Source organism: Novosphingobium sp. BF6 (assembly GCF_058273105.1).
The window spans coordinates 1,557,400-1,615,070 of the sequence record NZ_CM177776.1 but is presented as its reverse complement, the minus strand read 5'-3'; the positions used below and the strand labels follow the sequence as shown (position 1 = coordinate 1,615,070).

The following is a 57,671-nucleotide window of genomic DNA, read 5'->3' as shown; positions in this document are numbered from 1 at the left end:
CGGTCAGGGTCAGGGCATCGCTGATCATCCACTGCGCCGAGCCGTTGATGCCGAGGCGCTGGCGCTGGTTGATCTTGTTCCAGCCGGTGAAGCCCTGCGGCACGATGAAGGCATCCTTGGCATCGCCGTCGCCGTTGACGTCCACGCCGCCCGCGACCGCCGTACCGCGCGGACGGTTGGCGGGCGAGAAGCCGTTCGTCGACTTCGCGTCGAGCGTGCCTTCGTTGTGCAGCGCCGCCCCGTAGCCTTCCTGGATGCCGTTGTGCGAGTTCGACAGGCGTACGTCGGAATAGGCCGCCGAGACCATCACCCCGAAGCGGTCGTTATGCCAGGAGAGCAGGCCGTTGAAGTTCGGGTCGAACTTGTGCTTGGTCTTGTCGCCGTAAGTGCCTTCCGCCGCGACGGCGACTGTCACGCCGTCCTTCAGGTCGAAGGGGCGGCGGGTGCGCAAGTTGACGGTGCCGGTGATGCCCGCGTTGAGCGAATCCGCCGTGGCGGACTTGATGACGTCGGCGCCTGCGAAGAGCTGCGAGGGGATATCATTGAAGTTCGGCTGGATCGTCGTGATCGACTGTGCGCCAAGGTATGCTTCGCCGTTGAGCAGGGTCGTCACTTGCGGCAGGCCGCGAATGTTGATCGTCGAGCCTTCGCCGGCACTGCGCAGGATCTGCACGCCGGGAATGCGCTGAAGCGAGTCCGAAATGGTGACGTCGGGCAGCTTGCCGATATCTTCGGCCGAGATGGAATCCACCACCGAAGTCGCGTTGCGCTTGATATTGACCGCGCGTTCCTGCGAGGCGCGAATACCGGTAACGATGATATCTTCGGCACTCGGATCGGCCGTAGACACGGTTTCCTGTGCCCAGGCGCCGTGCGACGATCCCAATGCAACAATGGACGTGGCAGCCATAAGGACGCCACGACGCAAGCAACTGTGCTGCTTCATTCCCCTCAACTCCTCTCTTCACGCGAAATGCGTGCCTCACTTTGGCGGAGAGGGGATAAACCCGCGGTCATCTTGCCGCTTTTCCTCTCCTGGTCCGAGTATTCTTCGTGACTCGTGTTGCGCCAGTCATCCGCCCAATGAAGAAGAGCGTCAACTTAAATTTTTTCTTTTTTGTTAGTTCCAGGGCGAAAGCGGAGGTAATCGTTCGATTCATGAAAAGAGAGGATCGCAGCGTCACAGCCCCTGATTCGGCCGCCCCTGACTCGGTGGAAGTTCGCGGCAAGCGGTTGGCCATTTCGCTTTCCGGCACCAACTTGGCGCGTGCGAGCGACTACAACCAGCGCATCGTGCTCCAGGCCATCCGCCTGAGCGGTGAAACCACCCGCATCGAACTGGCGCGGCAGACCGGCCTGACCGCGCCGACGATCGCGAACATCACCTCGCGGCTCGACGAGTTGGGGCTGATCGCCCACCTCGGTCGCAAGCATGGCGGTCGGGGGCAGCCCGCGCTGCGCCTCGCAGTGAACCCGGACGGCGCCTTTGCGATCGGACTCAACGTCGACCGCGATCACATCACTCTGGTCGCGCTCGACCTTGCCGGGGAAGTGCGCAGCCGCGTCACCCGCGAGGTCCGCTTCGCACTTCCTTCCGATGTCGTGGCGATCGTCGGCGAGGAACTGGACGGGCTGCTGGCCGCAGGCGGGGTGGATCGCGCGCGGATATTGGGCATCGGCCTCGCCCGACCCGACGATCTTGGCGGGATCGCGCTTCCCAACAAGCCGGAAGGCTACGAAAGCTGGTCCAAAGTCGATTTCGCCAGCCTTCTCAAGGAAATCCTGCCCTGGCCGGTCCATGTCGACAATGACGCGGCGGCGGCCGCGCTCGGCGAAGCGCAAGGGGTAAGCGGTCACGAAAGGCCGAGTTTCTTCTACCTGCTGATCAGCGCAGGCCTCGGCGGCGGACCGGTGATCGACGGCAGCTACTATCGCGGTGCCCGGATGCGCAGCGGCGAAATCGGCCTGATGCCGGATGTCGGCGCGGCCGATCCCGGCGCCGTCGTGCAGGACACGGTTTCGCTCTCGGCGATCGAGGAAAGGCTCGCGCAAGTCGGGCGCAAACTCGATGTGCTGGAGGACCTGCTCGCGCTCGATCCGGTGATGGCTACGACGGTGGATCAATGGATCGCCGATGCCACTCGCGCGCTGACGGGGCCGCTGGTGGCGGTATCCTGCCTGCTCGACCCCGATGCCATCGTCGTTGGCGGGCGATTGCCCGCGCCGCTGATCGAGCGTCTCTGCGCACGGCTCGATGCAGGGTTGGCGGAAGTCTCGATGCCCAATCGCGTTCCGGTCCATCCGGCGCAAATGGCGGCAGAGGCTCCGGCGATCGGCGCGGCTATCCTGCCGTTCCTCGACCAGTTGCTGCCTTCCGATGCCATCCTGATGCAGGCAGGGCGATCGGAGTTAAATTAAAAAAAGAAATTGTCTTATTCGTAAGACCTGCCAAAATGCGCCGACATCTTGAGGCGTCGCGGGCAGGTTCATGCCCGATGAAGGCGCAGTCTTACCGGAGAGGGCAATGGCGGTTTTCGCGCCGATGCGGCGAGTGGCCGCATGACCATGCGGATTGGAATCGATTTCGGCGGTACCAAGATCGAAGCGGCGGCTCTGGCCGCCGACGGCACGGTGCTGCACCGCCGCCGTACGCCGACGCCGGGCAGTTATGACGAGGCATTGGCGACTCTCTGCAAATTGATTGCCGGGGTAGAAGGCGAACTCGGCCTGCGCGGAACGATCGGGATCGGCACGCCCGGTTCTGCCGCGCGCGGTTCGGGCCTGATGCGCAATGCCAATTCGGCCTATCTCAACGGCCGTCCCTTCCAGAGAGACCTAGAAGCGGCGCTTGGTCGGCCGATCCGGCTGGCCAACGACGCCAACTGCTTCGCCCTTTCGGAAGCCATCGACGGTGCGGCAGCGGGCAAGCCCTCTGTCTTCGGGCTTATCATCGGCACCGGCTGCGGGGGTGGTATCGTGCTGAAGCAGCATGTCGTCGGCGGCGCGCACGGGCTGAGCGGGGAACTCGGGCACATGCCGTTGCCCGATCCGCAGCCGGACGAACTGCCTGCTCCTGCCTGCTGGTGCGGCCTTAGCGGATGCTTCGAATCCTGGGTCTCGGGCACCGGCTTCCGCCGATCGTTCGAATCCGCGACCGGGCGCGATCTCGATGCTCCCGCTATCGTCGCGGCAGCCGCAGCGGGCGACGCGCATGGGCGCGAGGCGCTGGAGCGCTACCGCGACCGTCTGGCGCGGGGACTGGCCGTGGTTGCCAACCTGCTCGATCCCGACGCCATCGTGCTCGGCGGTGGCATGTCGAACGTGGAGGCGATCTACGAAGGACTCGCCGAGGCGATACGGGCGCGGACTTTCTCCGGTGCCTGGACCGGCGAAGTCGTGCGCGCCCGCTGGGGCGACAGTTCGGGCGTTCGCGGGGCAGCCCTGCTCTGGGACTTGGACGAGGTCGTGCCCGCGTTATGATAGGACGGCGCTCGTTCGCGTTGCCGCGATAACGAGCGCCGCCGGTTCGACGATTACGGCACCCGAGTAATGGCGAGCGGTCGCGGCGCGGGCAGGGCGAGGACCTGCTTGAACGCGGCTTCGGCGACCTTGTTCATCACCTCGTATCCGGCCGGGGTGGGGTGCACGTGATCGGACGTCAGTCCTTCGCGCGCGCCGAGGCCGGTGCCCTTCATCGCCGTCCAGTAGTCCGCATAGACCGAGCCGGTCTTGGCGGCATAGCTCTTGAGCCAGGCATTGAGGCGCTGGATGCGCGGCCCGGTTTCGAGGCCGGGACGCCAGGGGAACAAGTCGGCAGGCGGGATCGAGGCGATCACCACGCGGATGCCGTTCGCCTGCGCCATCTCTACCATGGAGCGGAAATTACCCTGGATCTGCTCGTCGGTCATCGGTCCGGTGTTTCCGGCGATGTCGTTGGTGCCCGCCATGATCTGCACGACTTGCGGCTTGAGATCGACCACGTCCTGACGGAAGCGCAGCAGCATCTGCGAGGTCGTCTGCCCGCCGATACCGCGCCCGATCCGGCCCGGTGTGAAGAACGGGCGATCAAGATCGTACCAGCCTTGGGTGATGGAATCGCCCATGAGCACGATGCGCGGGCGCGTCGTCGCGGCGGCATCCGCAAGGTTGGCGTCGCGATAGCGCGCGGTCCAGGCCCAGTCCGTACGCAGGCGCTGCTCCGTTGCATTGGGGGCATTGGACGCAGGCGCGTTCTGGGCGAAAGCCGGAGCGGAGAAAGCGATGGCGGAGAGGGCGAGAACGGGCAGAAGCTTGAGGCGCAAGGTCATTTTCCTGTGGCGATGGTCCGGGGCACGACGTTCCAGCCGCGCAGCTTGACGGAAGGTGAACTACCAGCCGCATCCTTCGGTGCGGTTATGGTCACGCTACGCGTCTCGCCCGGAAGGAGCGAGACGTAGTTGTCCGAGAAATAGGCGGGCAGGACCTGCTTCCCCCTGGCATCGAACAGGGTGAGCTTGGTCTGGATCGCGGCGGTCTTGCCGGGGTTGGTCAGGGTGACGTCGATCCGGGTTTCCTCGCCGTCCTGCGAAGCCCGTGCCCGCGCGTCGAGCGGCACTTGCGCCATCGTGCCGAGCGCCTGAAGCGCCTCGTCGGCGGCGGCCTGCCAGTAGAAGTTATCGGAAAGCCGGGTTCCCGAAGTGTCGAGTGCTTCGAGCCGGATCAGTACCGGCCCGGAAGCCATCAGCGGCGCGAGATCGAGCGTGAACGCCTCGCCCACCTTGCCGCCGGTTATATCCAGCTTCTTCTCCTGCACCGCGAGCTGGCGGCCATCGAGCGCCTGCACCACCGCGCGCACGGTCACGCCCGAGAGCGGAGTCATGCGGTTGTTGACGAGGATCACCTTGTGGTCAGGCAGGTTCATCTGGACGTGAACCGGCTCGGAGGCCTTCTTCATACCGTAGAAGGCACCGTGGGTGTCGTAGTCGGAAGAGAGGATCTGCCACGCCGAACTCGGCCATGCAGGCTGGGTCATCCACAGCATGCGGCCCGAATTCTCGGTCCATAGCCCGGCATTCATGCCCTCGAAGATCGCGCGGTAGCTCTCGTATTCGAGCATCTGCGCTTTCCGCTCGAAGTCCGGCAGGCTGGTGGGCTTGCCGAATTCGCGTTCCATGGCATCGGTGAAGCTCTTGACCGCGCCGTTCCCGGTCTGGTGCCAGTCGTGATAGGCCCAGGTGTCGCTGACCGGCCAGCGCTCGCTTGCCGGGATCGCGCGCTCCCAGGATTCCAGCGTCGGGAACGAGGGGGTGCCGACTTCGACGGCGAAGCCCTTCGAATATTCGGTAAAGTACTTCTCCGGCGCGCGCCAGTTGTAGGGGCCGGAATCGTGGAGGTTGATGCGATTGGACGAGGCCATGTAGAGCCGGGTGCCGTCCTCCTTGCGAAGCATTTCGTCCAGTCCCTCGTTGAGGATCGGTTGCGGCACGCCTTCGTTACGGCCGAACCACAGCACGATCGAGGGATGATTGCGGAAGCGCTGGACCACGTCTTTCGCATTGCCCAGGAACAGCTGGGCGTCCTCCGCCTCGATATTGTAGTCCTGCGTCGATTCCCAGAAATCGCTCATGACCATCAGGCCATATTCGTCGGCCAGGTCGAAGAAGCTCGCCTGCGTGTTCTGGCCCACCCAGTTGCGGATGACGTTGACGTGGGCGTCCTTGTGGAGCTTGAAGAACGGCTCAAGCCGCGCGCGGTCGACGCGCTTCATGAAGTCGTCCATGCCGATCGAGCCGCCGCGCGCAGCAATCCGCACGCCGTTGACGCGCAGGACGAGGAAGGGCGAAAGTCCTTCGTCCCCTGCGATCGGGGTGACGGCGGGCGATTTTTCGGCGCCCGGTGCGAAGGAATAGGCCCAGCCACCGCGCACCTGACGGATCGCCTGATGCCGCTCGTCGACGATCTGCTGGCCGAGCGCGCGTGCCTTCTCGAAATCGATGGCGACACGGTCGAGGCTGCCGTCCTCGTCCACCAGCGACATTTCGTATGTCACCTGCCGCATGCCAAAGCGCAAGTCCTTCGCGTCGGACTTCGCGCCTTCGACCGAGGTGGTAAGGTGGAGCGTGTGCAGCGCCGGATCGCCGTAGCCGTTGGGCCACCAGAGTTTCGGATTGCGCACCGCCAGCGCGGCATCTGTCTCGGGCGAGAAGCGCACGACGGTCGATTGGCCTGCGGGAACGGTGATCGAACGCTCGACCGTCACGTCATCGAAGGCGGCGCGGACGGTTGCGGTGCGGGGCTGGTCGGAGCGGTTGCTGACCGGAACCGTGATCTCGACATGGGCCACGGAGTTGTCGGGATTGGGCAGGGTGGTGACGACTTGCGGGTCCCCGATCTGCACATCGCCCGAGGCGAGAAGCTGCACGTCCTGCCAAAGGCCGGTCTGGCGGTCGCGGATCGTGGGAATCCAGTCCCAGCCTTCCGAGGCGCCGAAAGTGGGGCCGTCGAGCATCATTGCGCCGCCGTTCTCACCGACCCCGGCGGTCAGCGATTCCTCATGGGCGAGGCCGGGATGCGGCGGCGGCGAGACGCGAATGGCAACCGCATTGCGGCCGGGTTTCAGGTAGGGCGAAACGTCGAAGCGGCCGCGCACGAAGGCGCCTTTCGTGGTCCCGGCCTGCGTGCCGTTGACCCAGACCTGAGAACTGAAATTCACCCCGTTAAGCAGCAATTCCAGTCGTTTGCCGGACGTTCCTGCGGGAAGATCGAACTCGGTGCGATACCAGTAGTCCTGCCGCGCGAGCTTCTCGGGGATGACGAGATTGTTCAAGCCATGCGCCGGGTCGGGGTAGACGCCGCGATCAACCAGCGTGGTGAGCACGGTGCCGGGGACGGTCGCGGCGTACCACTTGCCGCCCGTGTAACCGGTGCGGGAGATCGCGCTACCGTCGCCGGAAACTTCCGGGGCTTCGGCCAGAGTCCATTTCTGCAAGGTCCAGCGGGCATCGCCCTGTGCGGCGAGCGGCGCTACTTGTGGGACGGGCTTCGCGACCGGCTTGTCCGGCGCGGTGGCGCTGCGGGGCAGTGTGGCGGGTGGCTGAGGCGTCAGTTGTCCCTGCATCTGCCGCACCTGAAGCGGCCAGCGGGCGCTGGTCTCGGTGAACTGGACGAGCATGGGGTCGGGGGCTGCGGCGGCGATCTTGCGCAGTTCTACAGGTGATTTCGTGCCGCTATCGATGCGCAGGCCGATCAGGCGGGCCGAAACGTCGCCGGAAGGACGGTTGGACGGGGCGACCAACAGCTTGCTCGGCGCTCCAGCGAGCGGCTGCGACAGGTTGGCGACCGGACGCCCATCGACATAGAGCCGCTGGCCGCCGGCCTCTGCAACGATGGCGTAATGGTGCCAGTCGCTCGGTCGGGAAAGGGCAGGGCCGACAGCCTGCCGCTGGCCCGCCGCGATGCCCGGCTTGCCTTGGGCGAGGGTCAGCGAAAGCACCGGCCCTTGCGCACTGTCTGCAAGGGTCACGATCGGCCCCTCGCTGCCTTGCGCGAACGCAGCCCAGAACGACAGCGTCCAGTTTCCGGCAGGAAGGGCAATATCGCTCGACCATGTCGGTGCAGCCGGAACGACCCGGAGATCGAAAGGCCCGGAAACTTGCGCCATCCCCGAAGTAGGGGCCAGCAGGGATACAGCCAGAACCGTTCCCAGAGCACTACGCGCAGAAATCCTCATCCCTCTCGTCATCCCCGTCCCTCCATTGCCTCACGGGCCTTATGCTGCGAAGAAACACGGCTTCCGGAAAAAAGACAAATGTTTTTAGATATTGCCGCGCAGCTTTCTTCCAAGGCGTCGTTGACGCGGGCAAGCAGGTCGGCGATGTGCGGCGAAATACGGGCACGGGTTCAGTGGAATCGGATCATCCATGAGAATCGTCATCATCGACGACAGCGGATTACGCGCGACGGTTCTCGAAGAGGGCCTGCGCGAGGCGGGTTATGACGACATTCACATCGTGCCGCCGCGCGGGGCTTTCGTCGCGCGGCTCGAACGCATGGCGCCGGATGTCGTGCTGATGGACCTCGGCAGTCCCAGCCGCGACACGCTGGAGGAAATGCTCACCGTCAGCCGCGCGCTGGCGCGGCCGATCGCGATGTTCGTGGACCAGTCCGACGAGGCGATGATCGGCGCGGCCATCGACGCAGGGGTTTCGGCATATGTAGTCGATGGTTTGCGCAAGGAGCGGGTGAAGCCGGTGCTCGAACTGGCGGTGCGGCGTTTCAATGCTTTTGCGCGGATACAGGCGGAACTGGACGAGGCGCGCAATGCTCTCTCGGACCGCAAGGTGATCGACCGCGCCAAGTCTATCCTGATGGCGCAGCGCAGTCTCTCGGAGCAGGAGGCCTATGCCCTGCTGCGATCGGGCGCGATGAACCAGGGCAAGAAGATCGTGGATGTGGCGCAGGCACTCATCACCGCCAGCGATCTGCTGGGAGGGGGATTATGACGACGAACTTGCGCATCGCCTTCCTGCCGCTCAACGACGTGGCGGTCCTTGCCGCTGCCCGCGAGCGCGGATTTGCCGAAGAGGAAGGACTGGCGCTCGACCTGCTGCGCACCACAAGCTGGGCCACTCTGCGCGACCGGCTCGTCTATGGGCAAGCGCAGGCCGCGCATATGCTGGCTCCGCTCGCGGTTGCGGTGACGCTGGGCCTCAGCCAGCAGCCTGCCGCCCTGGCCGCGCCTTACAAGCTGGGCGTTAACGGCAATATGCTGGTCATGGCGAAGGACTTTGCCGCCGCGCTCGATCCCGATCCGGCCAGCCGCATCGCCGATCCCTTGGCCGCCGCGCACGACTTTGCCGCTGCCATCGGACTGTGGCGGCGCAAGCCGGTGATCGGCGTGGTGCACCGCTTCTCCAGCCATGCGCTGATGCTGCGCTATTGGCTGGCCAGTGCGGGTGTCGATCCCGACCGTGACGTGGTGCTGCGGGTGCTGCCGCCGTCGCTGACGGTGGAGGCGCTCCACGCAGGAGAGATCGACGGGTTCATCGCCGGAGAACCCTGGGGCAGCGCTGCTGTCGAGGCGGGGCTTGCCGAAACCGTCGCCGTGGGCGAGCGCATCTGGCAGCGCGGCGTCGAGAAAGTGCTGGCCTTCCGCGAGAACTGGCTGGAGGAGAACACCGAGACGGTCGACCGGCTGCTGCGCGCTCTGGCGCGGGCGGCGAGCTGGTGCGACGATCCGGAGAACCATGAGGCGCTGGCGCACTTGCTCTCGGATCCGCGCTATCTCGACCAACCCGCCGATCTTATCCGGCGCGGACTGACCGGGCAGATCGTCGCGCGTGCGGGTGAAGCGCCGCTTTCCAATCCCGATTTCATGCTGTTCTCGCGCGAGGCGACGCCGTTCCCCTGGCGCAGTCAGGCGCTGTGGATCTACTCGCAGCTCGTGCGCTGGGGCATGGCCGAGCATTCGCCGGAACATGCGGCCAAGGCAGGCAGGGTCTTCAGGCCCGACGTATTCCGCCGCGCTCTGGCCGGCAGCGACATGCCGATGCCGGGGGCGAGCATGAAGCTCGAAGGCGCCGTCGCCTCGCCGCTCGCGGTGGGATCGCGCAAGGGCGACCTGACGCTCGGCCCTGACCGGTTCTTCGACGGACGGGTCTTCGATCCCGAGCGGATCGACGACTATCTGGCTGGGTTTGTGCAAGTGCGTTGAGATCGGCGTGAATTTTGTGCCTTGCAACATGACGCGAATCGATTGATGATAGGCGCCTCACGCGAAGACGCGTGACCATATTCGGATGTGCTGCTCCAAGGGCGGGGCGCCATCCTCACCGAAATTCGCAGCAAAGCCGCTGACCGGGCTCACCAGAGGGTGACGTCCGGCCTGCGGCTTTTTTCGTGTCCGTTATATGAGGGACCTACGATGGCAACCGCTTACTGGGAACGTGACGGAGAGGCTGAAACGGCCACCGCTGAAACGGAAACGACCAACTTCTGGAAGGCTGGTCATGCGCCGACCCTGATCGCCGCCTTTCTCTATTTCGACCTCGCCTTCATGGTCTGGGTCCTGCTCGGCCCGCTGGCGCCGGAAATTGCGAAGACGCTCGGGCTGACTTCGGCCGAAAAGGGGCTGATGGTCGCGACGCCCACGCTTGCAGGCGCCTTGCTGCGGGTCGTCAACGGTCTGCTGGTGGACCGCATCGGTCCCAAGCGCTCAGGCGCGATCAGCCAGATTGTCGTCATCGCCGGACTGTTCCTGGCCTGGGTCATGGGCGTGAACAGCTTTGCGGGTACGCTGGCGCTTGGCGTGGTGCTTGGCTTTGCGGGCGCGAGCTTTGCGATCGCCTTGCCGCTCGCCAGCCGCTGGTATCCGCCCGAGCACCAAGGCAAGGCCATGGGTCTGGCCGGAATGGGCAATTCGGGCACCGTGCTCGCTTCGCTCTTCGCGCCGCTGCTGGCCAAGATGTTCGGCTGGAACACCGTCCTCGGGCTGGCCTGCATTCCGCTTTCGCTGGTCTTCGTGGTCTATCTGCTGATGGCGAAGGACGCCCCGGACCAGCCGGCGCCGCGCAAGCTGGTCGACTATTTCGAGCCGCTCAGGCAGGCCGATGCCTGGTGGCTGATGGCCTTCTATGCCGTGACGTTCGGCGGTTTCGTGGGCCTTGCCGCTTCGCTGCCGATCTATTTCACCGACCAGTTCGGCCTGACCCCGATCGTCGCGGGATATTGCACGGCAGGCTGCGTCTTTGCCGGATCGCTGGTGCGGCCGATGGGCGGTGCCCTGGCAGACCGGATCGGCGGCGTGAAGGCGCTGATGGTCGTCTATCTTGTCGCCGCACTGGCCTTGGCCGGGGTCGCCAATGCCACCGGCCTGCCGGGCGCGCTCGGCCTGTTCGTGCTGGCGATGCTGGCGCTGGGCACCGGCAACGGCGCGGTGTTCCAGCTCGTGCCCCAGCGCTTCCAGGCCGAGATCGGGGTGATGACCGGGCTAGTCGGCATGGCGGGCGGCATCGGCGGGTTCTATCTCGCCAGTTCGCTGGGCCTTGCCAGGCAGTTCACCGGCAGCTTCGCGCCCGGTTTCCTGATCTTCGCGGGCCTTGCGGTCATGGCGCTCGCCTCGCTGGCGATGGTCAAGACTCGCTGGCGTGCGACCTGGAAGACGGCAGCCCGCATATAATGGGAGAGTGCGGCGGTCGGTCCCATCGGATCGGCCGCCGCTCTTGTTATGCCCCCCAGGAGAATTCAAGAAAAATGCGATACTTGCTTGGCACGGCGGCTGCGTTGGCCGTCGCGGGCCCCGCCTGCGCCCAGGATTTCGACATCAGGCCGCTGGCGGAAGTGCGCCTGCGTAACGAGCATGTCGATCAGGACGGTCTGCCGCGCGAAGCCGATGCCGTCACCGCGCGCGTCCGGACGGGGGTGGAGATCGCTTCCGGCCGGTGGAGCGCAACGGTCCAGGGGCAGGGCACGCTGGCATTGGTAGACCATTACGACGACGGCCTTCACGGCCCCGCCGATCGCCCGCAGATTTCCGATCCGCAGAACATCGGTCTTTACGTGGCCCAGCTTCAGTACCGGGCGAAAGGCGCAGTGCTGACGGCAGGGCGCCAGAAGATCACGCTGGATGACGAGCGCTTCGTTGGCAATGCGCCGATCCGCGACAATGCCCAGACTTACGATGCCGTGCGTGCGCAGCTTTCGCCGGTCCGGGGGCTGAAGCTGGATGTCTCCTATGCCTGGAGCGTCCGCACGATCTGGGGCATCGATGGTCGCGGCGCCCGCCAGCAGGCGATCGGCGGAGACAACCTCTTCGCCAACCTTTCCTACGCCACGCCGATCGGAACGCTGACCGGGTTCGCCTATCTGGTCGACCAGGACGAAGCCACCGTGCAGGGCTACCAGTTGTCGAGCCGCACTTACGGCGCGCGGCTGAACGGCAGCCGCGCCTTCTCTCCTTCCGTGAAACTCGACTATGTGGCGAGCTACGCACGGCAATGGGATCATCATCGCAACCCGAACGACTATCATGCCGACTACTGGCTGACCGACGCCACGCTGGATGTCAGGGGCTGGAAGCTCAACGCGGGATACGAGGTGCTGGGTGCGAGTGACGGCACGCCATTCACCAGTTTCCAGACACCGCTGGGCAGCAATTTCAAGTTCCAGGGCTGGACCGACAAGTTCCTGACCACGCCTGCAAACGGCATCCGCGACCTCTATTTCGGCGGTGGCTATGGCCTGAAGCAGGTGGGGCCGCTCACGGGCGTTTCGCTTCAGGCGGTCTGGCATCGTCTCGACAGCGACCGGCTCGACCAGCACTATGGCAACGAAGTCGATCTTCTCGCATCTGCGAAGCTGCGCAAGACGCTCGTTTCGCTGCGCTATGCCCATTACGATGCGCGCAGCTTCGCGACGGATACCGATAAGTACTGGATTCAGTTCGACTGGACCTATTGAGCAAGAGCCATCACGGAATCGCTTGAGCCCTCGGGCGATTCCGCTTATGGTGCAGTGCAAAGGACGACGCTGTCCTTCCAAACCATAGCCGATGCGATCCACTGACGGGCCGCAGAAGCGCGAATGATGGCAAGGCCGCCATCCAGACTTTCGGTTTCGAACCGAGGGTCCGGATGGCGGCCTTTTTCTTTTTCTCCCTTCGTTTTTCTGGAGTCACGGGGATGGAATTTCAGGACGGGATCGAACCCTCTGCGGATTACGAGGACACGCTGATCGTGCCTTCGCAGGACGTGCGCGAGCATCTGGTGGTCGTCGGCAACGGCATGGCGGGATGCCGGGCGGTGGAGGAACTGCTGGCGCGCGATGCCGGTCGCTACCGCGTCACCATCTTCGGCGCTGAGCCGCATGTGAACTACAACCGGATTATGCTCTCACCGGTGCTGGCGGGTGAGAAGGCGTTCGAGCAGATCGTCATCAACAGCCGCGAATGGTATGACGCCAACGGGATCGAACTGGTCACGTCAGACCCGGTGATTGCCATCGACCGCGCGGGCCGGACCGTGACGTCGCAATCGGGCCGCAAGGTCGGCTACGACCGCCTGCTGATCGCCACCGGCTCGGACCCTTTCATCATCCCCGTGCCCGGCAAGGATCTGCCCGGCGTCATCTCGTTCCGCGACATGAAGGACGTGGACCTGATGCTGGAAGCCGCCGGGAAGGGCGGCGATGCGGTGGTGATCGGCGGGGGGCTGCTTGGCCTCGAAGCGGCGCATGGTCTCAGCCTGCGCGGCATGAAGGTCACGGTGATCCACCTGATGCCGACGCTGATGGAGCGGCAACTGGACGAGGCGGCGGGCTGGCTGCTCAAGACCGCTCTCGAAGCGCGGGGCCAGACGATCCTGACCGGCGCCGACACCGCCGAAATCTATGGCGACGGCAAAGTCGAGGGCGTACGCCTGAAGGATGGGCGCGAGATCGCGGCCAGCCTCGTCGTCATGGCGGTCGGCATCCGGCCTTCCACGGCATTGGCACGCGAAGCCGGGCTGGACGTGGGACGCGGCATCAAGGTCGACGATCACATGGTGACGAGCGACCCCGCCGTACTGGCGGTAGGCGAATGCGTCGAGCATGACGGAAACGTCTACGGTCTCGTCGCGCCGCTTTGGGACATGTGCCGCAGCCTGGCCGACGGCCTGACCGACCGGTACAGCGGCTATCGGGGCTCGGTCACGTCCACCAAGCTCAAGGTCGCGGGTCTCGACGTGTTCTCGGCGGGCGACTTCTCGGGCGGGGAGGGCTGCGACGATATCGTCCTGCGCGATGCCTCGCGCGGCGTCTACAAGCGGGTCGTGGTGAAGGAGAACAAGGTCGTCGGCGCGGTGCTCTACGGCGATACGGCAGACGGCAACTGGTACTTCGACCTGCTGAAGAAGGGCGAAGATGTCTCGGAAATCCGCGAGTTCCTGATCCTCGGACAGGCTTTCGCCGCGGGCGGGACGGCAGACCCGCTGGCGGCTGTCGCGGCGCTGCCTGACGATGCCGAAGTCTGCGGCTGCAACGGGGTGACCAAGGGGCAGGTGGTCGCCTCGATCTCCGGCGGCGCGTGCAGCCTCGATACCGTGCGCGCCACCTGCAAGGCTTCGGCAAGCTGCGGCTCCTGCACCGGCCTCGTCGAGAGCCTGCTGGCGCTGACCTTGGGCGAGGAGGTCAAGTCCGGGCCGAAGACCTTGTGCAAGTGCACCAGCTTCACCCACGACGACGTGCGGCGCGAGATCGTGTCGCAGCACATGAAGTCGATTCCCGAAGTGATGCAGAAGCTGCACTGGTCCACGCCCGACGGCTGTTCTTCCTGCCGCCCGGCGCTCAATTACTACCTGCTTTGCGCGCTCCCCGGCGAGTACGACGACGACCAGCAGAGCCGCTTCGTCAACGAGCGCATGCATGCCAATATCCAGAAGGACGGCACCTATTCGGTGGTCCCACGCATGTGGGGCGGCCTCACCAACCCGCGCGAACTGCGGGCGATCGCCGATGTCGTCGAGAAGTACGATGCGCCGATGGTCAAAGTAACGGGTGGACAGCGGCTCGACATCTTCGGGATCAAGAAGGAAGACCTGCCCGCCGTCTGGGCCGATCTCAATGCCGCCGGAATGGTCTCGGGCCATGCCTACGGCAAGTCGCTGCGCACGGTGAAGACGTGCGTCGGCAGCGAATGGTGCCGCTTCGGCACGCAGGATTCCACCGGCCTCGGCGTCAAGACCGAGCGGATGACCTGGGGCTCGTGGATGCCGCACAAGTTCAAGATCGCGGTCTCCGGTTGCCCGCGCAATTGCGCCGAGGCGACGATCAAGGACTTCGGGATCGTCTGCGTGGATTCGGGCTACGAACTCCACGTCGGCGGCAACGGCGGTATTCACGTCCGCGCCACCGACTTCCTCTGCAAGGTCGCGACCGAGCAGGAAGCGCTCGATTACTGCGCCGCCTTCACCCAACTCTACCGCGAGGAAGCGCGCTATCTCGAACGCACCGCGCCGTGGATCGAGCGTGTCGGCGTCGAATACGTGAAGCAGCGTATCGTCGAGGACGAGACCGGCCGCGAGGCCTTGCGCAGCCGCTTCCTCCATTCGCAGAGCTTCAGCCAGGAAGACCCCTGGGCCGAGCGCGCGGCCGGTCGGCAGGCCGAACTGCACCAGCACCTCGAACCCCTTGCACTTGCAGCGGAGTGAATGACATGAACGACTGGATCGACATCGGCACCCTCTCCGACATTCCCCTGCGCGGCGCCCGCACCGTGCAGTTGGAGGGCGAGAAGGAAATCGCCGTCTTCCGCACCGGCGACGACCGCGTTTTCGCTCTCGTCAACGAATGCCCGCACAAGAAGGGGCCGCTCAGCCAGGGCATCGTCCACGGCCATTCGGTCGCCTGCCCGCTGCATAACTGGAACATCGCACTCTCGAACGGCGAGGCGCAGGGCGAAGACAGGGGCTGCACTCCGACGATCCCCGTCAGAATGGAAGGATATCGCATCCTGATCGCCCATCCGCAGACCTTGCAGGTGGCCGCTTGACGGCGCGCGATCTCGTCGCGCCCGGTCCCATTCAGGCAGGTGAGGTCTGGCTGGTCGGGGCGGGACCGGGCGATCCGGATCTGCTCACCCGCAAGGCCGAGCGGCTGATCGCGGCGGCAGACGTGGTGTTCTACGATGCACTGGTCGGCCCCGGCGTGCTCGGCCTCATCCCGGCCGCGACCGAAGCGGTCGGCGTCGGCAAGCGCTCGGGCCGTCACAGCAAGGCGCAGGGTTCGATCAACGACCTGCTGCTGGAGGCGGCGAAAGCGGGCAAGCGGGTGGTGCGTCTGAAAGGCGGGGACCCTTCGATCTTCGGGCGCTCGGCGGAAGAGATGGACCATCTCGCGGCAGCAGGCGTTCCGGTGCGGATCTGTCCGGGCATCACGACCGCCAGCGCGGCAGCGGCGAGCGGACTGGCCTCGCTCACGTTGCGCGGGCGCGCGCGCGGCGTGACGTTCGTGACCGCACATCTCAAGGCAGGCGAACCGCTGAACCTCGATTGGGAAACGCTGGCACGGCCCGGCGGAACCCTCGGCGTCTACATGGGCCGAGCCGCGGCGGGCGAGATAGCCCGCTCGCTGATCGCCGCCGGACGCGATCCGGATACGCCGGTCATGATCGCCGTCAATGTCTCGCTGCCCGATGAGCGGCTGATCCGGGGCAAGCTGTCGGCGCTGTCTTTTCTAGTCGCCACGATCAGTGACGACGATCCAACCCTGCTGCTGATCGGCGAAGCGGTGGAGGCCCGGCACGACGTCGCTTCGATACCGGAAGGAATGGTCGGCGCGATCGCGTAAACGCGCCGACCATGATGCTCAATCGAGATAGAGCGTTCGCAGCTTCGCGATCTGCGGCTTGCCGAGGCCCATCTCGTCTCTAAGGTAACCCATGGCGCCGCCGGGATGGGCGTCGAGCGCCTTGAAGGCTGCTTCGATGTAGGCACGGTCAGCCTTCATGAAAGCGGCCTGCACCGCAGGCGGCAGCGATAGGAACGCTTTGCCGGTGGCATCGCTCGGGCCGGTCTTCGCTTTGGCAAGCGCCTCGGGAAGATATCGGTTGGTGAGCAGGTAGTCCTGGATCACCGTCTCGCGCGGCACGCCCAGCGCGGTGAGCAGGAGGGCGGACGACACGCCGGTCCGGTCCTTGCCTGCCGAGCAGTTGAACGCCAGCGGAGCATGGCCGGCCAGAAGCTCGCCGAACATGCGCTTGAACTGCGGCGCGAAGGTCCTGAGCATCATCGGATAGCTCTTGGCCATCATCGCCGAGGCGGCTTCCCGGGTGATCTTGCCCATGTCTCCCGGCACAAGGCCGATCGCCATGTTGTCGTAGTCGTCGGCGAAGATCGTCGGGCCGGCTTCCGAAGCCCAGGGCATAGGCTCGGCCTTGCGCTCGTTGCGGTCGCGGTAGTCGCAGATCGTGCGGATGCCCAGTTTGTTCAAGGTGCCGAGATCCTGCGCCGTCAGGTCCACCATCGAACCGGAACGGAACAGCATGCCCCACTTCACCGTGTGACCGTCGGCGGTGCGATAGCCGCCGAGGTCCCGGAAATTGCGCCCGCCTTCCAGCGGCAGCAGGCGCTGATGCGCTGCCTGCCGGGAAGGAGCGGGAGCAGCGACTTGCGCCGCCGATTGGACCGCGGGCTGTACGAGAAGGCCGAGCGCGACGACGGCGACGGCAGCGGAGGAAATACGCCAGTTCATGGTCTTTTCCTTGTCGAGAGATCAGTACTTGACGGTCGCCGAGATGCCGAAGGTGCGCGGATCGTTGAAGATGCCGTAGTAACCGAGCGACGAGCCGCCATTGGCTTTCACGAACGTGTAGGCCTCGTTGAACAGGTTGCGGCCCCAGACCGAGAGTTCGAGGTCAGGCCCGCTCGCCATGCGGATGTCGGCCAGGGCAACGCGGCCGTTGACGATGAACGAGGAACCGGTCTTCGTCGGATCGTTCGCCATCGAGTACTGGCCCGAGCCATAGTTGCCGTCGAGGTGGAAGCGCAGCGTCGCGTCGGCCACCGGCAGTTCGTAATCGATGGCGCCGCTGGCGGCATGCTTGGGGGTGAAGATGGTATAGACCTGGACCAGCTTGTCCCCGTCGAAGGGGTTCGCCGCGGGCGGCAGGTGAACGTCGGTATAGGCGTAGGAACCCGAAAGCGTCAGGCCCTGGAACGGCGTGACGGTGAGGTCGGCCTCGATGCCCTTGATACGGCCACGGCCCTCGGCATTGCGGGTTTCGGTCGTCGTGCGCGTGGAGTTGAGCACCGGCGCGTTGAAGTCGATCTGCATGTCCTTGTAGGCCGAGGTATAGGCCGCGATGTTGAAGCGGGCATGGCGGTCGAAGAACTCGGTCTTGGCGCCGATTTCGAAGGTCGAGACCGATTCCGGGTTGAAGCTGTGGTACTCCTTGGACCGGCTGTTGGCGCCGCCTGCCTTGTAGCCGGTGCTCCACTTTCCGTAGACGTGAACGTCCTGGCTCACGTCCACCGCAAGGTTCACCATCGGGTCGAACCGGTTCCACGAAGCGTCGAGAGTATAGCCGGTATCGACGCCGTTCACCTTTTCGAGCGCCCCGGTCTTGACGTCGTGCGTGAAGCGGCCGCCGCCGGTGAGGTGGACGATCTCGTTCAGCATTTCCGGCGTCCAGGTCGCCTGGCCAAACACGCCGATGCTTTCGGTCTTGGCGCGGCTGGCGCGATCCGGGAACGGGATCGACGACGTGGGGGTTTCGAGGATGGTGTAGTCGGTGCCGTCCGCGTTCCACTTGTTGGTGTAGGGCGTCCAGGCGTTGTCGTTGACCTTTTCGTGATAGTAGAAGCCGCCCGCCACGAAGGTGAGGTGCTTCATCGTGCCGATCAGCTGTATTTCCTGGCTGTACTGCTTCTGCCAGACATCGGCGAGGCTGAAACGGCTGAAGTTCGTGTTGTCGCTGACACCCTTGATGAAGACGCCCATGTTGGCGGCGCCGTTGTCGTTCTGGGTCTGGGTCAGTTCGCGATACGAAGTGATCGACTTGACTTCGAGTTCCGGCGAGACCGTCCAGTCCAGCGTCAGCAGGTGGCCGTGCGTCTTGCCGAGCGCCCAGGGCTGGGGAACGCCGATGTTGGCGGTCTTGGCGCGGTCGGGCTGCATCTGGAGCAGCGGTCCGGTGGTCTTGCTCAGGAGCTGGACGTAATAGGGCGTGGTCTGGTCGCGCGAGATGTCGAACGAGTAGAGTGCATTGAAGTTGCTGCTCGGCTCCCAGAGCACCGCGGCATGAGCGCCCTTCTTGTTATAGGCATTGAAGTCGTGCTCTCCGCCCAACGGATTGTCCACCGTGCCGCCGCGGGTGGTGATGAGGCCGTCCAGCTTGACCGAGATGTTGGCGAAGCTCGGCAGGTCGAGATGGATACCGGCCTCGCGGGAATCGTAGTTGCCGACGCCGACCGTGGCGCGTGCGCCGAACTCGCCGCTGGGCTTCTTGGTGACGATGCTGATCGCGCCGCCCTCGGTATTGCGGCCGAACAGCGTGCCCTGCGGTCCCTTGAGCACTTCGATCCGTTCGACATCGTAGAGCGCCGAACCCAGGCCCTGCGCGCGCCCCATGAACACGCCGTCGATATAGACGCCGACGCCCTGGTCGCGGGCTGGCTGGTTGGCGTCTCCCAGGGTGCCGATGCCGCGCATGCCCACGGTGAGCGCCGAACTGCGCGAGAACATCGGGGCGATGCGCAGCGAGGGGATCGAGCCGTCCGCCAGCGATTCCAGCGAGACGACGTGGCGGTTCCGGAGATCCTGGGCGTTCACTACCGCGATCGAGATCGGGGTCGTCTGGAGACTGGTTTCCCGTTTCTGGGCGCTCACGACGATGTCGGTAAGGCCGGGTCCGGCTTCAACGGCAGCGCTGTCGGCGGCGGTTACCGCAGCTTCGACCGAAGTTTCGGCGGCATGGGCGATACCGCCCGAAAGAAGCGCGCCGAGCGCGCTTCCCGCCAGGGCGATGGAACGAAACGATGGCGCGTTGTGGACAGACATGAAACGACCCTCATAGTGATTGCGAGGCGTCCGCTAGAACGTCTGTATGTCATCTGTGTTACGCTTGTACCGCTCGCGTGATGTGGCTGTAACGGATCGCTTGTTGCGGTATTGCGGCTTATGGCAATGTGTCGATGGTGATCCTAAGGCTCCGCTTTCCCGTTTGACAAAGATGATCGGTGATACGTGAAAGACTCTGAAAACGCTGAATTTTCGTCAAAAGAAAAGCTGATCCGTGCGGTGCTTCAGGTTTGGGCGAATCATGGGCACTCGGCGATGTCGGCTCGAGCTTTGTCGCGCGCGACGGAACTCCCCACCTCCAGTATCTATCATCACTTTGGCTCTATGGAACAGTTGTTCCAGTCGGCGCAGGCTTATGCCCATGACGAGGCCCGCACCTGGTGCAGCCGGAAACTGCGGGAGATGAAAGGCTGGCCGGAAAATGGAGGCGCCGATTCGCTCGCCAGGGCTTTGGCGATTCTCATCGACGATTGGACGGCAGAGTGCCGCGATCTGGCTTTCGCATGGAGCCAGTGCCATCTCCTGGCTCATCGTGACGAGGCTTATGTCGCGGCAATCGACTCCTGGCGCGAGCATTGGGCTGCATTCTGGAGGGAGATATGCGGGCGGGCCGGCCTCGAGCGTTATGCGGCAATGACCTCCCACGTCTTCGAGGCCACCGCCCAGTTCCATTTGATCCGCTGGCATCGCGCTATCGATCGTGCTGCACTCGACGAGTTCTGCATGGGTTGGGGCCGGTGGCTGGCGGGTGAGCTGGTCGAGGAAGGGGCTTGGCGTCACCATGCACGCAAACAGGCACTGGCTTCCGCACCGGAAGTCGCGGTTCAGAACGGCGTCGCGGCGGCGATCTCGAGTGCGGCAGCCGATATCGTCGAAGAGGGCGGTGTCGCTGCCCTTACGCACAGGGCGGTGGCTGCGCGGGCGCAAGTGACGCTGGGGGTGACTTCCTACAATTTTCGGACGAGCGCGGATCTTGTGCGCGCGGCTTTCAACGCCATCTACCAGCGCTTGACCCAGCCTTTACAGGACAAGCCGGTCACGCCGGTTGATCGCGCGGATTCCATTGCTGCATGGCGGGACTTCGGGTCGCAGCCCCGACGACTTGCTGCGATCGAGGAACTGATGCTGGCCGTCGCGCAAGACCCTAACTTGCGCGATTTCGCCCCGCAAATGCGCTATCTCCGGGGGCGAAGCAGCAGGACGCACCTGGCCGGAAAACTGGGCGGAGACGCACCGATTTCGCCGCTCGATGCGGCCATCTACTCCAGCCTGGTTTCCGGACAGCGACGCGCCCTGATCGGAAGGGCCGAGGCGGAAATCCATGCGAGTCTGGATGAAATGGACTTGCTGATCGCAGGCTTGCGGGCCGGCCTGTAAAGATCGCGGCGCCCGACCTTGATCGGGCACCGACGATCAATCGTTTCAAAGCCGGCAATTATCTCAGAAGCTGGCGCCGACCGAGAAGAGCACGGTGGAGCCGGCAATCTGCGAGCCGTTCTTGGTCGAGGAGAAGTTCGGCTGCAGATAGGCGCTCTGCGATTTCGAAATGTCGGTATCGACATAAGCGACGCCCAGCGTCACCGGGCCAAGCGCGAGATCGGCGCCGAGCATCCAGTCGAGATACTCGCCGGTCGGGGTGACGCTGGTGCCGTTCGGACCCAGGCCCGAGTTGCCATTCGAGTAGCCGAAGTGGCCCTTGAGAGTCAGCGGCGTGTTGGGGATGGCGGTGTTGCCGTCAAGCCAGAGATAGATGTTGTCGGTCTTGGCGCCGAAGTTGCCGATGCCGTCCGCATAGTCCGCGCCGCTGGCATAGACTTTGCCAAGTGCCTGCTGCTTGGGGGCGTAGGCCACACCGGCGAGCAGGTTGGCCGGACCGACGGCGCCCGAGAGCTTGACGTAAGGTTCGGCGAAATCGGTGTCCGAAGCGCCGCCCGGATACATGTACCAGGTCAGGCCGACATCGAGCTTGACGCCGCTGGTGATCTCGGTGGCGTAGCCTCCCACGAGGTCGAGTTCCATGTTGGAGCCGCCAAAAGTACCCCATCCGGCGAGGTTCGACCCCCAGGTGGCGACATAGAGGCCGCTCTCATGCGAAACCGTGATGCCGCCCTGCACGGCCATTTCCTTGTCGGTCTGGGAGACGCCGCGGAAGCGGTAATCGGACACCAGCCCGACGGAGCCGGACACGGTGATCTCGCTAGGAGCCTCTTCCTGGGCCATCGCCGGAGCGGTGAATGCCAGGCCGGAAACGGCAAGGCCAAGCAGGCCTGCGGCAAGACGGATTTTCATATGGAACGCCCTCATGTTGACTTTGTCGCGTTCCATCCTGCGGCCTGTTTGCCGGAGCCTACATGCGTGGCGGCTCCGTTTCAGACAGACAGGAGGGGTTTACCGTAATTTATGCTCTTCAGCCAGAGAAATTTAAAATAAAATGCCGCCGGATCGGCGTCGATTGTCCGAAAATGAAATTGACCAAAAAAAACGGGCGGTCTCCTGGGAGCCGCCCGGTGAAGGGTGGGTGCGGACGACAGCGCGTCCGCACGATACGAGAAGTGAGGTCCTGTCGGCCGCGACCTCAGGCGGCGACCGGTAGCGGACGCAGGATCGGCGCGGGGCCGGTCACGCGGTCCGAATGACCGCTCTGGCGACGGCGGTTGAGCCATTCGCTGATCGTCTCGGCCGTGGTGTGGTCCATGACCTTGAGCTGGCCGAGGTCGAGGTGGACCGGGCGGCCGTGCGGCAGCTTTTCCAGCACCTTGTTGAGGCGGGTGAGCCCCAGGAAGGTGGCACCGCCGCCCAGAGCGAGGCGGGTCGCTTCGCCGGCCTCGTGCTCTTCGACGTGCTCCTCGACCTTGAGCTTCAAGTTCCGGAAGTGCGGAGCCAGTTCCAGCACCGTCAGGGCCAGGCCGACCAGAACGCCGGTCAGCAGGTCGGTGGTGACGACGAGGATAAAGGTCACCGCCCAGATTACCGCCGGGAAGGCGCCGTAGTTGTGGAACAGGTGGCGCACATGGCTGAGGCTCACGAGGCGCCAGCCGGTGACGACCAGCACGCCGCCGAGTGCCGCCATCGGCACCTCACGCAGCAGCCAGGGCAGCAGCGCGATAAAACCAAGAATCCACACGCCGTGCAGGATCGTCGAAAGACGGGTCTTGGCACCGGCCTGGACGTTGGCCGAACTGCGCACGATCACGCCGGTCATCGGCAGGGCACCGAACACGCCGCAGAGCAGATTGCCGATGCCTTGGGCGCGCAGTTCCTTGTCGTACTTGGTGCGCACGCCGTCGTGCATGCGGTCCACCGCGGCGGCCGAAAGCAGCGTTTCGGCGCTGGCGATGAAAGCGATGGCAAGGGCGGCGACGATCAGCGCGGGATTGGCGAGCGGAGCGAACCAGCCGGTGCTGGTAGGCAGTGCGAAAGCGGCTCCGATCGATTCCGGCACGGCGATGCGCGCGACGTCGAGACCCATGGTCCACGCCACGGCGGTTGCCGCGACGACGCCGAGAAGCGCGCCGGGAACGAGGCCCATGCTCTTGGGACGGACCTTCTCCCAGCCAAGCATCACGGCCATCGTCAGCACGCCGAGCATCAGCGCGAGTTCGGTGGATGCGACATTGGTGGGATCGAGGCCGAGGATGCGCGCAGGCATCATCGCCATGTTTTCGAGACCGCTCGACATCGGCTTCTGGTCGAAGAGGATGTGGAACTGGCCGATCACGATCAGCGCACCGATACCGGCGAGCATGCCGTGGACGACCGCCGGGCTGATCGCACGGAACAGGCCGCCGAGACGAAGCGCGCCCGCGACGAGCTGGAACACACCGGCGAGCAGCAGGACGGGACCGAGCGCTTCGAGGCCGTGCTCACGCACGAATTCGAAGACGATAACGGCAAGACCGGCCGCCGGGCCGCTCACCTGGAGAGGCGAGCCTGCCAGAAGGCCGACCACGAGACCGCCGATGATGCCGGTGACAAGTCCCTTTTCAGGGGGGACGCCGGAAGCGATGGCGATGCCCATGCAGAGGGGCATTGCCACGAGGAACACCACGATCGAAGCCGTGAAATCCCGTCCGAAGTGGGCGATTGGCCCGCTCCGGCTGTCTTCCCCGGCCGAAGCCGGGGAAGATGCGATGGAAGTGGAGGGGGACGTCATTCCGCTGCCTCGGCGAATTCGGTGGCGAAGCGGGCCTTCGCGGCGAGCGCGACCGGCAGCGGCGCGTCTTCGCGCAGCGGCACGAACTGGCCGGTGTCGCCGTCGAGACCGAGGACCTGGCCGGCGTGAATGTCGACGAACCAGCCGTGCAGCGTCATTTCGCCGCGGGCGATGGCGGCAGCGACGGCCGGGTGAGTGCGTAAGTGGCTGATCTGGGCGATGATGTTCTCGAGGGTGATCGCGCGAACGCGGTCATTGCCCTCGAGTTCGCCGTGGCAGGTGCTGACAATATGTTCGGCAGCGGCCCCGTGCTTGAGCCAGGCTGCCACGTTCGGCATTGCTTCAAGACCCGTCGGATCGCTGAGTGCCTTCATCGCTCCGCAGCCCGAGTGACCGCTGATAATGATGTCCCGCACGCCGAGAGCGGCTACGGCGTATTCGACCGTGGAGGTCACGCCGCCGTTCTGGGTCGCGTAAGGCGGCACCATGTTGCCGGCGTTGCGGCAGACGAAGAGGTCGCCGGGCTGGGCCTGCATGATCTGCTCGGGCACGATGCGCGAGTCCGCGCAGGAGATCATCAGCGCCTTGGGTTCCTGACCCTCGTTCGCCAGCTTGCCGAACAGTTCGCTGCTGGCGGGGAAGATGGTCTTCTCGAAGTGGAAGACGCGGCCGATCAGTTCGTTCACTCTCGTAACCTTTCCTTGTTGCTGGTGCTCCGCGCTCTACCGAAGGGGTGGAAACGGGGTGCGGAGCTTGCTTTGGAAAGTACGGGTCGCGATTTTCGGCTGTCGTGCGCCTTTGTCAGGAAATGTTGCTGCGACGCAGCGCGGATGAACGAAAGTTCATCGAAATGTCAGGCCGTCCGGGGGTTTTCAGGGGCTGTTGATTTTATGTCTCGCTATTGCCGAACCATAACAAGCGTTTAAGCGAAAGTGTCACTCTTGCTGCTTTGCAGCAGGAAATTTATTGCGCTGCAAGCGGCAAGCGAATTGTGGCGCGCAATCCGCCTTCGGGGCGGTTTCTCAAGTCCAGCGTACCGCCTTCCAAACGCACGGCCTTGCGCACGATCGGCAGGCCGAGACCCATTCCGGCGGTGTCGCGCGCACGTGCGGTATCGAGGCGGACGAAGGGTTGCAGTGCATCGGTGATGCGCTCTTCGGGGATGCCGGGACCGTCGTCTTCCACGGTGATCTCGGCCGCGCCGCCGTCCTTGCGAAGACCGACGCGAACATTGCCACCGTAATGCAGTGCATTCTCGATCAGGTTCGATAGGGCACGACGAATCGAGACCGGACGGGCCATGATGACCAGGCTGGAAAGGCCCGAATAGGATGCATCCGCACCGCGATCGGCCGCCGTATCGACGAGCGTTTCGGCCATGATCGCAAGGTCGATACGCTCGGCCGGAATCTGCGTGCCGCCGGTATCGACATAGGCCTGGATCGAATCGAGCAGCATCCGCATCTCGTCGATGTCGTGGTTGATGCCATCGCGAACGACCGGATCGACCTCGCCGTCGTCAAGACGCAGGCGTATGCGCGAAAGCGGGGTCTTGAGGTCGTGACCGATGGCCAGCATGGTATGCGTGCGGTCGAGCATCGACTGGTGGATGCGCTCCTGCATCTCGTTCATGGCGCGGATCAGTTCGCGCATTTCGTCAGGCCCGTGTTCGGGGACCGGGCGGGGCGGTCCCGCATCGAAATGACGGGTAGCGCGGACCAAGGAACGCAGCGGATTGAGTGCGGCCCGCAAGAGCAGCCAGGCCAGCGATATCAGCAGCACCGTCGGCAGCACGAGGCTGGCGAAGCGGCCGATGCTGAGTTTCCAGGCCGAGCGGGCATGGGTCCGAAAATCGAGCACGCCGCCGTCCGCCAAGCGGAGCGAACCGCCGATATTGCCTTCGCGCGGAATTGACTCGAGATGGAGTTCCAGGTCGCTGTGCGCGAGTTCCGGCTCCATCTCGATCACTTGCGCGCGCAAGTTGGCAAGGCTCAGCGAACCGCGATAGCGCTTGTTCTGGTCGCTCAGTTTGAGCGAGAACTTCGCAGTGCTCAGCGCGGTCGTGACGGCCTGCCGCTCGCCCGCCGCCGAATGCTCGATGGCGCGCCGCGCAAGCACCAAGTTTTCGGCAATGCGCTGGGCATCGTCGCGGCGCAGTTCGAACGTATTGGCACGTTCGAACAGCACCGTGTTGCAGACCACGTCGATGACGAAGACCAGCAGGAGGACTGCAATCAGCCGCTCGGGCAGGCCGAAGCGCCGGAACAGGCGGAACCGGCGCAAGGACATCAGGCGCGCGTGACCTCGGCCTTGAACATATAGCCGACGCCGCGGACAGTCACGATCGGCGATTCCGCGCCCTCGGCCTGAAGCTTGCGGCGCAGGCGGCTGACGAGCACGTCGACGCTGCGGTCGGAACTGTCGCCCAGGCGCGAGCGCGAAAGTTCGATCAGACGCTCACGGCCGAGCACGCGCTGCGGATAGGCAAGGAAAGTGGCGAGCAGGTCGAACTCGGCGCCGGTCAGGTCGACCATGGCGCCGGTGGGCGAGCGCAGTTCGCGGCGCGCCATCGACAGGTTCCAGCCTTCGAAATGGATCGATTCGGGGGTGCGGCCATCGGCCACCGCGTCGCTGCCTGTAAAATCGGCCGAAGTCGGATTGTTGCCGCCGCGGCGCAGCACCGCGCTGACGCGGGCGGCCAGTTCGCGGGTGCTGAAAGGCTTGGCGAGATAGTCGTCCGCGCCCAGTTCCAGGCCGAGCACGCGGTCTTCCTCGCTGCCGCGGGCGCTGATGAAGATCACCGGAATGTCGCATTCGCGGCGCAGGCGGCGGAACAGGTCGAAGCCGCTGGTGCCGGGCAGCATGATGTCCAGCACGACGAGGCTGACCGGCCCTTCGCGCAAGGTCACCCACATTTCCGCGCCGGTCGCGGCGGTCAGCACGTTGAAGCCGGTCTGGCGCAAGGCGCGGGCGGTCAACGTGCGCAGGGGGCCGTCGTCCTCCACGAGCAGGATCGTCGGGGTGGGCATCGGGCCGTCGTCGAGATGGCGATATATGGGGGCTGTGGTGTTGCTCATCGTCTCTTCTTGAACAAATGTAGTTTTTCGGGCGCGGCTTGGCAAACCCGACCTGCAATTTCCCGGTGGCGGCAGCCCGGGATCACGCGCCGAAAGCGGCGGTATCGAGGGCGCTCGCAGGAAGGGAACATCATGCCGTCGGGTTGCCTTTTTCCTGGGGCGGAACTTGGCCATGCAGCATGTCCTGGTTTGTGCAGAATTGTTACGAAATGTTTCTCTTGAGAAGTGTATGGAAACACTCCGGAAAACATTTGGCAATGCGCCTGGTGCGCGATCAGGTTCCGCGCAGGAGGCACTCCTCGCGGATGCTACGCGCAAATTCCCTGCAGTTCCAGAGGGCGTGATCGGGCATGCCTGGGCGGCGGACGAAAGTGAAGGAAATCGCATCGACCGCAGTTCCGGACAGCGGCATTGCCTGCCCGCGCAGGCTGGGATCGGTCCAGCCGATGAAGCGGCATTCGTCCAGTCCGGCGCAGCGTTCCTCGGCCAGGCGCGGAAATGTTCCGGGTGCATCGGCGGGAATGACCACGAGGAAAAGTCCGGTATCGGGCTTGGAGGACAGTGCGTTCCCCGGCGCCTCCCATTGCGTGGGCGGGGCTAGGGGCGCGGCGCTGCCGTGGGCAAGGGATAGCCCGGCGAGTTGCACCATTCGCGGCTCCCGGCCGGCATGACGTTGGAGGAAAGCGGCAGGCGAACCGGACGGTCCGCGCCAACGGAAGAACAGGTGCGTCTTGACGACCGCGATCTTGTCCATCGTCCGGTCCCAGGGCGGACTGACCCAGTCGGTATGGTAGTGCGTGGCTTGGCCGACGGTGGTTTCGACGCGCCCAAGCAGCATTTCGGCGGCGGTCTCGCGCGCCTCCAGCCACTCGTGCGGAGAAGGGCGGCGGCGCCCCAGCGAACCGTCGCAGGTGAACGTGAACTGGCAACCGGTCGCACGCTCCGTGCCGGCAAAGACGACACCGCAGATCGTGGCAGGGAAGGCGGCATGACGCACGCGGTTGAGCACGACTTGCGCCACGGCGCGCTGATCGAGCGGGCCGGGACCGGCCTCGTAGTAGTCGGCAGCGGCAAGGCAGTCGATCGCCCTTGCGCGGTCTTCGGGAGCGGCTTCGAGAATGAAGGGCCGGGAGGAAATCAGCGCGACCGTGGCAAGTGGAATCGCCGCGTTGAAAGCGCGGGCCTGTTCGGTTGCCGCTGCCTTTGAAAGCACGGGAGCAGTGGCAGGCTGCGCGAAGCGGTTCGGTCTTACGGAAAGGCCATGGTCGGGAATCGGCTCGACCGGCGCCAGAGCCGAGGCGAAGAGCAGAAGCGAGGCGCCAAGCCGGGTCATGGGCTTGGCTTCGCGCTCATGCGTTCTGGTTCGCGGCAGCGGGATGCGTGGCGTCGATCACGCGAACCGGATCATCCGGGGATGATATCCGCCCCAGCACGCGGGTCGCGCGCAGCAGGGTTCCGGCCATGACCAGGATTTCCTCGGGCAGCGGATGGCTGATGAAATGGACGGGGCTGGCCGTGAGACCGTAAGCACCGCTGTTGTGCACGGCGAGCAGGTCGCCCTCCTCGATCCGGGGCAATTCGATACCGCTCGCAAGGCGGTCGATCGAGGTGCAGAGCGGGCCGACCACGTCAAGCGGTTCGAGCGGGCTGTCGGGAGCATTGCCGATCCGATGCATCCGGTAGTTTCGGCGCACGACCATGCCGAAATGCCCCGAAGCCGGGAGGTGATTGTTCATCCCGCCGTCGCAGATGGCGATGCGCCTCCCGCGCGAGACTTTGGTGGAGATCACCCGCGTGACCAGATAGCCCGCTTCCGAAACGAGGTAGCGCCCAAGCTCCAGCACCATTCGCGTCCGGGCGAAACGCGGATTTTCCCGCAGAACCGCCAGTTCGCGGCGCAAGGACGTAGCGATGGCGGACAGGTCGAGGGCCGTGTCGCCCTCGTGATAGGGGACGCCGAGGCCTGAACCCATGACCAGCACGTCCGGCACCACGCCATGGGTGGAACAGAGCGTGCCGAAGATCGCCAGAAGGCGGTGGTAAGTCTCCGCGATCGCATCTGCTTTCAGGCATTGTGTCCCGGCATAGATGTGGAAGCCCGCGAGATGGAGGCCCGAAAGCGACTGGATTTCGGCGATGGCCTCGTCGGCGTCCTCGATATCGATGCCGAAAGGGGTCGGCCGTCCGGCCATCTGGTCGCCGAACCCCTTGGGAAGGCTATCGGGCGAAATACGCAGGAGCACCGGCTGAACCCTTGCCGCACGCCGGGCGATGCGGTCTGCCAGACGCGCTTCGCGCAGGGACTCCAGTACGAGGTGGCCGACACCGGCGCGGATCGCTTCGCTGATCTCGACCTCACGCTTGCCGGGGCCGGTGAAACTCAGCAGCGCGGGATTCCATCCGGCTTCCCGCGCCAGACGCAGTTCCCCGGCGGAGGAAATGTCGAGCCGATCGATCGCGCCGGAAAGCCAGGCCAATAGCGTGGGATTGGGATTGGCTTTGACAGCGTAGCTGAGTTCCAGTCTCTCGCCGAAATTCTCCCGCAGCAGGGCGATGCGCTGCTCGATCCGCTCGGTGAAATAAACGAAGCAGGGGGTGCCGAAGCGCTCGGCGGCCTTTTCCAGAAGGTCGTCTTCCTCCTGCGGCGTCATGCCGCCAGTTTCCGCGCGAAATCGAGTATCCGGGTGGCGGTGTCGAAATGATCCAGCGTTACGTCCTCGGCGCGGATTTCGCTGCCGGTCTCGCGTTCCACGAACAGGATGAGGTTGAGCATCGCCACGGAATCCAATGCGCCGCTGGAGAACAGCGGGGTCTCGGCATCCAGTTCACCATCGATCGCGGCGAATTCGGCAATGCTGCGGATCAGGGTCTCTGCGGTCAGGGCCATGGTCGAGGGGTCCTCAGGGAGCGGGAAGGGGCGGTGCCGTAGGCTGGCAGGCGCGGATCACTTCGGGGCGCGCAAGTTTGCCGCTTGCCGTGCGGGGCATGTCCTTCGGCCAGACGTGGATGCGCTGCGGAACCATGTAGGCGGGCATAACGGCCCGGCAGTGCGCCAGCAGGGCTTCGCGCGTCGCGCCGCCCAGCAGGGTCACGGCGACCTGCACCGACTGGCCCAGCATCTCGTCCGGAACGCCGAAGGCGACGACATCGGCGGCAAGGCCGCTGCGATGGACGAGGTCTTCCACTTCGTCCGGGCTGACACGGTAGCCGCTGGTCTTGATGAGGGCATCGTTGCGGCCGACGAACCACATGTCGCCATCCTCGTCGATGCGGACGATATCGCCGCTGTAGACGACGGGTTCATCGCCGATCAGGCCGAAGAGTTCGGGGCAGGGCCGGATCTTCTCGGCGGTGGCCTCCGGACGGTTCCAGTAGCCCTGGCTGACGAGAGGGCCGCGGTGGACGAGTTCGCCCTGTTCGCCGGGAACCGCGACGCCCTCGCCGTGCCGGATCACGAAGACTTCCGCCCCGGGAATGGCGCGGCCGATCGATCCCATCTTAGCCGTGAAGCGCTCCGGGGCAAGGTAGGTCGAGCGAAATGCTTCCGTGAGACCATACATCAGGAAAATCTGTGTTTTAATGAATGTATGTGACATCATTTCGAGGATGTTGCGCGGTATCTTTCCGCCCGAATTCGTCACGTAACGCAGGGACGGAAGCGGCGTCGGCGTGGCGGCGAGCAGGCGCACAAGCTGGATCCACAGCGGCGGTACGGCAGCCAGCCCGGTCACGGCATGGCGTTCGAGCGAGCGGACGATCTCGCTGGCCATCGGCACGGGTTGGTGCACCACACTGCCGCCCACCAGCATCATCGTCGTGAGCTGGTTTAAGCCGTAGTCGAAGCTGTAGGGCAGCACGCTCAGAACCCGGTCCGCTTCGGTAAGGTCGAGGTATTCCGCCACGGAACGCGCCCCTTGCAGCACATTGGCGTGGCTGAGCATCACGCCCTTCGGTTTCCCGGTCGATCCCGAGGTATAGACGATCGCGGCGAGATCGTCGGGATATCGTGGCAGTGGTTCGAAGGTCTGGTCAGGAAGGTCTGCGAGTATGCTCAAGATGCGCGCAGGATCGAGGCCGGAGGCGACGAGCGTGCGCGCCATCGCAGGCTCGACCACTAGCAGCGAAGCCTCGCAATCCTCCGCGACGAAACGGACCTGTTCGGCGGTCCAGGCGGTGCTGATGTCGACCAGCACCGCGCCCGCGCGGGTGACACCGAGCAAGGCCTCCACTTCGGCGATGCCCTTGCGGACCTGTACCAGTACCCGGTCTCCCGGACGAACGCCGCGCGCGGCGAGATGCGCGGCGACGGCGCCCGCGCGAGCATCCACTTCGGCATAAGTCGCCTCGCGGGCAGGGTCGATGAGGAAGACCTTTTCGGCACGCTCCGGCAGATTGGCCGCGAAAAGTTCGTGGAGTGTTTCGGCGATCATTGCAGCGGTCCCAGTCGCGGGTAAATCCGGGCAGGGGAGCCGACGGCGATCGAGTCCGAGGGCACATCGGTGGTGACCGCGGTATTGGCGGCGATCCGCACCCGGTCTCCCACCCGGATCGCCCCGAGCACCGTCGAGTTGACGCCGATGAAGACATCGTCACCGATCACCGGGGCGCCCTCGCGCATGTTGGAGCCGATGGTGACGTTGTGCATCACCCCGAGCCGGTCGCCGATCACCGCGTCGGGGTGGATCGAAAGCGATCCTTCGTTGTTGACGATGTGGAAGTCCCGGCCCAGCGTGGCGGCGGGTGGAATCCAGATCTTGGTCAGGTTGGCGAGGAAGAGATTGGCGAAGCCGTACGTTCTGGAAACGAGCGCACGGGCGAGCGGATGGCGCAGGCCGCGTCCCCAGCGCCCGTAACGGTAGAGGCAGAGCGACAGGAAAGCCCCGCTCAGCACCGTGCCCCCATGCCGCCGGTAGTCGCTTCGGAGGGTGGACCATGCATCCGGGCGCGAGGCCACGAGGGCGCTCTCAGACGAGATCGAGCGTGCGCTCGATCTCGTCGATGTCTGCTGTGAAAGCATCGTTGGTTCCTTCTCCGACGACCAGCGCGTAGTCCTGTCCCTGCCGGTCGGTGAGCAGCTTGAGCGCCGATACCGCTCGGCCCGGCGGCTGAATGACGAAGGCACAGGCGTCGGGCGGCATTGACACCAGTCCGTGGACGAGGTGGCTGCCCTCGACCCCGGCGACGACACGCGCGCCGCCGCAGGCGCGGACGATCTCGGTGAGGTCTGCGTGGCTGGGATCGAGCACCTGAAAGCCGCGCTTCACTGCCAGATGCTCGGCGATGCGACGCTCTCCAGCCAATACGCGGGCATCGCCGCTGGTTCCGCGTAACAGGAAGGTGCCGGGATGGCGCTCTCCGGGCGTGCGCACGAGCCTTCGCCGCATCGCTTCCGCGCGCTGGCGCTTGTGGTCGTTGTGGGCGCTATCGTCGAAAACCACGAGATCGCGGAACAGCGCCGAAGTCCCGCGTGCGGGCAGCATTTCGAGCGCACGTTCGTATTGGGGCAGGTGTCCGTCTGGCCAGTGCGTGGTGAAAGGAATGCCCGCGGTTTCCGCCAGCCGATAGGTCAGGCAATCATCGCTCAGCCAATTGCCGAACCAACGGTTGCCGAGCCAGGATTCGTAGAGTGCCATGCCCGCCTCCTCGCGCGGGGCAAGCGCAAGCGGCCGATAGTGCGAGCGCTGTCGCAAGTGCCGCGCAGCTCCGGCGGCATGGAGCACCCCGTCATGAAGCAGCACGTTCTTGAGGCGATAGCCCATGGTTGCCGATTGCCGGGAGCCGAAGCCGCCCCGGAAATGCTGCATGACTTCGCCGATCGACGCGAATTCCGCTCGGACGATGCGTTCGAGCTGTCCGGCCAGAACTTTCGCGGGACGGACCTCCAGCGTGGTGCCCGGCGCGATCTGCCACTGTTCTACGGCAGCGGCGGCAATGTCCGGAAGGGACCGTTGCAGCAACCTCGCCGCCATCGTTGCGGTAGGGCGCAAGGAGAAGGCCCGACGCGGAGCGGCGCGAACCGGCTCTGGTTCCAGCGAACGGGTCAGGCCGGGATTCATGATTGCGCAGCTCTGGCCGAACGCCTTCCTGTCGGTCTCGCTGGCAGGAAGCGTGGTGGTCTCGGCAAGGCATGTCTCCGCAAGTTCGCATCACGTTCGCATGCGAAAGCGCCGGCGCGCATCCGGAGGATCGGGACCCCACGGACCACCGGTCAAATCCCATTGGGAAAAGTCGCAATGCCCGTCCGTGCGGTCTTGCGTCATAATTCGGGCATGACGATCGATCGGGACGGAGCGGCGCCACGGGTAGCCTACCTCACCAATGTCTATCCCAAGATCAGCCACAGCTTCATCCGCACCGAGATCGCCGCGCTGGAGCGCAGGGGCTATTCGGTCAGCCGTTTCACTGTGCGCCGCGCGCAGGAGCGCTTCGACGATCACGAAGATCGGGTCGAAGCCGAGCGAACCGCAGCTTTGCTGGAGGATCGCGCCGGTCTGGCAGGGGCTGTTCTGGCCTGCCTCGCCACGCAGCCGCATCGGGTGCCGGGTGCATGGAGACTGGCGTGGCGGTCGAGCGGCAGGCGCATGATAACGGCCTGTGCCTATTTTGCCGAAGCGGCGCTGCTGGCGCGGCGGTTGCGGCAGGACGGTATCCGGCATGTCCACGTTCATTTCGGCACCAATCCCGCGACCGTGGCCCGGCTGGCGAGCAGGCTGGCGCCCGTCACCTACAGCTTCACCGTGCATGGGCCGGACGAGTTCGACGATCCGCGCGGCCTCGACTTATCCGGCAAGATCGCCGAGGCGGCCTTCGTGATCGGCATCTCGCGGTTCGGGCGAGGTCAGTTGATGCGCTGGGCGGCGCTATCCGACTGGGGGCGCATTCAGGTCGTGCCCTGCGCCGCCTCGCCGCGTTTCCTCGCGCCGGAGGGACCGCTCGCGGACATACCCGAGCGGCCGCACTTCCTCTGTATTGCCCGGCTCAGCGCGCAGAAGGGGCTTCCCTTGCTGATAGAAGCCGCAGCCATGGTCGCCGCGCGTCGGCCGATCACTCTCGACATCATCGGCGACGGCGAGGACCGTGCGGCAATCGAACGGCAGATCGCGCAAGCGGGTCTAGGAGGTGTCATTAGCCTTCGGGGATGGGCCACGCCGGAAGCGATCCGGGCCGCCCTGAAGGACGCTCGCGCGCTGGTGGTGCCGAGTTTTGCCGAAGGTCTGCCGGTCGTCATCATGGAGGCCATGGCCTGTCGTCGCCCGGTCATCGCGACGACCATCGCCGGTATCCCCGAACTGGTGGACCGAAGCGCGGGCTGGCTCGTGCCCTCCGGCTGCGTAGAGGCGCTTGCCGCCGCTCTCGATGCGGCGCTGGACGCGAGTGGGCAGGAGCTTGCCGCCAAAGGCGAACAGGGGCATCTACGGGTGCTCGAACGCCACGATCCGGAACGCAGCGCGACCAGGCTGTCTGCCTTGCTGGCACCGTTTCTCTAGCAGCACATCACAGACCGGCGGGCGGGATCAGCTTGAGCAATGTCGGCAATTGTCGCCGCCAGAGTGCCGCACGGCGCTGCCGTTCTGGCAGGCGACGGACCATCCACTCGATGTCTTTCCGGGACAGTCCGGTCCGTTCGCAGAGGAAAGGATGGCGCGGCGGATTGGAGAAGTAACTGTAGAAAAGTGCGGCCCGGTCGTGCGAGACGGCCGGTTTTCCGCGATGGAAGTAACGGGCCGTATCGCAGAAGACCACGGTGCCGCGCGGTCCTTCGCAGCTGACGATATCCTGCTCGTAGCCCGGTCCAAGGCGGTGTTCGAGTTCGGCGTCGTCGGACAGGGCATAGGTGAAGCCCCGGGTATCGTCCTGAAGCGTATCCGGCCGGGAAATCTGCTGGAACGGACCGCCCGCATTGTCCACTTCGTGAAGATAGACCGCGACTTTCAGCATCCGGCGGTCTTCCCAGTCGCGGTGCCACTTGCGGGTGGAGATGGCCCGGCCGTCCGCGACCGTGTAGTTGATCGCGACGCCGTCGTAAGCGGCCTGGAGGCCGAGATAGGCCTCGGCGATATCGAGCAGCCGCTCCTGAAGCCCCCAGCGATAGATCATGGCATTGCGCACGATACGCTCAGGCGGAACGATGATGAAAGGGCGTCCCGCAGCGGCGAGGTGGCGGGCGGGCTGCGCGAATTCTTCGGCCAGCATGGCGGAGCGGGCGAGGATCTCGTTGCTGCCCGGAATGCCCAGTGCATCGAGATTCGTTACGTGGATGCCTCGCGCTTCGAGATCCGAGACGACTTGCGCATCGATGCGGCCGAGTTGGGGCAGCGCAGGCCGGTGGCGCAGCAACGCCTGCTCGTAGCGGTGTCCCAGCCAGCCACGGACATGGGGCTGGTTGAACAGCTTGAGCGTCGTTCGCGCGGGGAGGTCGCGCAGCCAACGGCTGTCACGTGAACCGATCATCCTGCCTCACCCGTCACATCGCGGTAATAGCCGTAGTCGCCGAGCCGCGCCGGGGCGGAGAGCGCCATGTTGAGGATCGAGCCGACGATCGGCGTTGCGCCGAGCGCGTTCGACACTTCGAGAACGCCGCTCTTGCGGCTGCGGCCCTCCTGCGCGACCAGCAGCACGCCATCGACGGCCCGCGCGATATGCAGGAGATCGTCTCCGATCAGCGCCGGCGGCGTATCGATCAGGCAGATCGTGGTCTCGTCCTCGGCGGCGATGTGCCGCAGGGCATGGTTCAGGCGCGGGGAAGCCAGCAGTTGCTCGGCGCGGGGCTGGGGACGCCGGGCGCGATGGATGGCCAGGTCGAAGCCGTCGATTTCCACGGCGGTATCGCGCCAGGCAGCCTCTCCGGCGAGGAAGTCGTCGATGCCCGGCCTGTCATTCATCAGCCCCAGCCGCGCACCGAGGCTGGGGCGCCGCAAGTCCAGTTCGACGAGCACGGTCGGTCGTACCCGGCTGAGCACGGCTGCAAGGTTCGCCGCGACATGGGTCTTGCCGTTGCCCGCCTCCACCGAGGTGATCGCCAGCACACGGTGTCCGCTCGCCTCGACATGGGCGAGCAGGGCGGAACGGATCATGAAGAAGGGATAGAGCTGCTCGCTCATCTGCCCGAAGCCGGAGATGCGGTTGGCCGCGAGATGCTCCGGATCGAGCGTGAAAGTCGCAGTGCCTGCTTCGTCGATCCGGCGCCGCAGAGGCGGGATTCCGGGTTCCGCATTCATGGCCTCGCTCCCCAGGGCAGGCCGGGGACGTAGCTTTCCAGCCGCGAGACGAACGCCCGCGTCGAACGCGAAAAGCGCGTCTCTTCGGCCAACAACGGCACCACGCCGAAGGAAGGGACCTGCATCGTCCGGGCCAGGGTATCGGCACCGTGGATCGTGCCGCTCAGCAATTCGAAGGCGAGGATCATGCAGAGGCCGAAACCCGCGCCCCCCGCAAGCCCGAGTGCGAGCAGCATGACCGGCTTCAGGCCGAGCGGCTGAAGCGGCAGGCTGGGCTGGTCGACGACGGTAAAGCGCTCGCCCTTGTCCTCGGACTGGAGGTTCGCGGCGACTTGCGCCTCAAGCTGTTTCTCGCGCAGGGAATCGTACTGCCGCTTGATATTGTCGTATTCCCGCTCGATCATGTTGAGTTCGTAGGCGGCCTGGGGGGCCTGGGCGGCGCGCTGGTCGAGATCGGCCATCGTCCGGATCAGTTCGGAACGGCGGCTCGCCAGCACGTCGATCCGCTGGCGACCCGCGGCGATCTCGGTGCCGATCACGTTCGATCCGCGCGGGGCAAGATCGGAAAGCGCTGCTTTCTGGCGCTCCACTTCGGCCCGCGCGGCAATGACATCCGGGAAGACATCCGAATGGACTGCCAGAAGCTGGGCGAGGCGGTCCTCGGCACGGCGCAAACCATCGGCGCCGCTCGGCGGGGCCTGTTGCAGCTCCTGTTGCCGCGCGGCAAGCAGGCCGTTCTGCTGGACGATCCCCTGCGTCTCGGCATCGGTGCGCGATATCTCGGCGCGCAGGGCGGAACTGGACTGGGCGCTGAGGGCAACGCTGCTGGGCAGAGCCCCTGCGTAATGCGCTTCCACTTCGCGCCGCTTGTCCTCCAGATCCCGCAATTGACGGCGCAGTTCCTCCGAGCGGCTTTCGAGAAAGGCGGCGGTGCCGGTCGCCTGCTCGGTGCGGAACCGCTTGTCCTCCACGAGAAACATGCGGGTGAGCTGCTCGGTGACACTGCGCGCCCTGAGGGGATCGGGATACTTGAACGAGAGCGTGAAGGCTATCGTGCTGCCGCCGCCCCGTGCCTGGTCGGCCCCCACCAGATCGACGCCGATATCCCGTCGCATCATGTCGAGAATGCCGGGAAAATCCATGGCCTCGCGTTGCTCGGGATAGAGACCGTTGGCACCAATCAGCCCGGCCAGACTGTCGCGGCTGACGATCTGCTGGCGGATCTTGGCGATGCGCTCGTCGGCGATATCGGTGAGCGGCGAGGCGACGAGGCTGGTCGGGATCTGCGGGGAATCGATCAGCAGTGTCGCGGCGGACTGGTAGACCGGCTTGCGCAAGGCGATGGCGATCCCGGCCGCGAGCAGGCCGAGCACGATCGGCGCGATCATCCAGCGCCAGCGGCGGCGGAACATCGCCAGTATCTCGGCCGGATAGATGCCGATGGCGTCGGGATCGATGCCGCGAGACGTGCGAGTGGGCGGCAGGTTCATCTGCGCGGCATCCGGTAGATCAGCCCGGCACGGACCGTCACTGCATTCAGCCGATCGGTGCCGAGACCGGTCCTTTGCTGATACTCCGCGCCGCCATAGACGGTGAAGCGGCCATCGAGACGATGTTCGTAGCGGGCATCGAGGCTCAGCACTTCCAGATCGGGCCGGGTGCCGCCTTGCCCCATGCCCTGCGGAGAACGGCGATACTCGCCCCGCGACAGGACGGTGCCGCGTTCGCTTGTTCGCCAGTCGAGGCTGGTGGAGGCGGAGACTTCCCGCTGGATGCCGCCGAAGCTGCTGACGATGGAGGCGACCGCGCCCGAGGCGCAGAAGCGGATGTGGCCCGGTTCGTGGCAGATGCTGGCGTTGCCCGAGAACTGCACCGGGTCGACCTGCCGCCCACCTGCCGGTTCGAGACGAGAGATACGGGTTACGCCGGCCTCGACCACCAGGTTCCAGGCCTTGGGAAACCGGCGTGTCGCGCGCGCTGCGAGTGCCCAGCTGCGCGGGTCGCCGCCGGTGCGCGACTGGCTGGCGACGAGTTGCCCGGTGAAGCCCAGGGTCGTTACCGGATCGATCCTCCTCTCGGCACCGAAATCGAAGAAGACGGCGCTGGTCGGGGCCAGCAGCAGCAACCGGCGCGGCGCGATGCGGTTCCAGCCGACGCGGCCGTTGAACGTGGTGAGCGTGCTCGTGTTATAGGCCAGCGCCTGCGATATTTCGTAGCGGTCCTGAAGGCTGATCGGGTCGATGGCGCTGTCGAGGCTCGATGCCAGGGCCTCGATCGGCACGATGCGCTCGAAGGAGGCCTCGGTCCGGAACGAGAGATACTCGTTCCGGCGGTGGTCTAGCGCCAGCTCCATCGCGCCGGTCAGGAACTCGCCATATTCCCGCGCATATTGCCGATAGGAGAGGCTGCCGTCGGTCTCCAGGTTCGTCCGGTAGTCGAGCGTCCATACCGCTTCGACTTTTCCGGTAATCTGGCCTCCCAGCGTCAGCGCCTCTTCGCCGGGGCGCAGGAAAGGGTTGCTGGCACCGAAAAGACTCATGTCCACCTCGATATGGGGTTGGCTCTGTGCACCAAGTGGTCCCGGCAGCAGAACGGCAAGGACGAAACCGAAAGGAAAGGCCGGACCATGGCGGCGCCGCGTCACGGAATGACGAGAACGTCGCCGCTGGCGAGGGTCGGCAGCGGCTTGGCAAGATTGCCGGGATCGAGGCTGCGGCCGCCCCTGAGCAGGCGCTTGAGCTGGACCGGCTCGACGATCTGGCCCTGCGGTGTCTGGCGCAGGATCACGGCATGGCCGAGGTCGGCGAAGTCGGCCGTTCCCCCCGCCATGCTCAGCGCCTGAAGTACGTTCGGCGCGATGCCGCTGGTGAAGCTGCCGGGACTGCGGACTTTGCCGAGAACGTAGAACCGCATGCCGGTCGCCTCGCGCACCGATACGGTCACGTCGGGGGGAGCAGTGCGGTAATTGAGCGAGATGCGCTGGCGGACCTCGGCGGCAATGTCGGAGACGTTGCGCCCGCTCGCCTTGATGGTTCCGGCAAGCGGGAAGGCGAACGTGCCGTCCGGTTGAACCAGCACCTGCCGCTGCATCCGCTCCTCTCCCCAGACGAAGACGTCGAGTTCGTCCCCGGCGTTCACGGTGTAACGGGGCGCTGCGAGCACCGGGCTGACGCCTGCTGCCGAGACCGCAGCCGCAGCAACGGTTTCGCCCGCCTCCTGAGCCGCACCGCAGACCGGCGCGAAAAGCAGAAGCGCTGCGGCGGCGATTTCGAAGCGCGGGAACGGGGTGCGGGACAGGAACACGATACCTCCCTGACCGACGGCTGTTCACGTCCGGTCCGGGTCTCAGGCTATCGGCAGCGCCAAACACCGGAAATCGTCGGATCGGAGGGCTGTCTTCACGGGTAGGAGAATTCGCCAGTCTCGAGAATAGCCCCTGGGGAAAGGCAGGTCCGCAATCGCGGCAGGCGGATAGGGGAGCGCAGTAGCCACAAGAGATCGGCGCGCAGCCCTGCGGCATAATGGCCTGTGGGGAGAAACGTCATGTATCTGGAAAAGATCCACAAGGGACCGGGGCCTTTCGAAACGACGGATTTTCGGGAGCTGGTGGGGCTGTTCGGCCCGGCTCTGCCGCCTGGAAAAGCGCAAACGGTGGAGTTCCTCGACCTCGCTTTCGACGCGGTCGACATGGCGGGGGCGCTCGATGCGATCCTGTCCCGCCCGGCGGCGGCGCCTTTCGCCTATGTGGTGACGCCCAATGTCGATCACGTGGTACGCTTGCAAAGGCGGCGCTCGGACCTCTGGCCGGCCTATCGCGGCGCCTGGATGACGCTCTGCGATAGCCGCATCCTAGCGAAGATGGCGCGCGCGGTTGGACGCGACTTGCCGGTCGTGACCGGCAGCGACCTTACCGCCGCCCTGTTCGAGCGGCATATCGCCGCCGACGACCGGATCGCGATACTTGGCGGCAACGCCGAGATGGTGGAACGGATTGCGGCGCGCTACGGCCTTCGCGACGTGCGGCACTACAATCCGCCGATGGGCTTCATCCGCAGTGCGCGGGAGGTTGCGCGCGCCGTGCGTTTCCTGGCCGAGGCACAGGCGCGCTACGTGTTTCTGGCGGTGGGATCGCCGCAGCAGGAGATCGTCGCCCGGCGACTTGCCAAGACGCGCGGTGCGATCGGGACGGGTTTCTGCGTCGGGGCCGGGCTTGAATTCCTGACCGGCGACCAGGAGCGCGCGCCGCGCGTGGTGCAGCAGATGTCGCTGGAGTGGCTCTACCGCCTGGCATCAGACCCGCAGCGGCTCTGGCGCCGCTATCTGGTGGAAGGTCCGCAGATATTCCGGATACACCAGATCTGGCACCGCATGGCGGTCCGCACTGCCGGAGGGCACCCCCGCTGAAGTTCCTCGCGGTTGCAACGATACTCTGCGCTGTAGCAGTGACAACCGCGGGAGCGCTGCTCGCACCCGCCGTGGGCCGTCGTCCTGTAACGCCGGTCGATGCCGCAGTTCCCGCGACCGCGATAGGGATCAACCTTTCCGGCCTCCAGACCTTCAACCGCCAGCAGGTCTTCGCCAACATGATCGCGCAAAGCGAATGGTTCTCCTCGCGCGGGGATGGCTGGACCGCAATGCCGCAAACGCAGCTCGACGCCGATGGCTGGGTCGTGAGGCTGAACCCCGGCCAGACTGCCCCGCGTCCGCTGATCATTCCCGCCGCCCCGTTTGGTCCGGTCGCGGTTCGTTGCACGTTCGGCGGCAGCGGTGAACTGGCGGCAGGCGGAGTGGCGCGGATCACCGCAACGACCGCGAACGCCGTCGACCTCGAACTGACGCCGACCGGGGGTGAAGACGAGGGAGCCTGGATCGAACTGCTCGCCACCGATCCGGCCGATCCCTTGCGCGATCTCGATTGCCGGAAGGCCGGAACGCCGCGAGAAGCGCGCTTCGATCCGGCGTTCCTGACTTTCCTGTCCGGCTTCCGCGTGATCCGCTTCGTCGACTGGCAGCGTACCAACGACAATGCAAAAGTCCGGTGGAGCGCGCGCTCCCGGCCCGAGAGCGGCTCGCAAGTGAGCGCGGCAGGTGCGTCGATCGAGGACATGGTCGATCTTGCGAATGCCGTGGGGGCCGATCCCTGGTTCCTGATGCCCTACGATGCCGACGCTGCCTATATCGACAGCTTCGCGCGGCTTGTTCGCCAGCGGCTCGATCCCGCGCGCAAGGTCTATGTCGAACTCGGCAACGAAGTGTGGAACGACATCTTCGACGCGGCCGGGCAAGCCGAGCGGGAAGGGATGGCGCTCGGTCTGGGCGGCGGCGATGCGACCCGCGCGCGGATGGAGCGCTATGCCGACAAGATGATCGGCGCGATGCGCATCTGGACACGCGCCTATGCCGACAGGCCGGATGCACTCGTTCGCGTCTGCGCTTCCCAGCATGCCAATCCGGATTTGGCCCGCATCGTGCTGGATCATGATGGCAGTGCGGGCTTGGTCGATGCGCTGGCCACCGCGCCTTACCTCTGGCTGGATCTCGACGATTACCGCAGCCGGGATGTCGATCGCGTCTTTGCGGCCATGCCGGATTCGCTGTCGCGGACATTCGCCATGGCCGAGGACAATCGCGCCATCGCGGAGAGCCATGGGCTCCGCTACATAGCCTACGAGGGCGGACAGCACCTCGTCACCCCCGATCTCGATCTGGCCCGCGCAGTCCAGCGCGACCCGCGCATGGGCGAGGTCTATGCCCGCTATCTCGAAGGCTGGCGCCGCCGGTTCGGGGACACGCTGGTGCTCTACGCTACGAGCGCGCCGATTGCCGAGTACGGTGCCTGGGGCTTGCAGGAATATGCCGGACAGCCCGGCTCGGAGACTCCCAAGCTCACGGCCTTGCGCCGTTTCCAAAGCGAGATCCAGTGAACCGGCAGGCCATGCAGTCGGTCTTCGGGACCGTCGCGATTCTCGCCCTGCTGGTGCTGGCCTATTACGAACTCCACGCCGCGCTCTACGTTGCTCTCGTCAGCGCAACCGGGGTCATGCTATTTCTGTTCTGCCTGCGTCGCCCCTATCGCGAGGAGATGGCCGCTTCCAGCCTGCTTTGCGTGGTGGCGATGCCGGTGCTGGCATGGCTGTTGCCGAAGCTGTCCCTGACGGGCGTGCATCTGCTTCATCTGACCATGTGTCTATGGGTTCCGCTATTCGCCGGTCGGCGGGAACGGACCGCGCCGGTCTGGATGTTCAGCATGCTGCTTCTGCCGGGTCTCGACATGCCAGTCTCGTTGGGATCGCTGAAACTGTTCGACTTCGGCGTACAGGACGCGCTTGCCGTGGGTGCCGCCGTCGCCATCAGGCTGCGTCCGCCCGGCGGGCCGCGCCGCGTGGCCAGCGACGGCTGGGTCCTGGCCCTGCTGCTTCTGCTCGGCATCTGCCTCTCGCGAGAGACGAGCGCCACCAATTTCCTGAGAACGACGGTCAATCTCGTGCTCGACCTGGGCCTCCCCTATTACATCCTGAGCCGCGGCATCGCCGACGTGGCCGGACAGCGCACCGCGCTTCGCTGGCTGGCTTGCGGCGGCATCGCCCTGAGCATGATCCTGCTGTTCGAGACCTGGCGCAGCTGGCCGATCTACAACGAGCTTTACGGTCTCTACAACGTGCCGATGATCCTGCTGGTCAAGGCGCGCGGCGGGCTGCTGCGCGCCGGTGGACCTTTCGTGGAGCCGACGTCGATCGCCCTCGTACTGGCCATGTGCTTTGCCGCGCTCAGCCAGTTGCGGGAGGATTTCCGTTCGCGGCTGAAGCATGTGGGGCTGCTCGCGATCGCCTTCCTCGGCGTTTCGGCGCCGCAGTCGCGCGGGGCCTGGATCGGGCTTGCGCTCGCGGTCGTGGCGATGGCGGCCTATCGCGGGCGCTGGCGGGCCTTGCTGCTGAACGCGGGCGGAATCGGGCTGGTGCTGGGCTTCGTCTTCGTCACCGCGAAACTCTCGCCGGGCTTCGCGGAAATGCTGGGGCTTTCGGACGGCGGCGCCAGCGATACCACGACCTATCGGCGCGAACTGTTCGAAAAGGGCAGCCAGGTGTTCTGGCTCAGCCCGCTCGTCGGCCATTCGATGCCGAGCCTCAACGTGCTGATGGCGGAACTGCGGCAGGGCGAAGGGATCATCGACTTCGTGAACACCTATTTGTGGATTGCGCTGATCGGCGGGGCGGCAGGCCTGGCGATCTTCATCGGCAATTTCGCCGATCCGCTGGTGAGCCTCTGGCGGCGGCGGTCGGCCTTGCACCATGACGCGCAGGAACAGGGGCAGGGGCCCGCCGCTTTCGTTTTCGGTTGTCTGGTCATGCTCTGCGAAATGCTGTTCTTCACCTCGTTTGGAGGAAGACCGGCATTCCTGACTTTCGGACTGTTCGGCCTCGGCGCTTCGATCATGGCTCTCACGCCGCAGCAACAAGCTTATCGATGGCGGCGAAGCGAGAGCGATCCTACCGCAATAGCGGCATGATCGCGCCCGCCGCAACGAAGCCGCAGCCTGCTCCGGCGAGGCCTGTTCCGAGAAACAGCAGTTCCTCTCGTATATCGAGCAGCCCCGCTATCCGCATCCGCACCCATTTCATCACCATTGCCGGAGCCTCCATCAGGCCGACGGCCAGGACCAGTCCGAACTGTCCCCAGAGCAGGTAGCCCGCCGTTCCGGCAACCGTGAGCCAGACCAGCTTGGCGATGCTGGCCTCCAGCGTCGCACGAATGCGCCCGGTTGCCGTCAGCGCTTCGTTCGCCGCGTTCGAGGGTAGCGCCAGCAGCGAGGAGATGCAGAGAATCTGGAGATAGCCCGCAGCCTCGCCGTAGCGCGGATCGTAGAGCACGCCGACGATCAAGGGCGCAGAGCCGATGATGCCGCCGGTAGCGAAGCCGTAGAGTAGCGAGGGCACACGCCGCTTGGCGTAGAAGCGGGCGCGCAAGTCTTCGGCGTGGTCGCGCCAGAGCTGGGCGTAAGTCGGATAGAGCACCCGGCTGGCGTAATTCATCGCGAAACCGAGCGGGGCCGAAGCAAGGTTGCCTGCCAGGATGTAGAACCCGAACTGGTCGAGCGGCATCAGCTTGGCCAGCACCAGCTTGTCGCACTGGGAGATCAGCAGGAAGATGATGCTGGACCCGGTGACATAGCGGGAAAAGCCCCACAAGGCCCGCAAGGTCGCCGGATCGAACCTGACCCTCCGCCGGGCATCCTCGAACATCGTATAGCTGAGCGTGGTCTTGAGTAGCCCGCCGGTGAGCAGTCCGCCCAGGATCGCCCAGTAGTTGCCCCAGGCCCAGGCGAGCACCGCGCTGACAGCGATCTGCACCACCAGTGCCACCAGTTCGAGCGCCGAAAGACGCAGGATCTGGCGGCGGCGCAGCGCGGTAAGCAGGCTGGTCGAAGCCAGACCCTCGACCACGAACGTCAGGCTGGACGCGGCGAGCAGCGGAGCCAGTTCGGGTTTGGCGAGAATGTGTGCCAGTGGCAGTGCCGAAGCGGCGAGCACGAGGGCGAGGAACAGCGAACGGACCAGCGAAACGGTCCAGACGGTATCCAGAAAATGCTTCTCGTTGCCATTCTCCTGCCGCACCACGAAGGCCTGGAAACCCAGGTCGGTGGCCAGCGAAACGGTGAACTGCACCGAGGCGATGACCCCGGAGATGCCGAAGACCTCGGGCATCAACAGGCGCGTCAGGATCATGCCCGAGATTGCGCGCAGCAGGTTGTTGAGGATCACCGAAACGATGACGACATTGGTGTCGCGCCCGGCAAAGTCCATCAACCGACTGCGAATTCCGCGCCGCGGGGGCAGTCCCTGCCAGGGCGGGCTTGCAGCCTGTTCGACCGTCAAGCGGGTATTTCCAGCATCTGGCGGTAACAGTCGAGCAGCTTGTCCCCGACGATTTCGAGCGAGAATTCGGATGCGCAGCGCTCTCGCGCGGCATGGCCCATGGCGGCGGCCTGCTGCCCGTCGCGGAATATCCGGTCGAGCGTGACGGCAAGGCGATCGGGTTCCGCAATCGGGGAGAGCAGGCCGCTCTCCCCGTCGATGACGATTTCCTCCGCGCCCGGCCAATCCGTCGAGACGAGGGGGCTTCCGGCAGCCATGGCTTCCAGCAGGACGTAGGGGAAATTCTCGCAGCGGGAACTCACCACCGTGGCCATGGCCTTCATCCGTAGCGGCGCGATCTCCGCCTGGCTGAGCAAGCCGCGAAACTCTATCCGCTGCCGGGTTCGAGGCGAAAGCCGGGTGGCGGCGAACTCTTCGAAACCGATGCGCTTGCCGGCTCCTGTCTCCATTCCCTCGTCGGGGCCTACCAGGGTCAGTCGGGCACCTGGCTGCGTTTCCAGCAGGCGTTCGAAGGCCAGCAGCATGGTATCGGCGCCCTTGAGATAGTCGAAGCGGCCGACCATCAGGACATGGCCCGGCTCGGCATCGTGGAGGGTCCAGCGCGGCGTTCCTTCGCGCAAACGGATGGGGTTGGCGATCACGGCGGAGCGGGCTCCCGGATCGCGGCTGTAGCTGCGGCAGGTTCCAGACATCATTGCCTGTGTCGGGGCCGTGACCATTGCGGCATTGCGAACGGCGCGGGCTTCCGCCTCGCACCGGGCGTGACCTTCGCTGCGCTCGCGTTCCGTCAGGTTGTCGTCGGGCTTCAGGAAATGCGGGCCGTGGATCCGGGTGATCACCGGCGCGGCGATGGCGCGTGCGGCAAAGTGGGACCATCCGAAGCTTTCCTCCATCTCCACGACATCGAAGGGACGGAGGCGATGGGCCGTCGCGATCTGGCGGGCGACATTGCGGCCGACGTCGGGCAGCGATCCTTCGGGGCGCCCACGCAGGCGGGAAAGCCTGTCCCGCGACCGCGCCACTGCCTTTGCCGCCCGGCCCGGCGCCAGCGACAGGGTGGCGCCGTCGCTCGTATGGAGCCGTTCCTGCGAGATAACCGAGACCTCGTGCCCGCGTGCGATGAAATGGTCGCGTATGGCCGAGACGTAACTGACGATACCGTTGGCCTGCGAGGGCGGCCAATGGGGAGAACACAGCCCGATATGCACGCGAATTCCTCCCGCGGCGGTTTGCCCGGAAAGCCTAAGGAGCGGCTCCGGAAGTGTCGATCATGAGAACTTCCAAGGGAGTTTCACGCCTGCCCCGCTCCCGCCGCGCCCATTATCGTGAGGTGCGGGGCAAGTCTGGGGCAGGCGTAGAAAGGGGTGGCATGGCGTTTCTCGATCTAACCGATCTCGGCGGCTATCGGTGCTTCGACCATGCCGCCTGCAAGTCTGCCGGTGCCGAGCACGCCGCGCGGTATCGGGACAACCGGCCTTTCCCGCACATCATGCTCGACGATTTTCTCGACGCCGATGTCCTGCGCAAGGTCCTGCGCGAATTCCCGGATAGCCGCGGCAAGGATTATTTCGACCGCGCACAGGAGCGCCTGAAATTCCAGTTCCGACCCGACGAATGCAATGGCCCGACGACCCGGATGCTTTTCGCCGAACTGAATTCACGCGCTTTCCTGGGCTTTCTCTCGGCCCTGACCGGCATTCGCGGGCTGATCGCCGACCCCTATCATGCCGGGGCGGGATTGCACGAGACTCGCCGGGGCGGGCACCTCGGCATCCATGCGGATTTCCCGCATCATGGCCGGATGAAGGTCGAGCGCAGGCTCAATCTGCTGATCTACCTGAACGAGGAGTGGTCGCCGGACTACGGTGGCGCCCTTGAACTCTGGGATCGCAGCATGACCCGTGCCCAGCACCGAATCCAACCGGAGTTCGGCCGGGCCGTGATCTTCAGTACCGATCGCGATACCTTTCACGGCCATCCCGATCCGCTCGCTTGTCCGGAGGGGCGCTCGCGCCGCTCGATCGCGACTTACTACTATACCGCCGCCGTCGATGCCTTGCCCGTGATCGAGCGGACCACGGACTTCCGCGCCCGCCCCGGCGGCGCCGACAAGGCCGACTGGCGCGTGCGCCTGCACAACCTCAAGTCCGACTGGCTTCCGCCGATCCTCCAGCGCCGGGGCCGGGAGCCGCTGGAAGCGCTGCCGGTCGATCCAGCCTCGACGACAGCCTGATGGCCGGACCGTTCGTCTGGACGGCGACGCTGGCAGGCACCTTCCTCGCGGGTGGCCTTGCGACCGAGTGCTTCGCCGGGCTGCTACCGCCCAGGCGGCGACAGAAAGGCGCCGAGGCGCCTCCCTTCGTCGTGCTCATGCCCGCCCATGACGAGGCACGCGGCATAGCTCCGGCCATCTCCGCGATCCTTGCGCAAGTGCGGTTGCAGGACGAGCTCATCGTGATCGCCGACAACTGCACCGACGCGACGGCCCGCATCTCCCGCGATCTCGGCGCAACCGTCATCGAGCGTTCGGACCCCGCGCGGCGAGGAAAGGGCCATGCCCTCGATTTCGCGCGGAGCTTCCTGACCTCGCATCGGTCAGTCCACCCGGCGAAAGTCGTGATCGTTGTCGATTCCGATTGCATCGTGCGGCCCGGCGCCTTGTCGCGGCTCGCGACCATCTCCGCAGCGCAGGATTGCGTGGTGCAGGGCGCCTACCTGATGGTTCCGCCGAACGGCGCGGAAACGCTGGTGCGCGTCTCGTGCTTCGCTTTCCTGGTCAAGAACCTCGTGCGGCAGACAGCGCTTGACAGGCTGGCCGGGGCAGTTCTCCTGCAGGGATCGGGAATGGCTTTCCCACGAGCGACTTTTGCTGAAATGCCCTGGCGGGTGGGATCGCTGGTCGAGGATCTCGACATGGGGCTGGAACTCCTGCTGTCCGGTCGGCACGTGATCTTTGAGCCGAAGGCACTATTCCTGAGTCCGGCCAGTTCGCGGGAAGGCACGGTCGGTCAGCGCCGACGCTGGGAGCACGGCATGTTGCAGACGGCCATGCGCTTCATTCCGAGACTGCTTCGCGCCGCCTTCCGGCAGAAACGAACGGGATTGGCCGTTATTGCATTCGATCTTCTCCTGCCGCCGACCGTGCTGCTTGGGCTGGTCGTGACGGCTGCCCTGGTGCTGGTCGCGATGTTGGATGGCTTCGGACCGCCCTTGCTCCTTCTGGCGGGCGCCACGGCAAGCCTCACGGCGGCGCTGCTCACGGCCTGGTGGCACCATGGCCGCACGACGTTGCCGCTCTCCGCCCTCCTACGCATTCCCGGCTATGTACTCTGGAAGCTGCCGTTGCTTGCCCAGTTCGTCACCCGACGCGAACGGAACTGGCAGCGCACCGAGCGCGAGCCGTGAGCGGCGTCGGCTTCGTCATCATCGGGCGCAACGAGGGCGGGAGGCTCGCGCTCTCCATCGACAGCGTGTTGAAGCAGACTGCCTTTGCCGTCTACGTTGATTCCGGCTCTTCCGACGGCAGCGTTGCCCTGGCGCGAAGCAAGGGCCTGCCCGTGGTGGAGTTGGACCCTGCCGCGCCCTTCACCGCCGCGCGGGCGCGCAATGCCGGTTTCGCGTGGTTGGCAGGCCACGATCCGGCGATCGAACTCGTGCATTTCATCGACGGCGACTGTGAACTCGTGCCGGGCTGGCTCGACCGCGCGCTGGTCGCGATCCGCTCCGACGAGAGCCTTGCCGCCGTCTGCGGCCGTCGGCGCGAGCGCGATCCCTCGGCCAGCCCCTACAACCGGCTCTGCGACCATGAATGGAACACCCCGGTCGGTCTTCGGGAAACCTGCGGCGGCGATGCACTGTTCCGTGCAACTGCCTTCCGCGCGGTGAGTGGATTTCGCGAGGACCTCATCGCCGGCGAGGAGCCGGACCTGTGCCATCGTATCCGGCGGCAGGGCTGGAGGATACGGCGCATCGACGCCGAGATGACAGTTCATGACGCGGCGATGACGCGCTTCTCGCAGTGGTGGCAGCGCAACCGCCGCAGCGGTCATGCCATGGCCGAGGGCTTTTCCCTGCGCGGCGAAGGCAATGTGCGGCTTCGCCGCGACGTGGTGAGCAACGTGCTCTGGGCGCTGCCGCCCTTGTGGCTGCTCTGGCCCGTTCTCTGGACCCGTGTCTGCCTGCGCAGCGGCCCCCTGGTCGCCAGCTTCATCACGCTGGGGAAACTGCCGCATTGTCAGGGACAGATGCAGTATTGGTGGCGGAAGTTGCGCCATAAAACGGCGAACTCCGAAACGCGGTTGATCGAGTACAAGTAAAAATCCGCCACCCAATCCTTGTGGTCGTACCACCACCATGAATTTCCGGACCGAGTAGACGAAATGGTGAGGGAGCGTTCGAATCGATAGCGTCATCCGATGAGGAGAATATCCATGGGTGGGACATTCGATCCGATGATGCGCGATACTCTTGTCGATCTCTCCGGACGGGGCGATCGCAACGGATCCACCGGGTATCGCTCGATACTGGTGGGCGACGAGACGATTCTGGTCGAATGCGGCGAAATGCTGCGGAGCCGGGGGCACGATGTGGTCGCCGTCGTGGCCGCCGCCGGGTCTCCGGCCTTCGAATGGGCATGCCGCAATCGTTTTCCCGCGCTCGAACGCCCGCGCGATTTGCTGGTGGGCGGTACGGCTCCGGTCGACTGGCTGTTCAGTATCTCGAACATCGCCATCCTGTCGCAAGACGTTCTGGCCCTCGCGAGGCGCGGGGCGATCAATTTCCACGACGGCCCGCTTCCGCAGCGTGGCGGCCTCAACACGCCGGCCTGGGCCTTGCTCGAAGGAGAGCGGCGGCACGGCGTCACCTGGCACTTGATGACGGGCGCGGTCGATGCAGGCCCCTTGCTGGCGGCCGAGCCGATTGCAGTGGACGAAGGTGAGAGCGCTTTCTCGCTCAACACCCGCTGCTTTGAGGCAGGGTTGCGCAGTTTCGCGCGGATCGTGGACGATCTGGAAGGCGCCCTATCCGCCGCCGAGCCGCAGGGCCGGGCCCCGGCGCGCATGTTCGGCCGCGAGCATCGTCCGGCAGCCGCCGCGACCATCGACTGGACGCGCCCGGCCGAGGAAATCGCGCGCCTCGTCTCGGCGCTCGATTTCGGTCTCTATGCCAATCCCCTGGGCTTGCCCAAAACGCTGCTGGGGAACCGGCTGCTGCTGCTCCGGCAGGTTACGGTGCTGGACAGCCGGTCGGGCGCGGAGCCGGGGACACTGTTGTCGCGAGGGACTGCTCCGGTGGTGGCGACGGGTGACAGGGACGTGCGGATCGATCGGCTTTCGACGCTCGAGGGCAATGCGTGGGACAGTCCCGATACGATGGCCGCCAAAGCCTTTGCTGCGCCGGGTGCGGAGCAGCGCGATCGGCTCGCTCTGCTCGATGCCGCTGCGGGGCGGCACGAGCGGTGGTGGCGCCGCCGCCTCCAGCAGCGCGACAGCCTGCAACTGCCAGCCTTCAAGCCCCGCCAGGAGAATATCTCGCCGCAATGGATCAGCGTGGATCGACCGATCCGGCAATCCGGCGTGCCGCTCCTCGCCGCCGTGACGGGCTGGCTTGCGCGGGCGGCCGACCGCGACTGGGTGGAGATCGGCTATGGCGATCCGGTCGGCATCGCGAGAATGGAAGACGTGGCGGTCTGGTTCGCCCCGGAACTTCCCCTGAAGGCCCGCGTCGATTTCGAGGCGCCGCTTTCGGTTCTGGCCGAGGAGGTCGAACGGGAGGTTGCCGCGCTTCATCGCCATGTCGGCTATTCGGCGGACCTGATCGCGCGCAGCCCGGAACTGCGAGGCCGGACGAGCATCGAACACCCGGTGGTGGTACGGCTCGTCGACAGCCATTCGCAGCACAGGCCTGCGGATATGACCGTGCTCGACCTTGCCATCTGCCCGAAGGAGGGAACTTGTCGCTGGACTTACGATGCGGCGTGTCTTGCCGAACACGATGCGGCGGATCTCTGGACCGGCTTCGACATATTCCAGGCGGCGGCGGATGCCGAACCGGAACGTCCGCTCGGCCAACTATCGCTGCTGGCCGAGCGGGAACGCGCACGGGTGATCGAAGGTTGGAACGCCGGACCGGCAATCATCCCGGAAGGCGAGTGCTGGCATCGCCGGTTCCTCGCACAGGCCGCGCGCACGCCCGACCGTCCGGCCGTGACATCAGGCGGCAGGACGCTGACATATGCGGAACTGGATGCCTTTTCCAACCGGATCGCGCGTCTGCTGACGACCCGAGGCGTCGGGCCGGAAACGCTGGTCGGACTGCATCTCAGCCGTTCGGTGGAGATGGTTGCCTGCCTTGTCGCGGTGCACAAGGCAGGCGGCGCCTATGTCCCTCTCGATCCCGGTTACCCGACGGACCGCATCGCCCACATGATCGCGGATTCCGGCATGGGCCTGATCCTCAGCGAAGCCGGGATTGCCGATGCTTTGCCTGCGGGACGCGCGGAAGTGCTTTGCATAGACGATCTTGCCGAGGTCTGCGCCGGGCTTTCGTCCGATCCCTTTGACGGCGACGCGCAGGGCGCCAGCCTTGCCTACATGATCTACACTTCGGGTTCGACAGGGGTGCCCAAGGGCGTCCTCGTCGAGCATTGCAACCTGCTCAATTTCTTCGCGGGGATGGATGCGAAGCTCGAACCCGAAGGGACATGGCTGGCCGTCACCAGTCTGAGCTTCGACATCTCGGTGCTGGAACTGCTCTATCCGCTCATGCACGGCTTTCATGTCGTCGTGGCCAACGAGCGGCAGGTGCGGGGGGATGTCTCGTCTGGCGGTCCTGCGCGCGAGACCGGGTTCAGCCTGTTCTATTTCGCCAGTTCCGGTGCCGGTAGCGCAGCCGAGCAATACAGGCTCCTACTGGAAGGCGCGCGTTTCGCGGATAGCCATGGGTTCGAGGCGGTCTGGACGCCGGAGCGACACTTCCACGCCTTCGGCGGCCCTTATCCGAACCCCTCGGTTGCCTCCGCCGCCATCGCGGCGGTGACCTCGCGCGTGGGCATCCGGGCGGGAAGTGTCGTCGGAACGCTCCATCACCCGCTGCGCATTGCCGAGGAATGGGCGCTGGTCGACAATCTCTCTGCTGGGCGCGTCGGCATCGCCTTTGCGTCCGGTTGGCAGCCGAACGACTTCGTTCTTAATCCTGCCGCTTTCGCCGACCGCGCAGGAACCTTGCGCAGCACCATGGAAGACGTCCGCGCCCTGTGGCGCGGCGAGCCGAGGCGCTTTCCAGGACCACTCGGCACCGACGTCGAACTGCGCACTTATCCGCGCCCGATCCAGCCTGAACTGCCGTGCTGGATCACTTCGGCAGGCAATGTCGCCACTTTCGTCGAGGCGGGCCGGGCAGGGGCTTTCGTCCTGACCCACCTGCTCGGCCAGTCGGTCGGGGAAGTGGCCGAGAAGATCGCCGCCTATCGCCGGGCCTGGCGCGAGGCCGGTCATGCGGGAGAGGGCCATGCCACGCTCATGCTCCATACGTTCCTCGGCGAGGATGAAGCCACGGTCCGCGAGAAGGTACGCGGCCCGCTGATCGAATATCTGCGCACGGCCACTGCGCTGCTGCACGAATATGCCTGGTCCTTCCCTGCTTTCAAACGTCCGGCCGGAGCCGAGACCGGCGGCCAGGTCGATCTCGGCAGTCTTGGCAAGGACGAAACCGAAGCCCTGCTCGACCATGCCTTCGAGCGCTATTTCGAAACCAGCGGCCTGTTCGGAACGCCGGAAGACAATCTAGCCCTGATCCAACGCCTGAGCGAGCTGGGCGTCGACGAGATCGGCTGCCTGATCGACTTCGGCATCGATACCGATACCGTGATCGCGCATCTCCCGGCCATCGACCACCTGCGCAGGCTGACGCAGGAGCGGGCGGGTAAGATGGAATGTTCCCTTGCCGAACTGATGCAGCGGTACGGCGTGACGCACTTCCAGTGCACGCCTTCGCTGCTTCAGGCGCTGGCCGGTGATCCGGCGGCTCGCGCTGAACTCGCTGAATTGCGCTGCCTGATGGTCGGTGGTGAGGCCTTCCCGCCGCACCTCGCGCAGGACATGCTGGCGCTGGTCCCGGGCGGGGTGATGAACATGTACGGCCCTACCGAGACGACCGTCTGGTCCGCCGTCCATCACTTGCGGGATAAGGACAAGACCCCGCCGCTGGGCCGCCCGCTCGTCAACCAGCAGGTCTATATCCTCGATCGCCGGTTGCAGCCGGTGCGGCCGGGCACGCCGGGGGAACTGGTGATCGGCGGCGCGGGCGTGGTGCGCGGCTATCACGAGCGCCCGGAACTGACGGCGGAGCGTTTCGTCGCGCACCCCTTCCTTGCCGGGGAGCGCGCTTACCGCACCGGCGACCTTGCCCGCCACGGTCCCGACGGCACGTTGGAATTCCTCGGCCGCCTCGACCATCAGGTGAAGATCCGCGGCTATCGCATCGAACTGGGCGAAATCGAGGCGGCGCTCGCTGCACATGAGGAGGTGACCGAGGCCGTCGTGATCGCCCGCAACGATGGCGCGGCGACGCGACTGATCGGCTATGTCACGCCGGGGCCTTCGCGGCCCTCTCCGGAAGCTTTGCGCGATCACTTGCGTATCCATCTGCCGGAATTCATGGTTCCGGGCAGTCTCGTCGTTCTGGACAGTCTGCCGCGTACCCCGAACGGCAAGATCAATCGCAAGGCCCTGCCGAAGCCGCTCGCGGTTCGTGAGGCGGAGCCTGTCGCGGGGGCGCAGGAAGCTCCGGCCAGCCCCACCGAAGCGCAGATTCGCGAGATATGGTGCGATCTCCTGCAATTGAGCCGCGTCGGGCGGAACGAGAATTTCTTCGATATCGGAGGACACTCGCTGCTCGCAATCCAGGTCCACCGGCGGCTTGCGGCGGTGGCGCCGCGTCCGGTCGCGCTGACCGATATCTTCCGCTTCCCGACCATCGCTGCCTTGGCGAGCCATCTGTCCGGAGAGACCCGCGACGCCGCTGCCGCCCGCGAGGGACAGGACCGCGCCATGGCCCGCCGCGCTGCGCTCGCCCGCCGGAGCGGCGCCCGTGTGACCGCGAGGATCTGAGCCATGGACCAGACATTCGGATCGTTCGAGGACCGAGAGCGCGCGCCCGACCTCTCCTCGGTGGCCATCGTCGGCATGAGCTGCCGCTTCGCCGGAGTACGCGGAACCGAGCAGTTCTGGGACTTGCTCCGGGAAGGGCGCGAGGGGATCGAGACCTACGGCGAGGAGGAACTTCTTGCCGCTGATGTCGGACCGGCGCTCCTGCGCAATTCTCGCTATGTCCGGCGGGGCGCGCCACTCGCGGACATGGAGTGCTTCGATGCAGCACTCTTCGGCCTCAGCCAGCGCGATGCCGCGATCATGGACCCGCAGCACCGCCACTTCCTGGAATGCGCGTGGGAAGCGCTTGAGGATGCCGGGCATACGCCGCATGGTTTCGGCGGCGTGATCGGCGTCTTCGCCGGGTCCGGACACAATGCCTACATGCCCTGTAACCTGCTTGGAAACCGGCGCCTTGTTCGGGACGCCGGGCTGTTCCTGCTGCGCCATACCGGGAACGACAAGGATTTCCTGACCACCCGCGCCTCCTATCTCTTCGACCTCAAGGGGCCGAGCATCAATGTCCAGACCGCCTGCTCGACCTCGCTGGTGGCGATCCACATGGCGGCGCAGAGCCTGCTGGCGGGCGAGTGCGACATGGTGCTGGCGGGTGGGGCTTCGATAGAATTGCCGCACCGGCAGGGCTACCTTTACGAGGAAGGGGAAATTCTTTCGCCGGACGGGCGATGCCGGCCATTCGATGCTGCTTCGCAGGGGACCGTCTTCGGTAGCGGCGTGGCGGTGCTGGTGCTGCGGCGCCTGTCGGATGCCATCGAGAGCGGCGACCACATCCATGCCGTGCTGTGCGGCTCGGCGATCAACAACGACGGAAGCAGCAAGGTCGGCTATCTGGCGCCGAGCGTCGAGGGGCAGGCCGCCGTCATTGCCGAAGCCCTGGCCGTGTCCGGCGTCGATCCCTCCGAGATCGACTATGTGGAAGCCCATGGCACCGGCACGCCGATCGGCGACCCCATCGAAGTGGCGGCGCTGACGCAAGTGTTCCGGCAATCGTCCCCGCGAAGCCGGCCCTGCGGACTGGGTTCGGTCAAGGCCAACATCGGCCATACCGATACGGCTGCGGGCGCGGCGGGGGTCATCAAGGTGGCCCTGGCCATGCGTCATGAGGAACTTCCCGCGGTGCCTCATTTCGAGACGCCCAATCCTGATTGCGCATTCGCCACGAGCCCGCTGCGCGTTCAGGCCTCGCGGGAACCCTGGCCCCGGCGCGATAACAGCCCCCGTCGCGCCGGCGTCAGCTCGCTGGGCGTGGGAGGCACCAATGCCCACGTCGTGCTGGAGGAAGCGCCGACGCGGGCGCCGGGCAGCGCAAGCCGCCGCCATCAGCTCCTGACCGTTTCGGGCCAGAGCGAAACGGCGGCTCAGGCCAACCTCGCCGCCCTGGCCGCGCATGTCGCGGACCGCCCGGACCTGTTGCTGGCCGACGCAGCCTTCACCTTGAGCACAGGGCGCCGCCATCTCGGCATCCGGCGCTTTGCGGTGGCGAAGACCGACCGAGCGGAACAGGCCGCGAGCCTGCTTGAAACGGCGGCGGCTTCTCCGGTTTCCGCTGCGCGCTGCATTCCGGGACGGAGTACGGCCTTCCTGTTCTGCGGCGGCGGTCCGCAGCATGTCGACATGGCACGCGGCCTCTACGAAGCCGAGCCGCTGTTCCGGGGCGAGGTCGATCGCGGGCTGGACCTGCTCGACGGGATCGCTCCGAACAATCTGCGGCGATGGCTGTTCCCGGCGGAAACAGATCGCGAGCGGGCAGCTTCCGAACTGGAACGCCCGTCGAACGCCTTGCCCGCTCTCTACATCGTCCAGACGGCGCTGGCGCGACTCTGGATGTCGCTCGGGATCGTGCCTGCGGCGATGATCGGCCATAGCTGCGGCGAATATGCCGCCGCCCACATTTCCGGCGTGATCGACCTCGAAAGCGGCTTGCGTATCGTTCATGCGCGCGGAGTGCTGTTCGAGAAGACCGGGGCTGGTGCCATGCTGGGGGTTCCGCTTTCCGAAGCGGAACTGACTTCGCTATTGCCTGCGGACCTTTCCATCGCGGCGATAAACGGGGCGCAGCTCTGCGTTGTTTCCGGGGCCTCCGGCGCAATCTCCGGCTTTCGCGAAACCCTCGCGGCGCAGGAGATCGAGGCGCAGGCCATCCCGATCACCGTCGCGGCCCATTCGCCGATGCTCGACCCGATCCTGCCTGAGTTCCGCGCGATCCTGCGCAGCATCACGTTCCAGGCGCCGCGCATTCCCTTCGCCTCCAACCTCACCGGCGACTGGGTCGGCGCCGAACAGGCGGGCGACTGGCCCGAATACTGGGTCCGGCATTTGCGCGAGCCGGTGCGTTTCACCGAGGGTCTCCAGCGCCTGCTCGACGATCCCGAGCGCGTCCTGCTGGAAGTCGGGCCGGGGCGCACGATGGCGAGCCTGGCCCGCCAGCATCCGGACCGCAAGCCGGACCAGCCGGTCGTTCACTCTATGCGCCATCCGGATCAGGATATTCCCGATGATGCACGGCTGCTGGAAGCGCTGGGCGAACTCTGGTCGCTCGGCGTCTCGGTCGACTGGAATGCCTTCTGGGCCGCAGAGCGCCGCCTTCGCGTTCCTCTGCCGACCTATCGGTTCGATCGCCAGCGACACTGGTTCGAGCCGCCCGCCGGGCTGGAGCCGGACACCGGCGACGCCGATCCGGACGCGCGGATGGATCTGGCGGACTGGACTTACGAGCCGGTCTGGAAGCGCGAGGACGTGATCGCGAAGGAGACCGACAGGTCGCCGGTCCTCGTCCTCCGCGACGGGCAGGGCCTGTCCGATGCGCTTATCGGGAAACTTCGCGCAGAGGGCGCGGATGTCATCACCGTGCGGAGCGGGCGTCGCCGGTCCGAAAGCGACAGCGATGCCTTCAGCGTTCGCCCGACCGAACGCGAGGACTGGGCCTGGCTCTTCGCACGCCTGCTCGAACAGGGGCGCCTGCCGTCGCGGGTCTATCACTGCTGGTTGGTGACCGGGAAGGCTTCCGACGACAGGACACCTCTGGAGCACGGCCTCTTCGCGCTTGCCGCCATGGCCCCGGAACTGGCCGCCGCCTGCGAGGGCACGCAAGTCGAGGTCATGCTGGTCACCGACCGGGCGCAGCGCGTGGCAGGGGATCGCGAGGTCATTGCGCTCAAGGCGACTTTGCTCGGGGGGCGGCGGAGTATCGCAACGGAATATCCGGGGCTGCGCTTCCAGGCGGTCGATATCGACGAACCATCCGGTGTCCGCGCGCTCGAACGTATCGTCACGGCGCTGATCCGCGAACCCGTTCCGGCGAACGCCCGTGATGTCGCCTTGCGCGGCGGTGAGCGCTGGACGCTCGATCATCACCCGGTCCGGGCGGAGGCGAGCAGCGAAACCTGGCTGAAGCAGCGTGGCACTTATCTGATGACCGGCGGTCTCGGCGGCATTGGCCTGACAATCGCGGACCACCTTGCGCGTACCTATGCGGCCCGGCTCGTACTCGTCTCGCGAACGGCACTTCCAGACCGCGCGCGTTGGGACGAACTGCTCCAGAGCGGCGAACTTCCCCTTACCGTGGAGGAGAGGATCTGCCGGGTCCTGGCGCTGGAGGCCTCGGGCGGCGAAGTCGAACTCGTCACCGCCGACGTGGCCGACCTCGGCGC

At 65.5% G+C, this 57,671-nt stretch carries 42 protein-coding genes (2 of these 42 only partly in view); 19 read left to right on the top strand and 23 right to left on the bottom strand.

The window, feature by feature from the left end; genetic code table 11:
- Positions 1 to 910, bottom strand: partial view of a TonB-dependent receptor gene (locus AC4D6D_RS22240; RefSeq protein ID WP_491327691.1) — the 5' end (the start) only. Its footprint begins 2,093 nt before the window's first position; only the first 910 of its 3,003 coding nucleotides appear in the window; it begins with the start codon at positions 908 to 910; the stop codon falls past the left edge of the window.
- 248 nt (positions 911 to 1,158) lie between these two features.
- On the opposite strand from AC4D6D_RS22240, the gene AC4D6D_RS22235 reads away from it, so the two are divergent.
- A complete protein-coding gene (locus tag AC4D6D_RS22235) occupies positions 1,159 to 2,418 on the top strand; it encodes an ROK family transcriptional regulator (protein ID WP_491327690.1) in 1,260 nt (419 codons plus the stop codon).
- Positions 2,419 to 2,559: 141 nt separating this feature from the next.
- Complete coding sequence (locus AC4D6D_RS22230; protein ID WP_491327689.1) at positions 2,560 to 3,480, top strand: ROK family protein; 921 nt, start codon at positions 2,560 to 2,562, stop codon at positions 3,478 to 3,480.
- A 53-nt stretch (positions 3,481 to 3,533) separates the two neighbouring features.
- On the opposite strand, the gene AC4D6D_RS22225 is transcribed toward AC4D6D_RS22230, so the two are convergent.
- Both AC4D6D_RS22225 and AC4D6D_RS22220 read right to left on the bottom strand, forming a co-directional pair.
- The gene (locus AC4D6D_RS22225; RefSeq protein ID WP_491327688.1) at positions 3,534 to 4,307 is read right to left on the bottom strand and encodes a GDSL-type esterase/lipase family protein; all 774 of its coding nucleotides are present in this window, start codon (positions 4,305 to 4,307) and stop codon (positions 3,534 to 3,536) included.
- Positions 4,304 to 7,639: a glycoside hydrolase family 2 protein gene (locus AC4D6D_RS22220; protein WP_491327687.1), complete on the bottom strand. Its 3,336-nt coding sequence runs from the start codon at positions 7,637 to 7,639 to the stop codon at positions 4,304 to 4,306. The genes AC4D6D_RS22225 and AC4D6D_RS22220 overlap by 4 nt, the downstream gene beginning before the upstream one ends.
- A 259-nt stretch (positions 7,640 to 7,898) precedes the next feature.
- On the opposite strand from AC4D6D_RS22220, the gene AC4D6D_RS22215 reads away from it, so the two are divergent.
- From AC4D6D_RS22215 to cobA, 7 genes are all read left to right on the top strand, one after another.
- Positions 7,899 to 8,480, top strand: a complete 582-nt coding sequence (locus tag AC4D6D_RS22215; RefSeq protein ID WP_491327686.1) for an ANTAR domain-containing response regulator — start codon at positions 7,899 to 7,901, stop codon at positions 8,478 to 8,480.
- On the top strand, positions 8,477 to 9,691 hold the full coding sequence (locus AC4D6D_RS22210; RefSeq protein ID WP_491327685.1) for an ABC transporter substrate-binding protein: 1,215 nt from the start codon (positions 8,477 to 8,479) through the stop codon (positions 9,689 to 9,691). The genes AC4D6D_RS22215 and AC4D6D_RS22210 overlap by 4 nt, the downstream gene beginning before the upstream one ends.
- A gap of 210 nt (positions 9,692 to 9,901) precedes the next feature.
- A complete protein-coding gene (locus AC4D6D_RS22205) occupies positions 9,902 to 11,155 on the top strand; it encodes a nitrate/nitrite transporter (protein WP_491327684.1) in 1,254 nt (417 codons plus the stop codon).
- 74 nt (positions 11,156 to 11,229) lie between these two features.
- Entirely contained in the window at positions 11,230 to 12,435 is a 1,206-nt protein-coding gene (locus AC4D6D_RS22200; RefSeq protein WP_491327683.1) for a hypothetical protein, read from the top strand.
- A 221-nt stretch (positions 12,436 to 12,656) separates the two neighbouring features.
- Positions 12,657 to 15,161 carry a nitrite reductase large subunit NirB gene (gene nirB / locus AC4D6D_RS22195; protein ID WP_491327682.1) on the top strand — a complete coding sequence of 835 codons (2,505 nt, stop codon included), beginning with the start codon at positions 12,657 to 12,659 and terminating at the stop codon, positions 15,159 to 15,161.
- 5 nt (positions 15,162 to 15,166) lie between these two features.
- Positions 15,167 to 15,502 carry a nitrite reductase small subunit NirD gene (gene nirD, locus AC4D6D_RS22190; RefSeq protein ID WP_147217127.1) on the top strand — a complete coding sequence of 112 codons (336 nt, stop codon included), beginning with the start codon at positions 15,167 to 15,169 and terminating at the stop codon, positions 15,500 to 15,502.
- Entirely contained in the window at positions 15,499 to 16,299 is an 801-nt protein-coding gene (gene cobA, locus AC4D6D_RS22185; RefSeq protein WP_491327681.1) for a uroporphyrinogen-III C-methyltransferase, read from the top strand. The genes nirD and cobA overlap by 4 nt, the downstream gene beginning before the upstream one ends.
- An 18-nt stretch (positions 16,300 to 16,317) precedes the next feature.
- On the opposite strand, the gene AC4D6D_RS22180 is transcribed toward cobA, so the two are convergent.
- Both AC4D6D_RS22180 and AC4D6D_RS22175 read right to left on the bottom strand, forming a co-directional pair.
- Positions 16,318 to 17,202, bottom strand: coding sequence for a tyrosine-protein phosphatase (locus AC4D6D_RS22180; protein WP_491327680.1), 885 nt, complete (start codon positions 17,200 to 17,202; stop codon positions 16,318 to 16,320).
- 21 nt (positions 17,203 to 17,223) lie between these two features.
- On the bottom strand, positions 17,224 to 19,509 hold the full coding sequence (locus tag AC4D6D_RS22175) for a TonB-dependent receptor (protein ID WP_491327679.1): 2,286 nt from the start codon (positions 19,507 to 19,509) through the stop codon (positions 17,224 to 17,226).
- 186 nt (positions 19,510 to 19,695) lie between these two features.
- Between AC4D6D_RS22175 and AC4D6D_RS22170 the strand changes: the two genes are divergently transcribed.
- Positions 19,696 to 20,907: a TetR/AcrR family transcriptional regulator gene (locus tag AC4D6D_RS22170; protein ID WP_491327678.1), complete on the top strand. Its 1,212-nt coding sequence runs from the start codon at positions 19,696 to 19,698 to the stop codon at positions 20,905 to 20,907.
- 63 nt (positions 20,908 to 20,970) lie between these two features.
- Here the strand turns inward: AC4D6D_RS22170 and AC4D6D_RS22165 are convergent, their stop codons facing one another.
- From AC4D6D_RS22165 to AC4D6D_RS22115, 11 genes are all read right to left on the bottom strand, one after another.
- On the bottom strand, positions 20,971 to 21,819 hold the full coding sequence (locus AC4D6D_RS22165; RefSeq protein WP_491327677.1) for a TorF family putative porin: 849 nt from the start codon (positions 21,817 to 21,819) through the stop codon (positions 20,971 to 20,973).
- A gap of 286 nt (positions 21,820 to 22,105) precedes the next feature.
- Positions 22,106 to 23,683, bottom strand: coding sequence for a SulP family inorganic anion transporter (locus tag AC4D6D_RS22160; RefSeq protein ID WP_491327676.1), 1,578 nt, complete (start codon positions 23,681 to 23,683; stop codon positions 22,106 to 22,108).
- On the bottom strand, positions 23,680 to 24,369 hold the full coding sequence (locus tag AC4D6D_RS22155; protein WP_147217141.1) for a carbonic anhydrase: 690 nt from the start codon (positions 24,367 to 24,369) through the stop codon (positions 23,680 to 23,682). Before AC4D6D_RS22155 ends, AC4D6D_RS22160 begins: the two co-directional genes overlap by 4 nt.
- Before the next feature lie 277 nt (positions 24,370 to 24,646).
- Complete coding sequence (locus AC4D6D_RS22150; RefSeq protein WP_491327675.1) at positions 24,647 to 25,972, bottom strand: ATP-binding protein; 1,326 nt, start codon at positions 25,970 to 25,972, stop codon at positions 24,647 to 24,649.
- Complete coding sequence (locus tag AC4D6D_RS22145) at positions 25,972 to 26,712, bottom strand: response regulator transcription factor (protein WP_147217526.1); 741 nt, start codon at positions 26,710 to 26,712, stop codon at positions 25,972 to 25,974. The genes AC4D6D_RS22150 and AC4D6D_RS22145 overlap by 1 nt, the downstream gene beginning before the upstream one ends.
- A 322-nt stretch (positions 26,713 to 27,034) precedes the next feature.
- Positions 27,035 to 28,093, bottom strand: a complete 1,059-nt coding sequence (locus AC4D6D_RS22140) for a cell wall hydrolase (RefSeq protein WP_491327674.1) — start codon at positions 28,091 to 28,093, stop codon at positions 27,035 to 27,037.
- Positions 28,094 to 28,109: 16 nt separating this feature from the next.
- Entirely contained in the window at positions 28,110 to 29,411 is a 1,302-nt protein-coding gene (locus AC4D6D_RS22135; RefSeq protein ID WP_491327673.1) for a type III PLP-dependent enzyme, read from the bottom strand.
- On the bottom strand, positions 29,408 to 29,647 hold the full coding sequence (locus AC4D6D_RS22130) for a phosphopantetheine-binding protein (protein WP_491327672.1): 240 nt from the start codon (positions 29,645 to 29,647) through the stop codon (positions 29,408 to 29,410). Before AC4D6D_RS22130 ends, AC4D6D_RS22135 begins: the two co-directional genes overlap by 4 nt.
- 13 nt (positions 29,648 to 29,660) lie before the next feature.
- On the bottom strand, positions 29,661 to 31,190 hold the full coding sequence (locus AC4D6D_RS22125) for an AMP-binding protein (RefSeq protein ID WP_491327671.1): 1,530 nt from the start codon (positions 31,188 to 31,190) through the stop codon (positions 29,661 to 29,663).
- Positions 31,187 to 31,714 carry a serine acetyltransferase gene (locus AC4D6D_RS22120; RefSeq protein ID WP_491327670.1) on the bottom strand — a complete coding sequence of 176 codons (528 nt, stop codon included), beginning with the start codon at positions 31,712 to 31,714 and terminating at the stop codon, positions 31,187 to 31,189. Before AC4D6D_RS22120 ends, AC4D6D_RS22125 begins: the two co-directional genes overlap by 4 nt.
- A gap of 10 nt (positions 31,715 to 31,724) precedes the next feature.
- Complete coding sequence (locus AC4D6D_RS22115; protein ID WP_491327669.1) at positions 31,725 to 32,729, bottom strand: glycosyltransferase family 61 protein; 1,005 nt, start codon at positions 32,727 to 32,729, stop codon at positions 31,725 to 31,727.
- A 300-nt stretch (positions 32,730 to 33,029) separates the two neighbouring features.
- On the opposite strand from AC4D6D_RS22115, the gene AC4D6D_RS22110 reads away from it, so the two are divergent.
- The gene (locus AC4D6D_RS22110; RefSeq protein WP_491327668.1) at positions 33,030 to 34,247 is read left to right on the top strand and encodes a glycosyltransferase; all 1,218 of its coding nucleotides are present in this window, start codon (positions 33,030 to 33,032) and stop codon (positions 34,245 to 34,247) included.
- 7 nt (positions 34,248 to 34,254) lie between these two features.
- Here AC4D6D_RS22110 and AC4D6D_RS22105 read toward each other — a convergent pair whose 3' ends face one another.
- From AC4D6D_RS22105 to AC4D6D_RS22085, 5 genes are all read right to left on the bottom strand, one after another.
- On the bottom strand, positions 34,255 to 35,211 hold the full coding sequence (locus AC4D6D_RS22105; protein WP_491327667.1) for a hypothetical protein: 957 nt from the start codon (positions 35,209 to 35,211) through the stop codon (positions 34,255 to 34,257).
- Positions 35,208 to 35,978, bottom strand: coding sequence for a CpsD/CapB family tyrosine-protein kinase (locus AC4D6D_RS22100; protein WP_491327666.1), 771 nt, complete (start codon positions 35,976 to 35,978; stop codon positions 35,208 to 35,210). The genes AC4D6D_RS22105 and AC4D6D_RS22100 overlap by 4 nt, the downstream gene beginning before the upstream one ends.
- Positions 35,975 to 37,468: a GumC family protein gene (locus AC4D6D_RS22095; RefSeq protein WP_491327665.1), complete on the bottom strand. Its 1,494-nt coding sequence runs from the start codon at positions 37,466 to 37,468 to the stop codon at positions 35,975 to 35,977. Before AC4D6D_RS22095 ends, AC4D6D_RS22100 begins: the two co-directional genes overlap by 4 nt.
- The gene (locus AC4D6D_RS22090) at positions 37,465 to 38,517 is read right to left on the bottom strand and encodes a hypothetical protein (protein ID WP_491327664.1); all 1,053 of its coding nucleotides are present in this window, start codon (positions 38,515 to 38,517) and stop codon (positions 37,465 to 37,467) included. Before AC4D6D_RS22090 ends, AC4D6D_RS22095 begins: the two co-directional genes overlap by 4 nt.
- A gap of 101 nt (positions 38,518 to 38,618) precedes the next feature.
- The gene (locus AC4D6D_RS22085) at positions 38,619 to 39,281 is read right to left on the bottom strand and encodes a polysaccharide biosynthesis/export family protein (RefSeq protein WP_491327663.1); all 663 of its coding nucleotides are present in this window, start codon (positions 39,279 to 39,281) and stop codon (positions 38,619 to 38,621) included.
- A 240-nt stretch (positions 39,282 to 39,521) separates the two neighbouring features.
- On the opposite strand from AC4D6D_RS22085, the gene AC4D6D_RS22080 reads away from it, so the two are divergent.
- From AC4D6D_RS22080 to AC4D6D_RS22070, 3 genes are read left to right on the top strand one after another with little or no spacing between them, the layout of a single operon-like run.
- Complete coding sequence (locus AC4D6D_RS22080) at positions 39,522 to 40,382, top strand: WecB/TagA/CpsF family glycosyltransferase (protein WP_491327662.1); 861 nt, start codon at positions 39,522 to 39,524, stop codon at positions 40,380 to 40,382.
- Between the two features lie 38 nt (positions 40,383 to 40,420).
- Positions 40,421 to 41,902, top strand: a complete 1,482-nt coding sequence (locus AC4D6D_RS22075; protein WP_491327661.1) for a hypothetical protein — start codon at positions 40,421 to 40,423, stop codon at positions 41,900 to 41,902.
- On the top strand, positions 41,899 to 43,485 hold the full coding sequence (locus AC4D6D_RS22070; RefSeq protein ID WP_491327660.1) for an O-antigen ligase family protein: 1,587 nt from the start codon (positions 41,899 to 41,901) through the stop codon (positions 43,483 to 43,485). Before AC4D6D_RS22075 ends, AC4D6D_RS22070 begins: the two co-directional genes overlap by 4 nt.
- On the opposite strand, the gene AC4D6D_RS22065 is transcribed toward AC4D6D_RS22070, so the two are convergent.
- Positions 43,466 to 44,851: an oligosaccharide flippase family protein gene (locus AC4D6D_RS22065; RefSeq protein WP_491327659.1), complete on the bottom strand. Its 1,386-nt coding sequence runs from the start codon at positions 44,849 to 44,851 to the stop codon at positions 43,466 to 43,468. The two genes, AC4D6D_RS22070 and AC4D6D_RS22065, sit on opposite strands and share 20 nt — an antisense overlap.
- A complete protein-coding gene (locus tag AC4D6D_RS22060) occupies positions 44,848 to 46,059 on the bottom strand; it encodes a glycosyltransferase family 4 protein (protein ID WP_491327658.1) in 1,212 nt (403 codons plus the stop codon). Before AC4D6D_RS22060 ends, AC4D6D_RS22065 begins: the two co-directional genes overlap by 4 nt.
- A gap of 161 nt (positions 46,060 to 46,220) precedes the next feature.
- On the opposite strand from AC4D6D_RS22060, the gene AC4D6D_RS22055 reads away from it, so the two are divergent.
- From AC4D6D_RS22055 to AC4D6D_RS22035, 5 genes are all read left to right on the top strand, one after another.
- Positions 46,221 to 47,084: a 2OG-Fe(II) oxygenase gene (locus tag AC4D6D_RS22055; RefSeq protein ID WP_491327657.1), complete on the top strand. Its 864-nt coding sequence runs from the start codon at positions 46,221 to 46,223 to the stop codon at positions 47,082 to 47,084.
- Positions 47,084 to 48,256, top strand: coding sequence for a glycosyltransferase family 2 protein (locus AC4D6D_RS22050; protein ID WP_491327656.1), 1,173 nt, complete (start codon positions 47,084 to 47,086; stop codon positions 48,254 to 48,256). The genes AC4D6D_RS22055 and AC4D6D_RS22050 overlap by 1 nt, the downstream gene beginning before the upstream one ends.
- On the top strand, positions 48,253 to 49,167 hold the full coding sequence (locus AC4D6D_RS22045; protein ID WP_491327655.1) for a glycosyltransferase family 2 protein: 915 nt from the start codon (positions 48,253 to 48,255) through the stop codon (positions 49,165 to 49,167). The genes AC4D6D_RS22050 and AC4D6D_RS22045 overlap by 4 nt, the downstream gene beginning before the upstream one ends.
- 114 nt (positions 49,168 to 49,281) lie before the next feature.
- The gene (locus AC4D6D_RS22040; RefSeq protein ID WP_491327654.1) at positions 49,282 to 53,961 is read left to right on the top strand and encodes a MupA/Atu3671 family FMN-dependent luciferase-like monooxygenase; all 4,680 of its coding nucleotides are present in this window, start codon (positions 49,282 to 49,284) and stop codon (positions 53,959 to 53,961) included.
- Between the two features lie 3 nt (positions 53,962 to 53,964).
- On the top strand, positions 53,965 to 57,671 hold the 5' portion of the coding sequence (locus tag AC4D6D_RS22035; protein WP_491327653.1) for a type I polyketide synthase. Its footprint extends 2,677 nt past the window's final position; the window shows 3,707 of its 6,384 coding nt (coding positions 1–3,707); the start codon lies at positions 53,965 to 53,967; its stop codon lies off the right edge, out of view.

Coding starts and splice junctions, on each gene's coding strand:
- AC4D6D_RS22040 (WP_491327654.1), top strand. CDS start 49,282: ATGGGTGGGACATTCGATCCGATGATGCGCGATACTCTTGTCGATCTC.
- AC4D6D_RS22205 (WP_491327684.1), top strand. CDS start 9,902: ATGGCAACCGCTTACTGGGAACGTGACGGAGAGGCTGAAACGGCCACC.
- AC4D6D_RS22165 (WP_491327677.1), bottom strand. CDS start 21,819: ATGAAAATCCGTCTTGCCGCAGGCCTGCTTGGCCTTGCCGTTTCCGGC.
- AC4D6D_RS22125 (WP_491327671.1), bottom strand. CDS start 31,190: ATGATCGCCGAAACACTCCACGAACTTTTCGCGGCCAATCTGCCGGAG.
- AC4D6D_RS22135 (WP_491327673.1), bottom strand. CDS start 29,411: ATGACGCCGCAGGAGGAAGACGACCTTCTGGAAAAGGCCGCCGAGCGC.
- AC4D6D_RS22145 (WP_147217526.1), bottom strand. CDS start 26,712: ATGCCCACCCCGACGATCCTGCTCGTGGAGGACGACGGCCCCCTGCGC.
- AC4D6D_RS22160 (WP_491327676.1), bottom strand. CDS start 23,683: ATGACGTCCCCCTCCACTTCCATCGCATCTTCCCCGGCTTCGGCCGGG.
- AC4D6D_RS22115 (WP_491327669.1), bottom strand. CDS start 32,729: ATGGCGGCGAGGTTGCTGCAACGGTCCCTTCCGGACATTGCCGCCGCT.
- AC4D6D_RS22215 (WP_491327686.1), top strand. CDS start 7,899: ATGAGAATCGTCATCATCGACGACAGCGGATTACGCGCGACGGTTCTC.
- AC4D6D_RS22210 (WP_491327685.1), top strand. CDS start 8,477: ATGACGACGAACTTGCGCATCGCCTTCCTGCCGCTCAACGACGTGGCG.
- AC4D6D_RS22055 (WP_491327657.1), top strand. CDS start 46,221: ATGGCGTTTCTCGATCTAACCGATCTCGGCGGCTATCGGTGCTTCGAC.
- AC4D6D_RS22100 (WP_491327666.1), bottom strand. CDS start 35,978: ATGAATGCGGAACCCGGAATCCCGCCTCTGCGGCGCCGGATCGACGAA.
- AC4D6D_RS22110 (WP_491327668.1), top strand. CDS start 33,030: ATGACGATCGATCGGGACGGAGCGGCGCCACGGGTAGCCTACCTCACC.
- AC4D6D_RS22090 (WP_491327664.1), bottom strand. CDS start 38,517: ATGAGTCTTTTCGGTGCCAGCAACCCTTTCCTGCGCCCCGGCGAAGAG.
- AC4D6D_RS22095 (WP_491327665.1), bottom strand. CDS start 37,468: ATGAACCTGCCGCCCACTCGCACGTCTCGCGGCATCGATCCCGACGCC.
- AC4D6D_RS22225 (WP_491327688.1), bottom strand. CDS start 4,307: ATGACCTTGCGCCTCAAGCTTCTGCCCGTTCTCGCCCTCTCCGCCATC.
- AC4D6D_RS22105 (WP_491327667.1), bottom strand. CDS start 35,211: ATGATCGGTTCACGTGACAGCCGTTGGCTGCGCGACCTCCCCGCGCGA.
- AC4D6D_RS22230 (WP_491327689.1), top strand. CDS start 2,560: ATGACCATGCGGATTGGAATCGATTTCGGCGGTACCAAGATCGAAGCG.
- AC4D6D_RS22080 (WP_491327662.1), top strand. CDS start 39,522: ATGTATCTGGAAAAGATCCACAAGGGACCGGGGCCTTTCGAAACGACG.
- nirB (WP_491327682.1), top strand. CDS start 12,657: ATGGAATTTCAGGACGGGATCGAACCCTCTGCGGATTACGAGGACACG.
- AC4D6D_RS22150 (WP_491327675.1), bottom strand. CDS start 25,972: ATGTCCTTGCGCCGGTTCCGCCTGTTCCGGCGCTTCGGCCTGCCCGAG.
- AC4D6D_RS22200 (WP_491327683.1), top strand. CDS start 11,230: ATGCGATACTTGCTTGGCACGGCGGCTGCGTTGGCCGTCGCGGGCCCC.
- AC4D6D_RS22180 (WP_491327680.1), bottom strand. CDS start 17,202: ATGAACTGGCGTATTTCCTCCGCTGCCGTCGCCGTCGTCGCGCTCGGC.
- AC4D6D_RS22050 (WP_491327656.1), top strand. CDS start 47,084: ATGGCCGGACCGTTCGTCTGGACGGCGACGCTGGCAGGCACCTTCCTC.
- AC4D6D_RS22175 (WP_491327679.1), bottom strand. CDS start 19,509: ATGTCTGTCCACAACGCGCCATCGTTTCGTTCCATCGCCCTGGCGGGA.
- AC4D6D_RS22140 (WP_491327674.1), bottom strand. CDS start 28,093: ATGACCCGGCTTGGCGCCTCGCTTCTGCTCTTCGCCTCGGCTCTGGCG.
- nirD (WP_147217127.1), top strand. CDS start 15,167: ATGAACGACTGGATCGACATCGGCACCCTCTCCGACATTCCCCTGCGC.
- AC4D6D_RS22235 (WP_491327690.1), top strand. CDS start 1,159: ATGAAAAGAGAGGATCGCAGCGTCACAGCCCCTGATTCGGCCGCCCCT.
- AC4D6D_RS22130 (WP_491327672.1), bottom strand. CDS start 29,647: ATGGCCCTGACCGCAGAGACCCTGATCCGCAGCATTGCCGAATTCGCC.
- AC4D6D_RS22220 (WP_491327687.1), bottom strand. CDS start 7,639: ATGGCGCAAGTTTCCGGGCCTTTCGATCTCCGGGTCGTTCCGGCTGCA.